At 43.4% G+C, this 46166-nt stretch carries 36 protein-coding genes, 2 tRNA genes, 1 pseudogene and 1 other annotated feature; of the genes and pseudogenes, 15 read left to right on the forward strand and 24 right to left on the reverse strand.

All coding sequences use genetic code 11. From position 1 onward, the window contains the following. Positions 1–253 precede the first annotated feature (253 nt). The 8 genes from AAFP14_RS12095 to AAFP14_RS12130 all read right to left on the reverse strand — a co-directional run bounded on the left by AAFP14_RS12095 (position 254) and on the right by AAFP14_RS12130 (position 11206). Positions 254–1354: a glycosyl transferase gene (locus tag AAFP14_RS12095; protein ID WP_341732509.1), complete on the reverse strand. Its 1101-nt coding sequence runs from the start codon at positions 1352–1354 to the stop codon at positions 254–256. Between the two features lie 30 nt (positions 1355–1384). Continuing rightward, complete coding sequence (locus AAFP14_RS12100; protein WP_341732510.1) at positions 1385–2494, reverse strand: protein-glutamate methylesterase/protein-glutamine glutaminase; 1110 nt, start codon at positions 2492–2494, stop codon at positions 1385–1387. Positions 2495–2500: 6 nt separating this feature from the next. Next, on the reverse strand, positions 2501–3514 hold the full coding sequence (locus AAFP14_RS12105; RefSeq protein WP_341732511.1) for a hypothetical protein: 1014 nt from the start codon (positions 3512–3514) through the stop codon (positions 2501–2503). 123 nt (positions 3515–3637) lie between these two features. Continuing rightward, complete coding sequence (locus AAFP14_RS12110; RefSeq protein ID WP_341732512.1) at positions 3638–5929, reverse strand: methyl-accepting chemotaxis protein; 2292 nt, start codon at positions 5927–5929, stop codon at positions 3638–3640. A gap of 56 nt (positions 5930–5985) precedes the next feature. Beyond that, on the reverse strand, positions 5986–6582 hold the full coding sequence (locus AAFP14_RS12115) for a chemotaxis protein CheC (protein ID WP_341732513.1): 597 nt from the start codon (positions 6580–6582) through the stop codon (positions 5986–5988). An 11-nt stretch (positions 6583–6593) separates the two neighbouring features. Beyond that, positions 6594–6956 carry a response regulator gene (locus AAFP14_RS12120; RefSeq protein ID WP_341732514.1) on the reverse strand — a complete coding sequence of 121 codons (363 nt, stop codon included), beginning with the start codon at positions 6954–6956 and terminating at the stop codon, positions 6594–6596. A gap of 40 nt (positions 6957–6996) precedes the next feature. Further along, positions 6997–8085 carry an adenylate/guanylate cyclase domain-containing protein gene (locus tag AAFP14_RS12125; protein ID WP_341732515.1) on the reverse strand — a complete coding sequence of 363 codons (1089 nt, stop codon included), beginning with the start codon at positions 8083–8085 and terminating at the stop codon, positions 6997–6999. A 238-nt stretch (positions 8086–8323) separates the two neighbouring features. Next, positions 8324–11206: a response regulator gene (locus tag AAFP14_RS12130; RefSeq protein WP_341732516.1), complete on the reverse strand. Its 2883-nt coding sequence runs from the start codon at positions 11204–11206 to the stop codon at positions 8324–8326. Between the two features lie 292 nt (positions 11207–11498). Between AAFP14_RS12130 and AAFP14_RS12135 the strand changes: the two genes are divergently transcribed. From AAFP14_RS12135 to AAFP14_RS12145, 3 genes are all read left to right on the forward strand, one after another. After that, a complete protein-coding gene (locus AAFP14_RS12135) occupies positions 11499–13838 on the forward strand; it encodes a chemotaxis protein CheW (RefSeq protein WP_341732517.1) in 2340 nt (779 codons plus the stop codon). An 85-nt stretch (positions 13839–13923) separates the two neighbouring features. Beyond that, complete coding sequence (locus AAFP14_RS12140; protein ID WP_341732518.1) at positions 13924–14361, forward strand: chemotaxis protein CheW; 438 nt, start codon at positions 13924–13926, stop codon at positions 14359–14361. A 40-nt stretch (positions 14362–14401) separates the two neighbouring features. Beyond that, entirely contained in the window at positions 14402–15238 is an 837-nt protein-coding gene (locus AAFP14_RS12145) for a CheR family methyltransferase (protein WP_341732519.1), read from the forward strand. 87 nt (positions 15239–15325) lie between these two features. Here AAFP14_RS12145 and AAFP14_RS12150 read toward each other — a convergent pair whose 3' ends face one another. Beyond that, positions 15326–16339, reverse strand: a complete 1014-nt coding sequence (locus tag AAFP14_RS12150) for a hypothetical protein (RefSeq protein WP_341732520.1) — start codon at positions 16337–16339, stop codon at positions 15326–15328. Positions 16340–16461: 122 nt separating this feature from the next. Between AAFP14_RS12150 and AAFP14_RS12155 the strand changes: the two genes are divergently transcribed. Continuing rightward, on the forward strand, positions 16462–17028 hold the full coding sequence (locus AAFP14_RS12155; protein ID WP_341732521.1) for a hypothetical protein: 567 nt from the start codon (positions 16462–16464) through the stop codon (positions 17026–17028). A 4-nt stretch (positions 17029–17032) separates the two neighbouring features. Here the strand turns inward: AAFP14_RS12155 and AAFP14_RS12160 are convergent, their stop codons facing one another. Next, positions 17033–22357, reverse strand: coding sequence for a trifunctional serine/threonine-protein kinase/ATP-binding protein/sensor histidine kinase (locus AAFP14_RS12160; protein ID WP_341732522.1), 5325 nt, complete (start codon positions 22355–22357; stop codon positions 17033–17035). A 361-nt stretch (positions 22358–22718) separates the two neighbouring features. Between AAFP14_RS12160 and AAFP14_RS12165 the strand changes: the two genes are divergently transcribed. Continuing rightward, positions 22719–25184, forward strand: a complete 2466-nt coding sequence (locus AAFP14_RS12165) for an ATP-dependent Clp protease ATP-binding subunit (RefSeq protein ID WP_341732629.1) — start codon at positions 22719–22721, stop codon at positions 25182–25184. 400 nt (positions 25185–25584) lie between these two features. Here AAFP14_RS12165 and moeB read toward each other — a convergent pair whose 3' ends face one another. From moeB to AAFP14_RS12205, 8 genes are all read right to left on the reverse strand, one after another. Beyond that, on the reverse strand, positions 25585–26751 hold the full coding sequence (gene moeB / locus AAFP14_RS12170) for a molybdopterin-synthase adenylyltransferase MoeB (protein ID WP_341732523.1): 1167 nt from the start codon (positions 26749–26751) through the stop codon (positions 25585–25587). A gap of 86 nt (positions 26752–26837) precedes the next feature. Further along, on the reverse strand, positions 26838–27299 hold the full coding sequence (locus tag AAFP14_RS12175) for a M67 family metallopeptidase (RefSeq protein ID WP_341732524.1): 462 nt from the start codon (positions 27297–27299) through the stop codon (positions 26838–26840). Positions 27300–27742: 443 nt separating this feature from the next. Continuing rightward, positions 27743–27970 (reverse strand): indolepyruvate ferredoxin oxidoreductase subunit alpha, encoded by a 228-nt coding sequence (locus tag AAFP14_RS12180; RefSeq protein WP_341732525.1) that lies wholly within the window; start codon positions 27968–27970, stop codon positions 27743–27745. Positions 27971–28029: 59 nt separating this feature from the next. Next, the gene (locus AAFP14_RS12185) at positions 28030–29265 is read right to left on the reverse strand and encodes an ATP phosphoribosyltransferase regulatory subunit (protein WP_341732630.1); all 1236 of its coding nucleotides are present in this window, start codon (positions 29263–29265) and stop codon (positions 28030–28032) included. Positions 29266–29412: 147 nt separating this feature from the next. Further along, a complete protein-coding gene (locus AAFP14_RS12190) occupies positions 29413–30342 on the reverse strand; it encodes a J domain-containing protein (protein WP_341732526.1) in 930 nt (309 codons plus the stop codon). 109 nt (positions 30343–30451) lie between these two features. Next, positions 30452–31264 (reverse strand): inositol monophosphatase family protein, encoded by an 813-nt coding sequence (locus tag AAFP14_RS12195; protein WP_341732527.1) that lies wholly within the window; start codon positions 31262–31264, stop codon positions 30452–30454. Positions 31265–31295: 31 nt separating this feature from the next. After that, positions 31296–31916 carry a thermonuclease family protein gene (locus AAFP14_RS12200; protein ID WP_341732528.1) on the reverse strand — a complete coding sequence of 207 codons (621 nt, stop codon included), beginning with the start codon at positions 31914–31916 and terminating at the stop codon, positions 31296–31298. Positions 31917–31942: 26 nt separating this feature from the next. Then, positions 31943–32311: a 2Fe-2S iron-sulfur cluster-binding protein gene (locus AAFP14_RS12205; protein WP_341732529.1), complete on the reverse strand. Its 369-nt coding sequence runs from the start codon at positions 32309–32311 to the stop codon at positions 31943–31945. A gap of 214 nt (positions 32312–32525) precedes the next feature. Here AAFP14_RS12205 and AAFP14_RS12210 point away from each other — a divergent pair. Beyond that, positions 32526–32612 (forward strand) — tRNA-Ser (locus AAFP14_RS12210). Between the two features lie 261 nt (positions 32613–32873). On the opposite strand, the gene AAFP14_RS12215 is transcribed toward AAFP14_RS12210, so the two are convergent. Further along, positions 32874–34640: an EamA family transporter gene (locus tag AAFP14_RS12215; RefSeq protein WP_341732530.1), complete on the reverse strand. Its 1767-nt coding sequence runs from the start codon at positions 34638–34640 to the stop codon at positions 32874–32876. A 140-nt stretch (positions 34641–34780) separates the two neighbouring features. Between AAFP14_RS12215 and AAFP14_RS12220 the strand changes: the two genes are divergently transcribed. Then, the gene (locus tag AAFP14_RS12220; protein WP_341732531.1) at positions 34781–35065 is read left to right on the forward strand and encodes a hypothetical protein; all 285 of its coding nucleotides are present in this window, start codon (positions 34781–34783) and stop codon (positions 35063–35065) included. A 68-nt stretch (positions 35066–35133) separates the two neighbouring features. Here the strand turns inward: AAFP14_RS12220 and AAFP14_RS12225 are convergent, their stop codons facing one another. Beyond that, on the reverse strand, positions 35134–36576 hold the full coding sequence (locus tag AAFP14_RS12225; RefSeq protein ID WP_341732532.1) for an inorganic phosphate transporter: 1443 nt from the start codon (positions 36574–36576) through the stop codon (positions 35134–35136). A 67-nt stretch (positions 36577–36643) separates the two neighbouring features. Between AAFP14_RS12225 and rplS the strand changes: the two genes are divergently transcribed. The 8 genes from rplS (at position 36644) to rplL (ending at position 41320) form a co-directional block, all read left to right on the forward strand. Continuing rightward, positions 36644–37027: a 50S ribosomal protein L19 gene (gene rplS / locus AAFP14_RS12230; protein ID WP_340526073.1), complete on the forward strand. Its 384-nt coding sequence runs from the start codon at positions 36644–36646 to the stop codon at positions 37025–37027. Between the two features lie 131 nt (positions 37028–37158). Beyond that, positions 37159–37231, forward strand: a tRNA-Trp gene (locus tag AAFP14_RS12235). A gap of 413 nt (positions 37232–37644) precedes the next feature. After that, entirely contained in the window at positions 37645–37878 is a 234-nt protein-coding gene (gene secE, locus AAFP14_RS12240) for a preprotein translocase subunit SecE (RefSeq protein ID WP_341732533.1), read from the forward strand. Then, positions 37875–38513 (forward strand): transcription termination/antitermination protein NusG, encoded by a 639-nt coding sequence (gene nusG, locus AAFP14_RS12245; RefSeq protein WP_340526069.1) that lies wholly within the window; start codon positions 37875–37877, stop codon positions 38511–38513. Before secE ends, nusG begins: the two co-directional genes overlap by 4 nt. Positions 38514–38516: 3 nt before the next feature. Further along, the gene (gene rplK, locus AAFP14_RS12250; protein ID WP_194061482.1) at positions 38517–38942 is read left to right on the forward strand and encodes a 50S ribosomal protein L11; all 426 of its coding nucleotides are present in this window, start codon (positions 38517–38519) and stop codon (positions 38940–38942) included. Positions 38943–39256: 314 nt separating this feature from the next. Further along, a complete protein-coding gene (gene rplA, locus AAFP14_RS12255) occupies positions 39257–39970 on the forward strand; it encodes a 50S ribosomal protein L1 (protein WP_341732534.1) in 714 nt (237 codons plus the stop codon). Between the two features lie 33 nt (positions 39971–40003). Beyond that, positions 40004–40178, forward strand: a sequence feature (ribosomal protein L10 leader region). A gap of 32 nt (positions 40179–40210) precedes the next feature. Continuing rightward, entirely contained in the window at positions 40211–40786 is a 576-nt protein-coding gene (gene rplJ, locus AAFP14_RS12260) for a 50S ribosomal protein L10 (RefSeq protein ID WP_341732535.1), read from the forward strand. Positions 40787–40927: 141 nt separating this feature from the next. After that, on the forward strand, positions 40928–41320 hold the full coding sequence (gene rplL, locus AAFP14_RS12265; protein ID WP_340525229.1) for a 50S ribosomal protein L7/L12: 393 nt from the start codon (positions 40928–40930) through the stop codon (positions 41318–41320). Positions 41321–41504: 184 nt separating this feature from the next. On the opposite strand, the gene guaD is transcribed toward rplL, so the two are convergent. From guaD to AAFP14_RS12285, 4 genes and pseudogenes are all read right to left on the reverse strand, one after another. Further along, positions 41505–42833 carry a guanine deaminase gene (guaD, locus tag AAFP14_RS12270; RefSeq protein WP_341732536.1) on the reverse strand — a complete coding sequence of 443 codons (1329 nt, stop codon included), beginning with the start codon at positions 42831–42833 and terminating at the stop codon, positions 41505–41507. Positions 42834–42911: 78 nt separating this feature from the next. Next, positions 42912–43706 carry a molybdate ABC transporter substrate-binding protein gene (modA, locus tag AAFP14_RS12275; protein WP_341732537.1) on the reverse strand — a complete coding sequence of 265 codons (795 nt, stop codon included), beginning with the start codon at positions 43704–43706 and terminating at the stop codon, positions 42912–42914. A gap of 13 nt (positions 43707–43719) precedes the next feature. Further along, on the reverse strand, positions 43720–45309 hold the full coding sequence (gene crtD / locus AAFP14_RS12280) for a C-3',4' desaturase CrtD (protein ID WP_341732538.1): 1590 nt from the start codon (positions 45307–45309) through the stop codon (positions 43720–43722). Positions 45310–45459: 150 nt separating this feature from the next. Beyond that, positions 45460–46166: pseudogene (locus tag AAFP14_RS12285) on the reverse strand (CopG family transcriptional regulator); the annotation flags it as partial.

Consider the following 46166-nt stretch of genomic DNA (forward strand, 5'->3'; position numbering starts at 1 on the left):
TCGACGCAAAAAGTCTTCAAAATTAGTTGTTTAATCTCCTCTCTTTTGATTTTTTGAGCAATAACTTGCCTTCTGTTGAAAGGCAGCTACTTTTAGATGCGATCGTTTTTTAGTCTAAACTCCAGTAATGAGTCATAGGATTTTAGATTGGGGATTTAGGATTTGAGATATTGCCATAATCTGCTGCGGGCGAAGGCAGAGGAAAGTTTGACAAGCAGCGAATTGTCTTGGCTTTATTTGATTGACTTGTTTGCTATTTAAAATAATCTACAACAGCTTGGGCGATCGCCTCCGTACCATTTTTCGCTAATTTCTCTGACAAACGCGGGGGCTGCATCGGTTTTCGTAAAAACTCCCAATCACCCTCAAAAAACTCCGCAGCAGTGATAATTTGATGGGAACCATAATTTTGCATCCCTTCGAGTAAAACCTGCGCTTCTGCAAAACCTTCTCTCATGATAGAAACAACAGGTATGGACAAACGCAAAGCTTCCGAAAAAGTGCTATACCCCGGTTTGGAAATCACCCGTCCGCAGACAGGCATTACATCAACTGGACGCGGTAAAATGGGGAAAGAGTTGGCAAACTCCTGACTCTTGACTCTAATCAAATTTGGCAAATCAGGAGCAGCAGCATCAAAAGTGATAAATTGGCGATCGCTAAACTTGTGTAAATTATGATAAGGGATATCTTCCAAACCGAGTCCACCAAAAGTCAATAATACAGTATTTTCTAGGGGTGTGTCGATTCTGAATAAGTCGCGAATTTTATCATTACTATACCGAGGATTGCCACCTGTTAAACCAACATCTTCTATATGGGGGAAAAACGACATTTTTTCGTGCAAAGGGAGACGAAAAAGGCGATCGCACATTCCGAAGCACTCACCAATCCAATCCACTATGTCGTCAAACTCCCCGCCCCAATCACGATAAATAAAATCCCAACCAAAATTGCTCATCATCCAGCAAGGAACACCAGCAGCCTTAGCAATCTTTGTCATCACAGGTGGAATATCTGCCAGAATCAAACCCACCCGATTTTGTTTAATAAAATTTACTTCGCTAGCAATTAGTGAATTTTGCTTTTTCCGAATTTCCTGCAACTTTTCCAGTGTGGCGTCTAAATCCATATTCAAACTGTCAGACTGTACGACACCAACATCAAAAGCGCGGGGACGGAGTATGAAATCACCTGTGATGTATGATTCTAGCAACCAACGAGGTGCTGTTGTGGCGATAATTAATAAAAGTTCTGGATGTAATTCTTGAATTTTTGCTGCTACTGATGAGACTCGGACGGCATGGCCGAATCCATGATTAGTGATGGCGATGTATAATGTTGGTCGAGACATTCTGATTGGTAATTGGTAATTTGTTATTTGTTATTTGTTATTTGTTACTCGATCGATAATTTCGCCGGCCATTGCTTCCAAAGATACCACTCGATCGGCTAAACCAGAATTAGCCACACTTCCCGGCATACCCCAAACTACGCTACTAGCCCGATCTTGAACTAAAATTTGACCCCCAACCTCCCGAATTCCCTCACACCCGTGAAGTCCATCTTGTCCCATCCCCGTCAGCACTACAGCTAAAACCCCCGCACCATAAATTTTAGCAGTCGATCGAAACAACACATCAACCGCAGGGCGACAAGAATTTTCTGGAGGATCTTGATTAGTCCGAATTTGCACTTCAAAACCCTGTCTTTCTAACAACATATGATAATCTCCCGGTGCTATCCAAGCAACTCCCGGTGCGAGAATACCCCCTGTCAAACCTTCCTCCACCCGAATCTGACACTTTTGAGCAAGTCGTTCGGCCAAACGCTTTGTAAATATAGGTGGCATATGCTGCACAATCACTATGGGTACGGGGAAATTAGCCGGTAACGCCGACAAAACAGTTTCCAAAGCATTCGGCCCTCCCGTTGATGCCCCTACAGCCACAATTTCCACCTGAGATTTAATATTTTTTATCGCTGGAGGGGGGGAGAGAAAAGGCGATTGATGTTTGGGGGCTTCAGGAGAAATAGTTTGAGCTTTTTCTGCTACTTCCCTAGGGGCTAAATTCGGCATTAAACTGGTCTGGCAAATGATTTTAATTTTAGTAATTAACTGCTCCCGAACGTAGGCTGAAATCACTTCATTACTATTAAAATTTTCAGGCTTACTCAAGTAATCTGTAGCGCCAAGAGAGAGAGACTCCAAAGTAGCAGAACTACCCATTTTTGTGAGGGAGCTAAACATGATAACGGGAATTTTTTTGTCTTTTTCCCTGATAGCTACCAAGGTGTGTAAGCCTTCCATTTCGGGTTTTTCCAGATCCAGCACAATCAAATCAGGATTCACCTGAGAAATCTTAGCCAACGCAATTTTACCATTGGGCGCAGTTCCTACAACTTCTAATGCTGCATCGGCATCGAGGAGATTACTTAATAATCGGCGTACAACTACGGATTTATCAACTACTAAAATTTTAATGGGGGGCATTTTAAATTAGACTCTAAACATCAGATCTAGAAGTAAACGAGCTTGAAAAAACAGAATAAAATCTCCTTCTACATGAAAATCTATGATTTTAAAATGGGACATCAACAGTATAATTGTTGACCTGATATTAAAATTAAGAGCGGTAAAAATCTCCTCCGCAGAACCTTCTATATAGTTGGGAACTACATAACCGAGGTCGTATTTTAATGTATTGCTAAATGTGCCAACGATACCGCTAATCGCTAAATTGCCAATTTCTCCCATGATGTCGGCTTTATCTTGCTTGAATTTATCACTTCCGACATCGCCACCGCCGTTGATTCCCAAGACAAAAGCATCTGCCGCTTCGCAGGAAAATAATAACTGAGCTGAACCAGATAAATTGCCTGTAAAATTAATTTGAGCTACAGATAATAAGTTGTTGCCCAAGGTATCTCTCATTTTTTTTTGTAAAAATAGAGGCGACAGTGCATGAAAAAAAGGTGGTTGAAATTCGATTTTGCAGCCGATGGTTTCGCTCATTTGAGAAATGGCTGTGCGGATGGCTTTGTTCACCACATCCTGTAATTTATTTTGTTTCCCTGTTTGGATAAATCCTAAGTCAAAACTCTGACTTTGATTTAGGGAATCAAGGGAGTTGAAATAGTTGGGATAGACAGCCATTGCTAGGGCATGGCGCAGTTCTAATTCATTGTTAGTTTTTTTGAGGGTAGCAAAAATTCCGGCCAGGGACAAATACTGAATCATATTTTTGGCTAAATCATCGCTGAGGATGATGGTGGGTATTTGCAAAAAGTGTAAAAATTGGATAATCTGCAAATAATTATGTTCGATAAATGCAAAATCTAAAATGACTGCTTTGGGATGGTGGCACTCAGCAATATCTAAGCAATTGTACAAATCGGTAGCTGTAGCGAATACATATTCGTCGGCTTTTATAGTGTCGTATAGTCTCTTATTTTCTACCTCTACACTGCCACCAATCAGAATTAAAGCGATGGGATGTGAGTAAATATTCATGGCGGTATTTTTGTAATAATTTAAGTAGATTTTTCAAAGATGATTGTATGTTAAGAGGTTCCCAGCTACTGTCAGGGAACCTCTTAACGTATAATCATAACTAACTACTGACTACTAATAAAATCAATACTTGAATTGACTGACAAGTTGTTGTAGTTCGGTGGCGGTTTTCGACAATTCGAGCGCCGAATTTTGAGTATTGCTAGCACTGGCGGTCGTACTTCCCGCGGCCTCGGCTACGCTGGTAATATTACGGGCAATTTCCGAAGAACCGATCGCAACTTGATTGACATTTCGCGAAATTTCGGTAGTTATGGCTGTTTGTTCCTCCACTGCACTGGCGATGGTAGTTTGAAAATCGCTGATTTGGTTGATAATAGAAGTAATTTGGGCGATCGCCTGCACCGAACTCCTAGTATCACCTTGAATAGCTTCTACTTTCTTGCTGATATCTTCAGTCGCAGCCGCAGTTTGTTTCGCCAACTCCTTCACCTCATTCGCCACCACCGCAAAACCTTTGCCCGCTTCTCCAGCCCGCGCCGCTTCAATCGTAGCATTGAGAGCTAATAAATTAGTCTGTTGGGCGATCGAAGTAATCACCTTAACAACATTGCCAATTTCTGCGCTACTGAGACCGAGTTTAGTAATCGTTTCATTAGTCGTTTCCGCCATCTTCACCGCCGAATAAGCAACTGTGGCTGCTTCCGAAGCATTTTTAGCAATCTCCCTAATGCTAAAATTCATCTGCTCAATACCGATAGCAACGGACTGAGTATTGGTGCTAACTAAATCCGCCGCCGCCGATACCGTAACAGCTTGAGCCGAAGTTTCTTCAGCCGCAGCCCCCATATTTTGGCTTTCGCTAATCAATTCCTCCGAAGCACTGCTAACGGCGATCGCCACTTGAGAAATCTGCTGCACTTGCTGGGTCAAATTAGCAGCCATCAAATTAACATTATCCGTCAAATCCTTCCAAGTACCGCCGATATCGGGTACCCTCGCCTGTCCTCCCAACTGTCCCGAAACTACTTCTTGAGCCAGCTTAGTTACTTCATCTGCAAAAGTATTAAGCCGATCCACCATGGTATTCAAAGTATCTTTCAGTTTCAGAATTTCCCCTCTAGCTTCTACAGTAATTTTATGAGATAAATCTCCCCCAGCAACCGCCGTAGAAACTTCAGCAATATTGCGAACTTGTGCCGTCAAGTGAGCAGCCATAATATTCACATTATCAGCCAAAGTCAACCAAGTACCAGACAAACCTGCAACTTGTGCTTGACCTCCCAATTTGCCTTCAACACCAACTTCTTGAGCAACTCGCGTCACTTCTAAAGCAAATCCATCAAGTCGATCGGTCATTTTATTAATTGTATTCTTCAGCTCCAAGATTTCTCCTTGAGCTTCTACAGTAATTTTTTTAGACAAATCACCATGAGCCACGGCCGTAGTCACTTCCGCAATATTTCGCACTTGACTGGTAAGATTACTCGCCATTAAATTAACATTTTTGGTTAAATCTTTCCACACACCAGCCACGCCGTGAATTTGTGCTTGACCGCCGAGTTTCCCCTCGGTTCCCACCTCCCTTGCTACCCGCGTTACCTCTCTTGCAAAGTCGTTGAGACTATCAACCATTTGATTAAGAGTATCTTTCAGTTGCAAAATTTCACCTTCGGCATCAACTGTAATTTTTTCATTCAAATCACCCACACTAATCGCAATGGCAACTTTATTAATGTTCCGCACTTGATTAGTGAGATTTGCCGCCATCAAGTTAACGCTTTCGGTAAGTTCTTTCCAAATACCAGAAACGCCTTCTACTTTTGCTTGGGTTCCCAATTTTCCTTCGCTACCAACTTCGTGGGCGACGCGGGTAACTTCTAAGCCAAAAGCACTTAATTGGTCTACCATGTTATTGAGAGTAGTGCCAATGCGACGGAATAATCCTTTAATTGGTTTACCTTCTACTTCTAATTTAAATTTCTCCGATAAATCGCCTTTAGCCACAGCGTGCAGTACCTTTGCCATGCCTATTGTCGGTACAATCAAGCTATTTAGTGTCAAGTTTACGGCATCCAAGCTGTTAACCCAAGCACCTTTAAATTCTTTAATTACTGTTTTTTTGGGTACTTTTCCTGCTTCGGTAACTGCTTGACTTATTCGCTCTACTTCGTCAGCAAATTTTTCATTGACTGTCACCATTTCATTGAAGACTGTGGCAATTTCACCCAATCCGCGATCGGCTGGTAAGCGCACGCTAAAGTCCCCATCTCTAACTGCTGCCAGAGCGAGAATTAGTTGTTGGCGGTATTGACTATCGCCGATTAGTGGAACTTCTTTTTCTCCCAAATCGCCGCTGTCCACAGCATCAATGTTAGAAGATTCTAAGGGGATTGATTGATTTTGGTTTTCCATGTTGTCGGCTTAGTTTCGGGAGATTTTAATTAAGAAATATCGGATATTTACTAGGACTATACACTGGCGATCGCCTTTAATAACAATTTGAATGAACCCATATCAAAAAACAGCATAATGTCTCCTTGAATTTGTAATTCTTCTATACTAAAATGAGCAGGAGCTAACAGGATAGTGCCGTAGTGGAGAGACTCTTCTTTTAATAATAACTCCTGAATCTCTTCCTCTGCGTAATAGGGAACTGCATAGTCTAAGGGTTGGTCTAAAACATTACTAATTGAACCCATGACCCCGTTGATCACCATATTACCCACCTCGCTGAGCGTACTAATCTTGAGAGAATCCAGGTCTGGACTTCCTTTATCTTCGCCAGTGAGAACAGAAACTAGATTTACCGCACTCTCAGTTGGAAAGAGTAGCTGAGCACTGCCAGAAAATGAACCGCTAAAGGCTAGCTGCACCACAGAAAGTAACTCTAGACCGAAACGTTGCTTTAATTCTCTTTGCAATTCAAGAGAGGATAAAAGTTCAACATCAGGAATTTCTAACTGAATCGGAAATTGAATCATTTCATTCAACATTCCAGCAGCATGACCCACGCCAATATTAATCAGTTCCTTCAAAGCATCTAATTCATCGGCTGTTAACTCCACTCTCCTATCTCCTATTTGCTACTCAGAGCTTTTTGGATTGCATCCTGAATTTCTGGAGCTTTTGGAGGCTTTTTCAGCATCATAAAAGCTCCCAATTGTTCGCATTTTTTCCGTGCACTGTCTTGAATATCTGCTGACAGTACGATTACGGGAATTTTGATTCCTTTTTCGTCCAGGGATTTCAGCAAGGTAAAACCGTCCATTTCTGGCATTAACAAATCTGTCATGATACAGTCGGGCGAATGAGCAGCAGCCATCTCTAAGCATTCTTGTCCGTTGCCAGCTTCTATGACTTCATGTCCGCCTGCTTCCACAGCTTTCCGAATCATCCGCCGAGCAAATGCTGCATCATCTGTAATCAAAATTAAAGCCATTTTGGCGATTTCCTCCCAGTTTTTATTTTTAATTAATCATTCATGCAGTACATTTGTTGAAATGTTTTGAGCAATCTAAAAGATAAGTTTTCATCTTCCCTTTACCCTTAACATCCATTATTTCTCTAGCTGTAAACAAATGTGGTTTTGACAACTGTTTGTAGGTGTCTTCTGTCACTTGAATGCAGCCGGGAAAACTGTACTGTTCCATGCGACTTGCGGTGTTCACGGTATCACCCCAGAGGTCGTAGCTGAATTTTTTAGTACCGATGACTCCAGCCACCACAGGCCCGGAATGAATGCCAATTCGCAGACTATGGAATTCTTGTGTTTCGGTGTTTAGCCTCGCCATCGCTTGCTGCATGGCTAGGGCTATTTGTACGATCGCATCGGCATGATCCTCGCGAGGTATTGGCAATCCCGATGCTACCATATAACCGTCCCCAATTGTCTTAATTTTTTCCAACCCGTACTCTTCAGTTAATTTATCAAATTCTGAAAAAATAGAGTTAAGTTTGAGAATTAATTCAATAGGAGAAATTTCGGCTGCTAGCTTAGTAAAGCCTACCATGTCAGCAAATAACACACTGACATTGGGAAAGTGATCCGCAATCACTAAGTCGGGGCTAGATTCTGCTTGTAATCGCTGAGCGATGGATTCTGGTAAAATATTCAGTAATAATTTTTCGGTCTTTTCTTGACTTTCAATCAACTGCCTGTAAAGTTGTGACTGTTGAATCAAGCGCCGCACTCGCTGGATCAAAACTGGCCAGTGAATAGGTTTAGTTACATAATCTGTTGCTCCTACTTCAAAAGCTTGATTGACTGATTTTTTGTCATCTAGTGCTGTAGTCATCAACACGGGGATTTTTTCGGTTTTGGGATTTGCTTTGAGTTGAGCGCAGCAAGTAAATCCGTCCATTACAGGCATCATGGCATCTAGCAACACAATATCTGGGCAATTTGCTTGACAAATTTCCAAACATTCTAGACCGTTTGATGCTTCCAGTACCAGATATCCTTCTTTTTGTAGAATTTTGCGTGTAAATAGCTGCTGGGTTTCTTCGTCATCAACGATCAGAATTTTCGGTGTGGTCTGCGGGTTTGTTCTAAATTCAGCACTAATCATTTTAGATGCAAATTAGGTGATAGTTCAGGATTGTTTATTGCCAAATTTTATTGACCTGTGCCTAGTGATTAATTGGTAATTACTTTTTACCTTATTTCTGAATTATTTTTATGATTGTACCAGATACTTGCAGATATTTCATATTTGTGCGATCGGATTTAAAATTTGAGATTAACTCCCGTCCTGAGTTGGCAAATCAAGGAGTCTAGGGGCGGGAGAGCAAATTACTTGATTGTTGTCAAACATCATCGGCTAGACTCGATGGTAAAGCAGCTTTTACCCGCTGATATTCAGCTTGAATTTTTGACATCAGTGCTTGACTATCGGCGATAGTTTCATTTCTGGCCATCTGTTCGAGTTGGGCGCACAATTGAAATAAAGGCATGGCTCCCACGGTGCTACAAGCACCTCTGAGAGCGTGGGCTGAAGCTTTAATTGCTGGACAATCAGCTCGACTCACTGCATCTGCCATCGCTTGTAATTTTGGCTCTGCTCCTTCGAGAAATTTATTAACTATTTCCAGCCAGAATTCCTCGGCTTCTTCCCCCAATAAATCCTTCAATTCTTCAAAGTTTTGAGAGTCGATTGGTGGTAATTCTATTTCCGTTGTCTTTGTTACGGAAATTTTGGCAGTAGATGGTGGTACTAAGGCGGGTGCTATTTTCTCTAATTCGGTGTTATCAAATTGCGGTACAATAGGTAAGTGAGGATGGGAATGTCCTGATAAATTATGAATATTATTTGCTGCTAAACTTGGTGTCGATGATGGAGTATTTGCTTCTATTTGTGAAATCAAAACCCCGGCACGGGCTATGATTGTTTTTAACTCTTCAAAAGCAGATATTTCCGTAACAGGAGACATTGGAGTTTCCCCGATAGTTGTCTCTGCAACATCACTTTTGGCTGCCTGATTTTCTAGCTCCACAAATTCAGTCTGCTCTACATCTGGATTTATAAAATAGGGATCTAGTGCAGATCTATCCACAACGCGATCGTACAGATTGAGTGCTTGAATTATCGCCTGGACTCGCACTGGTTTACTGATATAATCGTTCATTCCAGCTTCCAAACAAATTTGGCGATCGCCCTCCATGGCATTAGCCGTCATTGCAACGATCCAAGGAAAAGTCGATTGGGGATTTTCTGGATGGTCTAATTCCAATATTTCTGATTCTTCGCGACGATCGTCTAATATTGAATTCCCGGTAAATTGCTGGCGAATCCGGCGAGTAGTTTCCAGTCCGTCCATCTCTGGCATTTGCATATCCATAAATATAATATCGTATTCACAACGCGCCAAAGCATCCAGCGCTGCTTGTCCGCTGCTAGCAATATCAGGGCTATAGCCTAACTTTTGCAACATCTGCGCTGCCACTATTTGATTAACTTCGACATCATCAACCAGCAGTATTTTTAAAGGCCGTTTTTCAGCGATTTCTAAATTGAATTGAGTGGGAACAATACAGGGTTGATTATTGGTGCATTCACCGCCAAGAATGCGGAGTAAAACTTCGTGAAGTTGCCCTTGCCTAATGGGCTTATAAACAAAAGCTGCAAATTCAACTCTACCTTGAATTTCTTTGCGGGATGGTCTGCCACCAGAACTGAGAATTATTAAAGGCAAATTTTTGCCTTTGGGGAAGGTGCGAATTTTTTCAGCTAAAGTGATTCCATCCATTTCTGGCATATGAAAGTCTAAAATTCCCAAGTCAAATTGATTTTCATGTTGCAGAACTTTCAGTGCTTGAGTGCCAGATTTAGCAGCGCGGACAATCATTCCCCAAGACTTAGCTTGCAGGGTGAGAATCTTGCGGTTAGTGGCATTATCGTCTACTACAAGCAGTCGCAAACCTGCTAGTTGAGGCTGGGGTACATCGAGGTTTAAACTCTCCTTGGGAGGAGGTGCTGACTGAGATGTTATAGTAAAATAAAACTGAGAACCTTTCCCAATTTCACTTTCTACCCACATCGTGCCCCCCATCATTTCGCTAAGGCGTTTGCTGATAGCTAAACCCAAGCCTGTGCCACCGTATTTCCGAGTTGTGGAACTGTCAATTTGACTGAAAGGTCTAAATAGTAAATTTAGGCGATCGGGCGGAATTCCGATACCTGTATCCTTGACAGTAAATTTAATTTCGTAGTTGCTAGTTGCGGTTGTTTGTGGTTCTATACTGTTGAATTTACTCTCAATAATTCGTTTGGCTGTTACTTTAACTACCACTTCTCCTGCTTCGGTAAATTTGGTAGCATTACCTAGTAAATTGAGCAATATTTGGCGCAGTCTCGTGACATCTCCGTAGACAAATGTGGGGGTATTGCCATCCAATTCACAGGCTAAATCAAGCTGTTTTGTAGCTGCTTTCATCGCTACCAAATCTAAAGATTCTTCAATGCAGTTTCTCAAGTTAAAGCGTTCTTCCTCTAAATCTAATCTGCCTGCTTCTATCTTAGAAAAGTCCAGGATATCGTTGATTATTGACAGCAAAGCATCGCCACTGGTGCGAATTGTATTGACAAAGTTACGCTGATTTGGAGATAATTGAGTATCTAACAATAACTCCGTCATGCCGATGACTCCATTCATGGGAGTGCGAATTTCGTGGCTCATCATTGCCAAAAATTCGCTTTTGGCTCGGTTGGCGGCTTCGGCTTGAATGCTGGCACGCTTTAATTCTTCTTCAATTACTAATCTGTGCTTAATTTCTTGCTGATAGGTTTGGATGCGGTGCGTGAGTTCGGAAACATCTTGAATGGCGATTAATGCGTAAAAACCTTCTCCTTTAATGGCTCGAATTGGAGTGACATTAGTATTTTGGACTCGCGGTTTGCCGTTAGGTAGATTGGAGGCAATTAAGGACTGGTGCAGTTGGGAAGAAAATACAGCGGGCAACCCATTTTTGAATACTTGTTGTAATCGACTCTGATATTTAGGTTCGTCGAGTTGAGGAAAGTGGGTTTTTAAGTTGGTACCGATGATTTCTTTTTTAGGTATTTTTGTCCACTGTTCTAAAATACGGTTCCAAAACAGCACTGAAAAATCTGGTCCGATGACACACAAACCAATGGGTAGTCGATCGAGTATGCTGAATTCTTGCTCTGCTTGTTTGATTGCTTCTAGCATTTTTTACGTGGTTAAAATTTGACCTATAAGTCCTGTATCTGGCTGGTAACTGTATCTGGCAATCCTCGATCCCGATATTTATCTCAGCAGGGTTGACAAACACGGGGTCAGACAGGATGTGAATATTTTTTGTGAATTTGTATTAATATAGTATACTAATGAGGTCAAGTTTGCAATCTTTTAGCTCCGACTGTCAGAGTAAGAGCGATGGGACTGCACCCCGCTAAATTTTTTAAGTCTTCTATAATTTATTATACTCAAGAATCAAATCCATGAAAAAGGAACAGGAGAAATGGAAATCGATGAAGATGTAAAGGAATTCCTGATTGAAGGTTATGAATATTTGAACCAAATTGAAGGGGATTTAGTCGCTCTGGAAAAAAATGATTCCGATCCAGAGGTGATGAATCGAATTTATCGCAATCTTCACACTATTAAAGGTAATAGTGGGTTTCTGGGAGTGGAGAATTTGGAAGCGGTGGCTCACGCTGGGGAAAATTTGCTCAGCCTGTTGCGCGATCGCACAATTGTCATGACTCCCGATATCACTAGCGCTTTACTGGAGACAATCGACGCCGTGCGAGAGCACTTGGAAGCGCTGGAAACGACAGGAAAAGAAAGTTTAGTCGATCGCACTCCTTTAATGATGAGACTGGCAAAACTGCAATCATCGGGTGAGGAGTTGGATGCAAGTGCGATCGCCTCTGAAGACAGCATAGCTACCCCAGAATCTGTCCCAACATCACAGGGAAAACAGGATGCAACAGGAGATAGTTCCTTGGTGGACTCTAGCTTGTTTGCGACGGGCAAAATGGCGATTCTGACTAATCCGAATATCCCCAACGAACAAACACCAGTTGATACTGAGGGCGATCGATTCAAGATTGCTGACACCGCCATCCGAGTCGATGTCGGCTTGCTAGACAAAGTAATGAATTTAGTAGGCGAATTGGTTTTGTGTCGGAACCAAATCCTAGAATTCGTGAATACACAAACAGCCAACTACCAAAATGATGATACTTTAAAATCCGTATCCAGCCGCTTAAATTTAGTTACTTCCGAATTGCAACAAGAAGTAATGAAAACTAGAATGCAGCCCATTCGCACAATTTGGAACAAGTTTCCCCGCGTGGTGCGCGACACAGCATTTAGCTTGGGAAAACAAGTGCATTTAGAAATGGAAGGAGAAGAAACTGAATTAGATAAAACTTTAATTGAGGCGATCGCCAATCCGCTCACTCACTTAGTCAGAAATTCTCTGGATCACGGCATTGAAACATCAGAAGTACGCACCGCCAAAGGCAAACCCGCGATCGGGAGGCTGTTTCTGCGAGCCTATCACGAAAGTGGTCAGGTAAACATTGAAATTTCTGATGACGGCGGGGGCATCGATCCAGAGCGCCTTAAACATAAAGCAGTCCAAAACGGCATCATCTCTGCCCTGGAAGCCAGCCAAATGAGCGATCGCGAGGCACTAAATTTAATTTTTCTCCCCAGTTTTTCCACAGCCGAAAAAGTAACAAACCTTTCCGGTAGGGGAGTTGGTATGGATGTGGTACTCAAAAATATTGAAAAAATTAGTGGCACCATAGATGTTTATAGTCGAGTAGGCAAAGGTACAACTTTTAAGCTAAAAGTCCCTTTGACTCTAGCTATTATTCCGACATTAATTATTACTACTGGCGGCGATCGATACGCAATTCCACAAGTCAATTTACTAGAATTGCTACGATTAGAAGGAGAACAAATTAAACGCATCGAAATGTTTCATGGAACTCCCGTATATCGATTGCGAGGGCGACTGCTACCTTTGATTTATTTAAACCGAGAATTAAATATAAAATCCCCCAGTTTAACCGATTATAAAATATCCCAAATTCCCCTCGATGATGCTCTGAATATAGTTGTAGTTCAAGCTAATGACAAACCCTTTGGATTAGTAGTAGATGCCATCAACGACACTCAAGAAATCGTCGTCAAGCCTCTCGGAAAACAACTCAAATATTTATCTTGTTTTGCGGGAGCAACCATTATGGGTGACGGGAAAGTTGCTTTAATTTTGGACATTCATGGCATAGCTCAAAAAACCCACTGGAGTCAAGCCCAAGAAAAAGCTATTTTAGCAGACCAAAACAACGAGCCAAAATCTTCTGAACCACCCCAACAATTGCTAGTATTTCAGGGTCCAGATTGTCGCCGAATGGCTATTCACCTATCCGAAGTATCTCGATTGGAAGAGTTTCCTCGCCATCTTTTAGAGCGTGTCGGTAAACAGGATATGGTACAGTACCGCAACCAAATTATGCCAGTGATTTATTTGTCGGCTGTGTTTGGTAACGACGATGATTTACCTAATTCATCAACAAATGGTTTAGTCGATCGCTCAGACTCCGCAAATGATAAACTGTCCTTGATTGTGGTGTCAGTTGATTCAGGACAGCAAGTGGCTCTGGCGTGCGATCGCATTATCGATATTGTAGAACAGGCGATCGACATCAAAGGTGCAGCTACTCAAGCAGGAATTGCATATTGTGCTGTCATTCAGGATCGAGTAACTGAAATTATTGATGTCGATTCAGTAATTAGTAACAATTTATTCGGAGTGCAGCAGATGCTAGCCAGCGCCCGCTAAAGCAATTCCACTCACATCTTGCACCATTCTCAGTCAGAGACGAGAATAACTCTTCCACAAAAAATGAAAAAAGGAATAATTCAAAATGTCTGAATCAACTCTCTTGTGTACTTTTTTTGTTGACAACTTATTTCTGGGTATAGAAGTTGAAAAAGTGCAAGAAATCACCCCTTACCAAGAGATGACACCAGTGCCACTAGCACCAGCCGTAGTCGGCGGATTGATTAATTTGAGGGGTGAAATTGTCACGGCCATTGATTTGCGTCGCCGCTTCGATTTAAGCGATCGCCCAGGGGGCAAATTACCGCTAAATGCGATCGTGAGAACCGCTGATGAAACAGCTAGTTTATTAATAGATGATATTGGAGAAGTTTTAGAAGTAAACCAAAAAGATTTTGAAACCCCTCCTGATACTTTTACTAGCAAATTGCGGCCATTAATTCGAGGTGTATACAAGCTGCCGAGTCAGTTGCTGCTATTTTTAGATGTTGAGAAAGTTGTGAAAATAGGAGATAGTCAATAGTTATTAATTATTTGTTATGTATTCCCCATTACCAATTAATATGTCCATAAGTATTGCAGATTTTGATTACATTCGTAAACTCGTATACGATCGCACAGGTGTATTTCTCTCCGAAGACAAAACCTACCTAGTGGAATCGCGTTTAGGAATGTTAGCCAAAGAAACAGGGTCGAATTCTATCAGTGGCTTAGTCACAGAATTAAAACAAATCAAAGAACACCGATTTAACCCTCTTTACCAGTCCATTGTCGAAGCAATGATGACTAACGAAACTTTTTTTTTCCGAGACATCAACCCTTTTGAAGTGTTGCAGAAATTCGTAATTCCAGAATTATTAAAACAGCGACTAAACCGGGAAACTTTAAATATTTGGTGCGCGGCTTGTTCCAGTGGTCAAGAACCCTACAGTATTGCGATGCTGCTACGCGAATATTTTCCTCAGCTTGCTCACAACCAAGTCCAGATAATAGCCAGCGACATCTCTACAGCAATGTTGAAGCGAGCGCGATCGGGACGCTACCAACAGCACGAAGTCGATCGAGGTTTACCAACCCCATTTTTAGAAAAATACTTTCAGCATTGTGGCCAAGAATGGCAGATTAAAGAACAGATTCACCAGGCGATCGAATTTCGCGAACTCAATTTAACAGAACCTTTTAGAACTCTCCCTCAAATGGACATTATTTTTATGCGAAATGTCTTAATTTATTTCGATCTTAAAACCAAACAATCCATCTTAGCAAGAGTACGACAAATATTGCGCCCTAACGGTTACTTATTTCTAGGCGGAGGGGAAACAACAGTGAATCTTGACAACGCTTTTGAGCCAGTGCAATTTGAAAACGGTGTGTGTTACCGATTGAAGCGATCGAGTTGACAATCAAGCAATTAGGTTAAATGCCAACTCCCAAGGGCTGTAGCAGCGAACATTACAAGCCCTAGGCTAACTTTTTAAATCTCAAATTTAAAAATTAACATTGGATGGCCAAATAGGCAACTCATTAACCTTTTTCAGGGTTATATCTACATATTTTTTCTCACCAGCCACCTGATTTTCTCCAAAATATCCATCATCACCATCATGCTTATGAGGACCGCTCAAAGCTTCGGCATACCGATTTTCTAAACGAGCTTGATTGAATGGTGAACCCACAAAGCAGTACCAGCGACTGGGAAAAACTATACCACCAATATCCTCAATTGAGTCGCGAGAACCGCGAAAATGAAAAATGCGATCGGCATCTGCAAAACCATTTTCTCCTGAAAACACACCGCCAACCGAAACAACAGTAATTTCTGCCTTCAGCCATTGTTTAAGATAGTGAGTAGCCCCCAGAGCAACTTGTGCCCCGCCGCTAGTTCCAATTAAAATAACTTTCAAAGGTTTTTCAGGAGCCTGTGAAATCGGATATTTAGCATTCATCCGCTCAATAATTACATTGGCAATTCCTTGATTATAAGCCTGACCGTAGCGATAATCTAAAGAAATTGCAAACCGCCAAAGATTGCGAATTTTGATGAATATATCCGCCGCAATCGGCCCACTTTTTGCGTGTTCTGCAAACCGCCAAAAAGGTGCTAACAGCCTTTCTCCTCCTAAACTTTTGTTAGAAGCTGAGTAAGGAAAAATATCACCCACAGCTACACACTGCGGATGACTTTTCACTAAACTCTTGAGAAAAAATGCTTCCCCACGGGTTAATTCGTCCCCCGAAAAATCGCCTACTCCGGGCAAAAAAACAATATAACAATTGAGAGGCGAAGACTGACTTTGGTCGATATTAATATTGTTAGAAGGTAAGAGAGCCGGCGGAGTTTTTTTTAAACCCAAACTCTCGGCATTTTGACCAAGCCACCAGATAATAGTACCCACTGGCGAAACAATACCCCAGACGATCAGTATTGTACCTGCGACGAGCAACAAATTTAAACTTCCCCCACGCAGCCAGACAAGTATCCGTAAAATCAACTTCAACATTTAATAAAATTTGGTAAAATACCAATAAGTTTTCTAATTGAGGAACAATACTTGATGTATTTTTCTGTATTAGAGCCGATTCTTTAGAAAATGTCAACTATCTTCAGGAGCAGTAATCAAAAGTGAGGGGAAAAGATTCAATTGCTGGTTTAGGGGTAACGTTATGGAACGCCCTTTCTTTAAACGGCAATTTTTACGAAAATACTTCATATACTCCCAAAACTAAGCGGATAGCATTAACAATTGTAATTTTAGCAGCGTTGTCTAAGGTTCTGGGCAATGCCGTCATTTTGTTAATCAATCGAACTGAGACCCCGGTTCTATTTTTAGCTCTTTTGATAGATAGTTTGGCAGTGGTGGGAGGTTATTATTTCTGGACTTTTACTATCTCTAAAATCGGGGATTGGCTAAAACCAGGTCACGTAAATTATGGGGAATTGCTAATTCCAATCGGATTTGCCTACGCACCCCAAGTGCTGAATTTTTTAACGCTAATTCCCTTGTTGGGAGAAGGAATAGAGCGCATATTAGCTGTTTGGAGTTTGCTAGCGGTAATTGTGGGAGTTCGCCAAGGGTTAGATATTAAAACTCGCTGGGCGGTGTTAATTTGTTTGGTGGGTTGGCCGTTAATTCAAATTGCGATCGGATTTATGAAAATAATTGAACAATTGCTTTCAGTATGGTTCTAATTCATCAATAGGGAAGCACAACTTTAAACTCTGCTCCCTCTCCCGGTGCCGAGTCACAAATCAAATTTCCTCCGTGCTGATCTAGCACAATTTTATAACTGATTGACAGTCCCAAACCAGTGCCCTTACCGACTGGTTTTGTCGTAAAAAACGGATCGAAAATTCTGGCTTTCACCTCCGAATTCATACCCATACCATTATCAGTAATCTTAATCGCCACTTTATTTTTTTCTAGGACTTCAGTCGCAATCCAAATTGTCGGAGGCTGTGTCTGGTCAACTTTGCTGCCAATTCCTCGATACAAAGCATCAATAGCATTCATCAGTAAATTCATAAATACCTGATTAATTTCTCCGGCATAGCAATTCACCAAAGGCAAGTGTGCGTACTGCTTAATAACTGTTATTCCACTTAATCTTTTCTGCAAAATCATCAAGGTGCTGTCGATGCCTTCATGGATATTCACCCATTTTATTTCTGATTCATCAAGTCTGGCAAAATTTCGCAACGACAGCACAATATCGCGAACTCTCCCAGCACCTACTTTCATCGAATCAATCATTTTATAAAAATCTTGGATTAAAAAATCTAACTCTATTTCCTCACTTTTATCGACTATAGGCTGCACCGGGTCTGGGTAATATTTTTGGTATAAAAGCAATAAATCAACTAAATTTTGAAGATATCGATCGCTATAATACAAATTTCCATGAATAAAATTAATCGGATTATTAATTTCGTGAGCAATTCCCCCAACTAATTGCCCTAAACTCGACATTTTTTCACTTTGAATTAACTGTAATTGAGTGCGACTTAGTTCTTCTAAGGTGGCTTGTAACTCCTGAGTTTTTTCGACCACTCGCTTTTCCAGAACTGTATAAAAACTGGAATTTTCTAGAGATATCGCTGCTTGTGCCGACAGCATTTTCAAAACTTCTAACCTTTCCTTGGTAAAAGCACCTTTGATGAGAGTATTTTCTAAGTAAAAGATTCCTTTTAGATTGCCTTGATGAATCACGGGCAATACCAGAATAGATAGGGGTTGATGGAGGGTAAGATAAGGATCAAAATTGAATCGATCGGTTACTGTAGCATCTTCTAAAACTAAGGGTTCTCTAGTTCTTTCTACATAGTTAATCAAGGAAACTGGCAACATTCCACCTTCGGTTATTGGCAGAGATTCCAGCACGGTAACATCATGGTTATCACCGAATAATGCTACTTCTATTGCTAATTTATGACCCGTATTGGCAATAAAAATTATTTTCTGCGCTCCGGCATTTTCCCTGATAATATATAGGAGTTTTTCTAACAAACTACTGATAAAAATTTCCCCAGAAAGAGCTTGAGAGGCTTTGACAACTGTTAATATATCTAGGGATAAATTCTGATTAATCGTGGTTGTTACAGTGGTGGGACTGACATTGGGGGAGAGGATTTGTCGCGAGCGATCGACTAAATAATCATAGCGAGATTCTAAGTCTTTAACTTTGGCTATAGCTCCCCAGTTTATGTAAGCATAATAAGCTTTATCCAGATAAGATATGGCAATTATTTCCTTACCCCAAGATTGATAAAACTCTCCAGCTAATTCGTAAGCTAATGCTTCTTCTTGCAGATAACCGTTAGCAGCAGCTCCTTTAATAGCTAGGTCATAATAGTCCATTGCTTCTAGCTTATTGCCTAAGATTCGCGCTTTTTCCGCCGCCACCAAATCAAATTTATGTTGATAGTTCATGGGTGCATGGTAAGCCCAAAACTTCATTTTTATCTGATTGGATTCAACAATAGCTAAAGATTCTGTTTGATTTGGTGTCTGGGGGTAATCAGCGAGGAGAGAAAGCGAATAATAAAAATTATGTACCCCGATAGTAATCAGCCCGATCGCTCCATCTGCATATTCTACTGCTAGTTTAGCCCTAGCCACAGCCAGAGCATAATCTTTAAATAAGAACAGCATCATCACTTGAGCTACATAAGCAGCAAACAGCGACATTCGATTATTCTGTTTCCGCCACAGAGAGAGCATCGCCGTGTCATTCAATCCACGGCTAACTAAGGCTACTTGCTCTGCTGTTTCACTTCTTAAACTCAAAGTAATTACTTGCCAAATTTTAGCATAACCAATGGCAAATTCATGCTTATTTTTTACCAAGAATTGCATATATATAGCTTGTTGCTGTTCGACATATTCTAAAGGTTCTCCCACTAGAAACAAATTGATAATGTAGTGCTTAGAACTATAAATCGCCCATTCCAGATCGCCTATTTCTACACCGCTTTTCATTGCCTCTAAAAATGCAGATAGCGTATTTTTAGCAGGCTCTTGCCAAATTTTTATGTGACCATTAAACATGACGTAAACTTTGGCTTTATGTTGAATTGCATGGAATTTATCCAACAGTCTTAAAGCAATGATTCCAGCATGATATCCAGAGACAATATCACCCTTAACTCCACATAAAATCATGCCATAAAGAGTATAGGGAAAAGCAGCCAACCCAGAATGACCATTTGTCAAACAAAGATCGATCATTGTCAAGACGAGGGGCGACACAATTTCGGGTTTGGCAATATAAGCAGGAGGATAGATAGCTATTAGTATTTGCAACGCTGCTAGTTGATAGGGATCTGTCATTTCTGGCAGGTTTTCTACATCATCAATGCTCGGCAAGTTAGGAATCTCTAGGTTTTCGTCTAATAAGTTAAATCCGAGAATATTCAAAACTTTAATACCAGTTTCGACAGCTTTCAGCATCTGGCTTTGAGCTTGAAATATCTGTATTTGAAGCTGATATACTTTCAGGCGATCGAGCCGATCTTTCGCACAATTTAAAACTACTTCACCCAAAGCTGTTGCTTGCTCAAAATTAGTATTGAAACATTCTGCTTCTGCCAATTCTACATATAAATGAAGTGTCAAATCATAGTTACTAACCCAACTATCAGATGCTAATAGTGACATTGCTGCCTTAAAATATTTGACAGCAGCTTCGTAAGCATTAGCAGCTTTTGCCTTACGCCCAGCAATCAGATTTAATTCTGCCATCTCGGTTTTTTTGACAGCAACTTCCATGTTGTCAATTCCCACATTCAACTGATTAACAATCTCAAAAATATTTTCCTCTAATTTATCGTGGGGCGTGCTTTCCAAGAGCATTTTACCTATGCTCATATGGGTGGCTTTTTTGTCCCTATCGGGAATCAGAGAATAAGCTGCTTGCTGGACTCGATCGTGTAAAAATTTATAACCTACTAGGGAAGGGTTGAAGCTTAAATCAATTGCTTCTTTCCCATCGAAAAGTAAAGGAATCAGGTAGCTTTCATTTAAAGGAAGTATCAACCCCGCTTGCAAAGCCTCCCATAATTCCAACCCAGTGACTGAGATAGACTTTTTGTTAATTGTAGCCAGAACATCTAGAGTGAAATTTTCCCCTATACAAGCAGCTAATTGCAAAATATTTTGTGTAACTTTTGGTAGTTGTTGCAAGCGAGTTGCTAAGAGTTCTATTACATTTTTATCGGTAATTCCAATAGCTTGAATAGCTTCTAAGTTCCACTGCCATGCAGCCTGAGAAAAATCAAATCTTAAGAGATTTTCTTGATAAATAGCTTTGATTAACTGAGTTAAAAAAAATGGATTACCCCCGGTTTTATTCCATAGCAATCTAGCTAAATCTTGACAAAGATTTGATTTGTTTAATGTGTCAGAGATGAATCTGTTAACCTGGTCTAAATCTAGGGGATTTAATACTAAATTGTTGACATTTATTCCCTGTTCCTGAATATGTTTTACTGTTTGCATCAAAGGATGTGTCGAGTTAACTTCATTATCTCGATAGGCTCCAATTAATAACAAATATTTCGTTTCAGGATTTGTAGCCAGTAATTCAATTAATTTCAAGGTTGCTGAATCAGCCCACTGCAAGTCATCGAGAAATATGACTAATGGATGTTCTTTCCGTGCAAATACATTAATTAAATCTTTGAATAACCTATGAAAGCGATTTTGTGCTTCTTTTGGGGCAAGTTCAGGAACTGGTGGCTGTTTACCAATCAGCAATTCTAGTTCAGGAATTACGTCAATAATTACTTGTGCTGAATCACCGAGTGCAGCTAAAAGTTTATGTTTCCAGGTTTGTACATTTTTGCTACTTTCTGTAAGTAACTGCTGGGTCAAAGATTGAAAAGCTTGAATTAAGGATGCGTAAGGTGTATTCTGCTGGAATTGGTCAAATTTACCGGAAATAAAATAGCCCCGCTGTCGGGTAATAGGTTTATGAATTTCTTTAACTGTTGCTGATTTGCCGATACCTGAATAACCAGATACTAGCATCAGTTCGACTTGGGAATGGGAAGAATTTTCATCTACGGGATTAGCTATCCGTTCAAAGGCGGCTAATAATTCGCTTACTTGTTTTTCCCGTCCGTACAATTTTTGGGGAATCAATAACTGACTTAATATATCTAATTTACCTGGGCAGAAATCAGTAATTTCTCCCTGCTTTATTAATTGATTTAAACAATTTTCTAAATCTGCTAATAATCCGGTAGCGCTTTGATACCTGTCTTCGGCATTCTTTGCGATCAATTTCATGACTATTTGGGAAATAGTCGGCGGAATGTCTGGATTTATTTGATCGGGTAAAATGGCTTGAGAGGCTATGTGACTGTAAACTATTTCTAAGGGGTCGTTGGTGGGAAAGGGTAATTCACCCGTTAGCATTTCATAGATGGTAACTCCTAGGGAATAGAAGTCGGTGCGGTAGTCTAGAAATCGGTTCATTCTCCCAGTTTGTTCGGGAGACATATAAGCAAAAGTACCGATGGTGGAGTTAAAATTATTGATTTGGGGATTTTCTTTGGGCAATTGCGAAGCAATACCGAAATCGGTTAATTTAATCACTCCTGTTTGAGAGTTGATAATAATGTTGCTGGGTTTGATATCTTTATGAATAATATTTTGAAGATGCAGGTATTCTAAGCTGTGGGCGATCGCGATCGCAATCTTCAGACAAGTAATGAGTTGGAGTTTTTGTCTGGACATTAGTCGATCGACTGATTCGCCACCAAAATCTTCTAAAAGCAAGCCCAAGCGGTTGTTATAACTTTTCAGGCTCAGGACTTTCACTAGACTAGGATGGTCTAAGTTTTCCCGAATCCGGTACTCATGCTTGATGCGAGTAATGGCATCGAGGGTAGGATATTCTCCTTTTAGGATCTTGAGTATGGTTGTTTGCTGCTGGTGAGGAATATTCCCTCGGTAAATAATGGTTTCTATACCTTCGTACAAAGTAGAATGGATTTGGTATTGTGAGCGAAAGGGCATGGGCTTTTCCAAATAACTCAGTGGATTAGAGATTTATACTTGACATAGCCATCATGGCATGGCTAAGTGAAAACCCGGATAATTTGATAGGTCTAGCTGGTGACACCGAAAGGATTCCGATATAGAATATTGGTAAGTATGTAATTTTTCTGAGATTCCTTTTAATTAATATCCCAACTAAGTAGCGGACGGCAACCACTCCCCTACTATTCGGCTCTCCTCACTGTCGGCACATCCTCAGCAGCGATACATTATATTGAAGTAAATACACAAAAATTTACATATATAATTTGTGTATTACTCAAAATCGCTCCTCACCAGCAGCGATACAGCCCTAGCCAAGTTAGTAGGATGGGAAAATATGTTTGAACGCTTTACAGAACAAGCCATTAAAGCAATAATGCTAGCCCAAGAGGAAGCGCGCCGCCTGGGCCACAATTTTGTGGGTACTGAGCAAATCCTCCTGGGACTCGTGGGCGAAGGCACTGGCATCGCTGCAAAAGTATTACTAGAAATGGGCCTCAACTTGAAAGAGGCGCGCAATGAAATCGAAAATATCATCGGCAGAGGTTCCGGCTTCCTACCCCCTGAAATTCCGTTTACACCTCGCGTGAAGCGGATTTTTGAGACAGCGCTGAATGAAGCGCGGCAGCTAGGGCACAATTACATCGGCACCGAACATATTTTACTGGGACTGATCCAAGACGATGAAGGTGTGGCGGCAAAAGTGCTGCAAAACTTGGGGATCGATCGCGCCAGAGTCCGCACCCAGGTAATTCGTGCCGTAGGAGAAGTGGCTGCGGTATCGGGAGGCCGTCAAAATACCGATCGCAAAATCCCGACTCTAGAAGAATTCGGCACAAACCTCACCAAGTTAGCAGCCGAAGGTAAACTAGATCCAGTCGTGGGTCGCGAAAACGAAATCGAGCGCGTCATTCAAGTGCTAGGCCGCCGCACGAAGAATAACCCCGTGCTAGTCGGCGAACCGGGAGTAGGCAAAACAGCCCTCGCCGAAGGACTCGCCCAGCGGATTGTCAACAGAAACGTCCCGGAAATTTTGGAAGACAAACAAGTAATCAGCCTCGATATGGGTTCGCTGATTGCAGGGACAAAATTCCGTGGCGAATTTGAAGAACGCCTGACCAAAATCATGGCGGAAATTCGAGCAGCAGGCAACATCATTTTGGTAATTGACGAAATTCATACCTTAGTGGGTGCAGGGGCAATTCAAGGCAGTATGGATGCCTCCAATATGCTCAAACCTGCCCTAGCCAGAGGGGAATTGCAGTGTGTAGGTGCCACTACCCTAGACGAATATCGCAAATACATTGAGCGCGATGCAGCCTTAGAAAGGCGGTTCCAACCGATTAAAGTTGGCGAACCGAGTGTGGCGGAAACGATCGAAATATTGTATGGTTTGCGATCGGCTTACGAACAGCATCACAAACTGACAATTTCTGATGCAGCTTTAGAAGCAGCAGCTACATTGTCAGACAGGTACATTAACGATCGATTTTTGCCAGACAAGGCGATCGACTTAATTGACGAAGCAGGTTCCCGCGTCCATGTGCTGAATTCCCAAACTCCGCCAGAAGTCAAAGAGCTCAAAAAGCAACTGCCGGCTGTCAGCAAAGAGAAGGATATCGCTGTTCGGGAACAAGACTTCGAGAAAGCCAGCAAATTGCGCGATCGTGAATTAGAAATTGAAGCCGAAATCGCCGAAGCCACGATCAACAAAAGCCAGGTAAGAATCTCTCCCGTCGTTACCGAAGAAGACATCGCCCACATCGTCGCCAATTGGACAGGAGTACCAGTCAGCAAACTGACAGAATCCGAATCAGAATTGCTGCTGCACATGGAAGAAACTTTGCACCAGCGCTTAATCGGTCAAGAAGAAGCTGTCACCGCAGTTTCTAAGGCCATCCGTCGCGCACGGGTAGGGTTAAAAAATCCCAATCGCCCGATCGCCAGTTTCATCTTTTCCGGCCCCACAGGCGTCGGTAAAACGGAACTAACAAAAGCTTTAGCAGCTTATTTCTTCGGTTCCGAAGAAGCGATGATTCGGTTAGATATGTCCGAGTATATGGAACGCCACACGGTTTCCAAACTGATCGGTTCACCTCCGGGTTACGTCGGCTACGACGAAGGCGGCCAACTCACAGAAGCAGTCCGTCGCCGTCCTTACACGGTAGTCTTATTCGACGAAATCGAAAAAGCCCACCCCGATGTCTTCAACATGATGCTGCAAATCTTAGAAGACGGCCGCCTGACTGATGCCAAAGGTCGGACAGTAGACTTCAAGAATACCCTGCTGATTATGACCTCAAACATCGGTTCTAAAGTGATAGAAAAAGGTGGCGGCGGCCTCGGTTTTGACTTTGCTGAAGATGCAGCCGATGGTCAATACAACCGAGTTCGGAATTTGGTAAATGAGGAACTGAAACAGTTTTTCCGTCCAGAATTTCTCAACCGCTTGGATGAAATTATCGTCTTCCGCCAGTTGAACAAACAAGAAGTCAAGCAGATTGCTGACATCATGTTGCAGCAACTTTTCAGCCGATTAACCGAACAGGAAATTACCTTGTCTGTCACAGAAGCGTTCAAGGAACTGTTAGTTAAAGAAGGCTACAACCCCAGTTATGGTGCCCGACCCTTACGGCGCGCAATTATGCGATTGCTGGAAGATGTACTGGCTGAGGAAATGTTGTCTGGTAGGCTAAAAGAAGGCCAAAGTGCGATCGTAGATGTCGATGAAAACGGTGTAGTGAAGGTATTACCCGGTGACTCATCGGAACCCAAATTACCTGAACTCGCTTTCAGCGTTTAATCGAGAGTCCTGTAATATAGGACACAGCACTGCTGTGTCCCTACCCAATAGAGATATTGGGTAGGGACACAGCATTATTTTTGATCTAGTTTCCGCTTGTATCGAAATGATATCAAATCCGTTGACATCGGAATTATTATTTCTCTCTACTCTTTCTCTGTGTCCTCTGTATTCTCTGTGGTTAAATCATTCCGATACAACGGTCAACGATATGATATAAAATCCTCTCTTCATCGTCCTGTATTAAACTCTCTCTTCTCTTCCTTCGCGTCCTTAGCGCCTTCGCGGTTAAATCATTCCGATACAACGGTCAACGATATGATTTAACCGCTAAGGACGCAGAGGAAGCAGAGTACGGGGAGAGATTTAATTCTGATGCCAACAACGAATTGGATTAGACTTAATATTGAGGCACTGAGGGGTCTACTTCTTGACTCCAAGCCGTAATTCCGCCCTTAACATTAATCCCCTCAATACCAGCTTCCTTCAAAATACCCAAAGCCTTCGCCGAACGCCCGCCCATTTTGCAATGTGCAATCAATCGGTGGCCATTCAACAATTCCTTGACTTTCTCAACACCATTGCCGTTTTCAATATCCGGTAAAGGTACTAATACTGACCCAGGAATTTGAGCAATTTGATACTCGTTAGGATTCCGAACATCCAGCAGCAGAAAATCCTTCGCACCGCTATCGATTAACTGCTTAAGTTCCGTGACAGTCATCTCAGAAACTTGTATTTTTGCTTCGTCTGCTTTGGCTTGAGGAATACCGCAGAATTGTTCGTAATCGATTAATTTTTCAATTACTGGGCGCACTGGATTTGGTCGCAGTTTTAACTGCCGGAATGTCATGTCTAAGGCATTGTACAGCAACAGTCTGCCGCTCAAAGTAGTGCCTTGACCCAAGATAATTTTGATTGCTTCAGTGGCTTGAATGCAGCCAATAACTCCTGGTAATACGCCTAAAACGCCACCTTCAGCACAGGAAGGTACCATCCCCGGCGGTGGGGGTTCTGGGTACAAATCTCGGTAATTGGGGCCACCTTCGTAGTTGAAAACTGTTGCTTGGCCTTCAAATCGGAAGATGGAACCATAGACGTTGGGCTTGTTTAAAAGCACCGAAACGTCGTTCATCAAGTAGCGAGTTTGGAAGTTGTCTGTGCCATCGATAATGATGTCATAGGGTGTCGCAATGGCGATCGCATTTTCGGAACTAACGCGAGTTTCGTACAAATCAACTTGACACAAAGGATTGATTTCTAAAATCCGATTTTTAGCCGATTCAATCTTGGGTTTTCCTATCCAAGATGTGCCGTGAATTACCTGCCGCTGCAAGTTGGAAGTGTCAACAACATCAAAGTCTACAATACCAATGCGACCAATCCCTGCCGCTGCTAAATACAGCAGCAGTGGGGAACCGAGTCCTCCTGTCCCGATACAGAGTACGCTGGCAGCTTTGAGACGCTTCTGCCCGTCCAATCCAACTTCTGGCAGGATTAGGTGGCGAGAGTAGCGTTCGTATTCTTCTTTGTTGAGCTGGATCTCGTCCAGATTAGGATTTAGCATGATATTCTGTGTAGCGCCGATTTTGAATTATATCCTATCTAAATCTTTCGCAGTTTGGCATCTTTGTGATTTTTAGTAATTATTTCTTAATCTACTGTGAGGATTTCCTCGGCTTGAAATTTGTTTTCTGTGTCTAAAGTCCAACTGCGGACATCTTCACCACTGCCTTGTGGAACGGACACAATGACGTAGGAGTATTGCGGCCAGGCGAGGGTGCGATCGCACTCTGAGGGTACTGCCTGACCATCTGGGTGAGAATGGTAGATGCCGATAATGTCTAAATTGCGATCGCGCCCCTCTTTCATTCCCTCCAGCATATCTTGTGGTGATATAGCATATCTGCGTTTTTTTGTCAATATTTTTGCTTCTGAGCAATTATCTTCAGTTTCCGAACTCCAAGCATTTTTGGTAGGCCAAACTGCTACCAAGGTTTTAACATTGCCAGCGATCGTACCTAACAACAAACCGCAGCACTCTTCAGGGTAGGTGTTTTCGGCGTGGCTGCGGATAGATAATAGGTGAGTCTGGGAAAGTGCGATCGATTGCATTGGTGATTAGTTATTGGTTAAATAAGTTTAGCTACTTAGCTGTTTGCAAAAAAGTTCTATAAGCAATGATAGCTTCAGTCTGATTGACAGAGCCGACATATTGACCCAATACAGATAAGTCCAACTCTGGCAAAAATTCACTCCTTGAAATTAACTCATAACCTTCTTCTCGCAAAACGTATCAGAAAGTTGCTTATATTGTTCCCAAGTCACCTCATATAAAATGACGCGCTGTTGAGCGGCAGGAACCAGAGTTTCTGGATCTAAAAGTAGCATAATTAATTACCTGCAATTAAGATATATAAACTTGAGATTTTTCGATATTTCTCAACCTTCCTCTCTGTGTCCTCTGCGCCCTCTGTGGTTAGTAAAAAAAGTCCCTATAAAACTTTAACGAACCGCGAAGACGCTTATGACACAAAGGAAGAAAAGAGTCAATTAAATCAAGTGGGAGTTTGCTGTAACTCTGGCCGCTCATCGGCGACTATCGCACCTTCAACAGGACACACCTGCAAACAAATACCGCAGTCAATGCAGGTATCAAAATCAATCCAAAACCAATCTGTACCCTTGACATTTTTGCCATCGCCAGGTTGGATGCAAGCAACCGGACAAGCGCCGACGCAATCAGCAACCCCTTCGCAAATATTCGTAACGATAGTATGTGACACAGTGTTCTCCGCGATCGTACCGGGTTTTTTAGGTTGATAGTCCGTCCAGGACTGAGCTATTAATTTACCATTTCAATTGTCGGGAATCCTTCGGCATTCACCCAGGCAATTTGAGCAATGCGTCGATCGCGCGCATATTCCCGCACCCCCTCCACAGTCTCCCGACTCTCCAAATCCATTTCTACTCGAACTACATCGCTAGACTCTCGAAGTTTTCGAGCATAAACAAAAGCCGCAGCCTCGGCATCTGAGGTTTGAGGCACAACCAAAAAGTCACTGGCTGGGGTCTCCTGCGCCAATTGACCCTCAGTTAATAAAATTTGGTGCAAATCTTCAATATTCAAACAAAACCCAATTCCAGGGTGATTTTGCCTTTTAGGATCGAACAATCCCAAGAGGCGATCGTACCTTCCCCCTTGTCCCAACACTCGCTGTCCCGTCTGGGGACTGCTGACAACTTCAAACACAATTCCCGTGTAGTAGTCAAAGGTTTGAATTAAACTCAAGTCCAGGTGGATATGCGATTTCAGATTCGGGATTTTAGATTGACATTGGTATAGCAATTCGATCGCCGATTTCAGATTATTTAAGGCTGCTTGTTGTGGCTCATCTAAATCGAGCTTTGCCACCACAGGAAACACATCTTCTGGGCGGCCCCGCAAGTCAAATAATAGTAGAGCTCTTTCTCGCAATTCCGTAGACAGTGGTAAATTTTCCAAGCCTACTCGATCGAGATTGGCGATCGCCCCCCGAACTTGGGAGCGCACATTTGGCGGAAACGGTTCCAACAAACTAGCAGTTAAACCCGCTTCTCCCAGCACCAAATGCCAGTCATCAATTTCTAAACCCTGCAAGCACTCAGATAGCAGTAGTAGCACTTCCGCATCAGCCATCGTCCCCCCGGAGCCTAGCAACTCTACCCCTGCTTGATAGAACTCCTGCTGCCCCCCAGAGCCTGTATCGGGGCCTTTGCGGAACACATTAGCGTTGTAATACAGACGCTGAGGCTGCCAGGGAGTCCCGGCCATCCGCATCACAGCAGCGCGGGCGATGGAAGCAGTCAATTCTGGACGCAAGCCTAGTTCTCCATCGACGGCATCTTGCAATTGAATCAAGGTCGATCGGTCGATCGCCCCTCCAGCCATCAATGTCTCCAGCCTTTCTAGAGTCGAAGTAATAATCCGGTGATAGCCCCAGCGATGAAAAACTTGCTGCAAACGGCGTTCGATCGAAATTTTTTGAGCTACGTCAAGGGGCAATAAATCTCTTGCGCCCGATGGGGGTTGGTGAACCATATCAATTTGGGATTTTAGATTGGGGATTTTCGATGCAGCTACAAACTTAGCTTGAGGGGACGATGTTAAAGTCGAACCAGACCAGTTTAGCATTCGACTTTAACCAATTCAACTATCACCAAGTCTAATTTTTTTGCCTCCGTCTCATCATTTCTTCTTCCCCCCACCAAATAGATTGGAAAAACTAGCAAAAAAGCCACCTTGCTTATCCTGACCCTTTTTAGCTTTCGTCGCGGAAGCTGGCTGTTCCAGCTTTTTCTTGACTTCCAAAGCCATCGGTTCTTCTGGATTAGATACCAAAGCTTTTTGCACCTCCAGCTTAGCCATTGTTCCTTGACCTTGCATCAAATAACACATTGCCAACATAGCGTGACACTTGCTATTTTTCGGTTCGCGCTTTTGAGCTTCCCTCAACTCCAAAATTGCTTTGGCGTAATTTTTGCTATCCATGAACCCCTGAGCACGGCGACAATTTTGTTCCACCAGGGAATCTTTTTTGGGTGGCTGTGGAGGAACAACCGGAGTCGGAGGTACTACTTTTAATTCTTTTTTCTTTGGCTCGTCCGGTTTCGGAGTTACCACCCCGGTTGGAATCATGACGTTTTCTTTTCGCAGCAGGTAAACCAGATTGAGTTCGCTCATTTGATTGATGACCTCTAGGGCTTGCTCAACGGATTCGTATTGGTTGTCCGCCAGTTTGCTCATTGCGGTTTTGTAAGTTTCTTCCCAATTTCCCGCCCTGGCTAACTGTTTGGCTTCTGCGCTTTCGATTTGCTGTTTCTCTTTTTCTTTCGTGGCCCGCTTGCTGATAGCCGTTAGTAGCAAATTATATTCTTTGCGATCGCTTTCCTTGGAGAATTTGTTGTAAGCAGGATTGACCACTTTTGACAAAAACTGATTAGCCCAATCTTTATCAGCTTGATTTTCAAAAGGGCAAGTATCCGAGTGCAAGCGGCGGACTATTTTCATGTAGCGCTTGCGGATGTCGTTAAACTCAGCATCTAAGGGAACTCCCAAAATTGCGTGCTGATCTGTAAAGTCAAACTTAAACAGCCCTTTTGTCATTTCAAAAGACATAAATATTACTCTCCTTTCCCAGGCTTGTGACGATGCTTTATTCTTTAATGTAGCTTCTGTTAAGGGGTTATGACCCCCGTACTAATGCTTAGCCCTCGGCTCCGGGCGGCTACCCCCAAGACGATAAAGGGGGTGTTTTGAGCAATGCGTCGCTGAGTTCAGCATGAATCTTACCGTTTGTCGCCAAAACTCGACCAGAGTTAATCTCAAAGGGACTCTCGTCATAGGCTGTAACTTTACCTCCAGCTTCCGAGACAATGACTACGCCGGCGGCTACATCCCAAGGAGACAGTCCCCGTTCCCAGTATCCATCTAAGCGGCCGCAGGCGACGTGAGCTAGGTCGAGAGCTGCTGAGCCACTGCGTCGCACTCCTTGGGTGAGGTGGGTGAGATGACAGAATTCGGCATAGTTATTATCGGCTGTTTCTCGTCGATCGTAAGCAAAGCCAGTAACTAACAAACTTTTGGTCAATATAGAGGTTTGGGAAACGGAGATCGCCCGTCGATTGCGGGTAGCACCCAATCCTTTGGCAGCCCGAAACAATTCGTTATGAAATGGATCGAAAATTACCCCAATTTGTGGTAATCCTTCAATTAAAAGTCCGATCGACACACAGGCAAAGGGATATTGGTGGGCATAATTAGTTGTACCGTCCAAAGGGTCGATCGCCCACAAATATTTGCTACTGGCATCCCCTAATTTACCCGATTCTTCAGCAAGTATCCCGTGGTCTGGTACATGGCGACCCAGAATTTCTAAAATCACCGCTTCGGAGGCTTTGTCGGCTTCTGTGACTAAATCTCCCGATCGACCTTTTTCTTGAATTTCTTCTAATTTTCCGCAGAAAGATTGCAGAACCGAACCAGCAGCGAGGGCAGCTTCGGTGGCTATTTCTAATAAGTCTTGAATTTTATTAGTCATTGGTTATTTGTTATTTGTTATTTGTTATTTGTTATTGGTTATTTTGCTGGCGAAATTCTCCTGGAGTTTGACGCAGTGGCTGTTGAGGATTCCAAATCCCTTTACCCATTATTCTTGCCCATTCTTGAGCATTGACAAGTCGCTGCTGGTATTTCTTGTTAGGCGATCGCACCGTTGCCAAAGCGTAACCTTCTTTAACTAGCCGTTCATTCACCAACACTCCATCCTCCCACAAATAGGCTAAGAAGCGATCGAACCTATCTTTGTCCTCAACATCTAATTCTAACAACACCTGTTTCCCACCAATAAGCTGTTCCAGTTGGTTTTTGGCTGCTTCTCCCCAAGGCTGTTGCTTTAAATCCGGTGCCTCAATCCCAATCAGCCTAACTTGTTCTAACAGCGCAATTTTGTCTGCGGTACGGACAATTTCGATAGTTTGTCCGCTGACAGTCCGTTGTACTTTCACGAAAGTTCCTGTGGGAATTTCTGGTTTTTGGCAGCTAACTAACAACCAACAAAGGGCGATCGATAATAATCGATGCACAAACTTGCGCCATTGGGCACTTATGCCCAGCCGAGCCTCCGCATTAGTCCTTGCGTACTTGTACCCAGCGTAGCCAAAACCTAGGAGATGAAGAATGAAACTTGGCATTTTGCATATTCCCCTCGGCATTGCGCTCACTCTTCATCTAATGGCAAAGCCACACGCACTTTACCTTTCCCGAAGTAGCGCCCAAATTGAAGTTCATATACTTCATCTTCATCTTGCGTCTCTACTTCCATGTTGGAACGAGGATAACTGACACACAGCAAAGCATAACCCTCTTTTTGCAGTTCCACCGAAAGTCCCATGGCTTCTGGTTGGTGCAGTTCCCCAGACTTAACGCGGACAGCACAGGCGGTACAGGCACCGTTTCGGCAAGAATATGGTAAATCTACTCCTTGGTTTTCCACATTTTGGAGGATGTAACGGTCTTCGGGTACTTGCACGGTGTGGCACGACCCTGTTTGTCTGTTGTGAATTGTAATTGTGTAAGAGCGAGTCATAGAATTTTAGATTTTAGATTTGGGATTTTAGATCTGAGTTGGGAGACCAAATTCTTGATATGAATCGGTTTGCGACATCTGGAAGCAGAATTTGCCCTACTTGTTTTACGCCCTATCCACATTAAACAATAAATTTATGCCATTAGGCCTTGCCAAATCAGATTTCTTCTGCTAAGGTAGTAAAACTGTGGCTAAAAAAACAAAGTTCAGCTTTGGAGAGGTGGCCGAGTGGTTGAAGGCGCAGCACTGGAAATGCTGTTTGGGGGTGACTTCAACGAGGGTTCGAATCCCTCCCTCTCCGTTGGATCTTGTCATACAAGCTTTACAGCAAAACGGCTTAGTTAGATATCTAACTAAGCCGTTTGTTTTTGGCATGGAGGATGCTAGCGTTCGATCTCAATGGGAGCATCCTTTTTTTTGCAAATATATGCTCCAACATTGGGATGCACCCATCTCAATCTTTATTCCCCTGAAAAATACCGAAATTGATATTACCTGAGAATGACACCCGCACGCCCTAGCCCCTAAAAAAAAGAGAAGATAGAAGAAATCAAATATTGCCTCAAGAAGCCTTCTTTTTAGGAGCCACTATCCGTTCGACACTCATAGCAGCCACGCTCAATGTCACCACAGCCATACCGAGAATTGCTACAGGCTTTAACTTCTCATTAATGATCAGAAATCCTAAAAGCGCCGTCATCGCAGGTCCTAAAGTACCAATTACTGATGCTAAAGCAGCCCCGGCAAATCGGATGGCAAAATTATTTAAAAGATAGCTAAACAGCGTCAGCACACCTAAAATTACACCCCCAACAATCAAACCAGGCCAGACATTTTGATCGATACTAGGAGCCAAATTTTCTGACAGTGGCACCCACAAGCTCAGGGCAGAAAATACAAAAATCGCGGCAAAATTGACTAAACTAAAAGGAATTGGGTGCAGTTTGCCAGCGGCCATTTGCGTCAGCAATACGTAGCCGGCAAAAGTAATCCCTGAACAAACTGCGGCTGTCACTCCCACTGCCACATTGCCACCGCCGGGAGCCGGAGTGGTAAAACTGGGCCACCCAGCTAAAATCAAGCCTGCGGTAATACCGCAAATCGCTAACAATCCGACTGTGCTGGGGCGTGAACCAAATAAGATCCAAGAGCCGAGTACCGTGACGATCGGATAAATAAAGAAAATCGTAATCGCAATTCCCGCCGGAATATTGCCGATCGCCAAATAAATCAAAACCTGAGACAAAAACAGAAAAAATGCGCTTCCTAAAACCTTACTCCACAAAGCTCGATCGCCAGACTGGAACAACCGCCTAATATCTTTCCAGACAGAAGGATAAAGAAATGTCGCCAACACAGGCATCAAAGCCATCACCACGATCAACCGCATCAATAAAATCAACAGAGAATTTCCAAAACCAGGAGTCACAACCCCAGGCACTTCAAACCAGCCGAAAATCATCCTAGGATTGCTGCTTTTAATCAGAATTCTCAAACTAACATTAAATATCGACAATACCACCGCTGAAGACAAAGCCAACACCAAACCGATCTGCATTTGAGAAGGTGCTTTAGCCACGGCTGCTGTCGGCTGCACCGGATGGGGCCGTGGAACTGCTTCGTGGCTATCAGCAGGTACAGCAGGCATAATTTGTGGACGGACAGAATTAGTTAATTCCTCTGGATAAGAATCTTCTGCATCAAAAGGATTGTCAAGATATGCTTCTTCTTCTTCAAGTTCTTCCCTGATGCGGTTTACCAGATTCTGCAATAACTCTTCGCCTTGTCGCTCCAAGGTTTGCATATTGTTTAGCCGCACCGACAATTCACTTTCATAGCTGCTCAAATCTTGTTGCAGCATCTGAAAACTGCGATCGATCCGCTCGTCTAGCGCCGCCAATAACTCAGAAGCGCGTTCATCATAGTTGTTTGGTGGCATGGGTATGGGGAACTCGCCACTGGGAATAGGACTACTGAGAGAATGTCCCGAATTAACACTGAGTTCATTAAACCGCTGCACTAACAAATCTTGGAGATTGTGAGCCAAAACTTGAGCCAACTGTTTGAGCCACAACTGCTGCTGATGAATATATCGCCCAGACAAAGATTCCATTTGCTGAGACTGCAATTTACGATATTGCTGTCTCAGGCTTTCAATATCCTGGATCAAGTGATTTTTTTCACTTTGGAGCCGTGTAATATCCTGATTTAACTGGCCCTTAACATTTTCATGCAAAGCGTCCAGCTCCTGAATCACGGAGTTAAGGACTTGTTCAGCCGATTTAGCATCCTCTGGATCGCCTGCGGAGTATTTGTTCTCTTGCACCATTATTAACGTATAACCTCTAATTTAAACTGTACGTTCGTTCAGTATTCTGAACTATCTTGGTAAATTAGTTGACAATTTTCAGTCACTTTATCTAAAAGACGGCTGACACTATAGTAGTTGCTAAGTTGGAGAGTAAAAAAATGCGTGAAACTGAGCTATCCCGGAGGGAATTGCCCGAAGAACACTTTGTGCAATTAGAAATTATACTACAACGCCATGCTGAAGCACTCGAAGCCGAAGTCAGAGCTTTGCAAACCGCAGATGAAACCGCACAGTGGTGTCCTGAGTGGAAGCGTTACTATAACTGGCGTTTCGCTAAAATTTTTGCCTCTGTAAAGATTTTTCGCAACTGGGGTGCAGATGCTGCCGCTTGGCAACTGCTGCCACTGCGACAGTATCCCAATCGAGGCAATCAGAAGGATTAGTTCGCTGTCAGTTGACGTATCCCAATGCCCTCTAGTCCATGACTATTTTATTGAGTTGGCTAGTTTTTCTATTTCAGTACAATCCATTGAACGATACTGAAAATTCCAGCAGCCAAACCTGCGGCAATGGGAATTGTGACTAACCAAGCCGAACCAATAGACCGCAAAGTTTGCCAACGTACAGATTTCCAACTATTGACAAGTCCCACTCCGACAACTGCACCTACTAAAGCATGGGAGGTGGAAACAGGCAACCCCAAGCGGGATGCTAACAATACAGTAGCAGCCGTGGCTAATTCTGCACAAAATCCGCCACTTGGTTGCAATTGGATGATGCCCTCGCCCACTGTGGCAATCACATTTTCGCCCCAAAGGGCCAAACCGATGACTATTCCGACACCTCCGAGGACTAAAATCCACAGGGGAACAGTGAAATCATTCAGAGGAAAGGAACCTGTGCGACGGATATAGACGATCGCAGCTAAGGGCGCAATGGCATTACCTACATCATTGGAACCGTGGGCAAAGGCCACAAAACAGGCACTGAGCGCTTGAAATCTGGCCATTTGTTGCTCGATGAGAGAGAGAGAAAGGGGAGTTCCCTCTTGTTTCCCCCCAAGGGGAGTTCCCTCTTGATTCCCCCCAAGGGGAGTTCCCTCTTGTTTCCCCCCAAGGGGAGTTCCCTCTTGTTTCCCCCCAAGGGGGGGGTAGGGGGGGGTTCCTTCTTGATTCCCCTCAACGGGGGTTCCTGCGGATGCTAATTTTTGCCAGCTAGTTTGGGTAAGGGCCATAGTTGCGATCGCCCCAAGGCCAATCGTCACATCCTGTACTGGAATATTCCAGCCAAATCTGTGGTGGATTTGGGCCAAAATTCCTGTCTGCACAAATACCACATCAACAACTGACGGCAATACAATAATCCCAAATATGCTCAACATTGCTGTACTCAGCCAAGGTATCCATTCGCGCATTCGAGCCAGAGGGTCGGGTCGCTCGAGAATCGAATACTTGACTAAACTGTAAAATATGGCGGCTAAAGTACCACTGGCGAATGGTGTCGCCAGCCAAGTTAGGGAAATAGTGCCGATAGTTAGCCAGTCAACAGCACCAAGGCCCGCAGCTACCCAGCTAAAACCGGCGATCGCACCTACCACCGCATGAGATGAAGAAACTGGTAAACCCATACGGGTAGCGATTTGCAGCCATAAACCACAAGCTGCTAGCACTGACACCATCCCGATTAAAAATACTTGGGGTTCCTTGGCAAAGACTTCTGCATTTACTACTCCCGTTGCCAGAGTTTCGGAAACTCCTTTGCCGAAAAGCACCGCCCCTGTAAATTCCAGTATCCCAGCCACAATTATTGCCTGCCTCAGCGTTAGGGCCTTTGAGCCTACCGATGTTCCCATGGAGTTAGCGACATCGTTAGCACCCAAATTGGCCGCGACGTACAAAGCTAGTGCTGCGATCGCCAACAACGGTATAATTTCGCTCACAGAAATATTTAACATAAAGTTTTTTTGACATAAAACAGGCAGTTCGATATATGATAAGGGATTGTGAGTTTTGGAAAATCTTATGAAAGGCGCAGAAATAATCCGCTCCCTGGAGATGGAAGAAATAGATAGAGTCAAGGTAGAACTCAGCAAAGTGCTCCCCGAAATTTACGTCGGCGACACAGTGCGAGTCGGGGTGAAAATTAAAGAGGGCAATAAAGAGCGGGTTCAGCCCTACGAAGGCACTGTGATTGCCATGCGTAACGGCGGAATTAATGAAACTATTACTGTGCGCCGTGTATTTCAGGGTGTGGGTGTAGAACGGGTGTTTTTGATTCACTCGCCCCGGATTGCGACCATCCAAGTGATGCGACGCGGGAAAGTCCGCAGAGCCAAGCTGTACTACCTGCGCGATCGGGTGGGCAAAGCTACCCGCGTCAAACAGCGGTTCGATCGCTCTCTTTAGGAATGCACTCAGGCTATTCCCCATTCAGAAATTGGAAATTCTCAAAATTTCAAAAAAAGTTTCCAATTTACGAGCGCACTGTGTTAGAATAAAATTCTAGAGGTTAAGCAAATATTCGCCACCTCACCTGTGCGCTCTTAGTTCAGTTGGTAGAACGCAGGTCTCCAAAACCTGATGTCGGGGGTTCAAGTCCTCCAGGGCGCGCTGAATCACCAAAACTTAAATTCTGCCCGAAAGCGCCCGGATTATTAGCTGGTAACAGCGGAAATCTCAAGCTTTTGGGTAGAATTAATTTTTGTGGGCGGTTCGCAAAAATCAGGACTTGCAGCAATGCAAATAGGGTAGGGCAGACCCGAATTAACGCTTGGGGAGAATCCCACCTCTAGTCTAGATGACGGCACGACTCTAGGTTAAGTGGTTTCCTAGAACCAAGAATCCCCGCGCCTGATGGTCGGGGAGTGTCAAGCTCAGATAGATTTGGCTTGTCAAGTGGTTGCTTTAGATTTGAGATGGAAATTGGGCTAAGTGGTTAGTGTCAAAAAATCTGAGACCCGATCGCCACTGACACAATCTAAAATCTAAAATCTAAAATCTGAAATCGCAAGGGGGATTCAATTGTGGCAAAAAAAGACGAAGCTCAAGAAACTCAAGAAATAACCGCACCTGGGTTTGACCCTGCGGGTTTTTTTAAGGAAACAAGAGAAGAACTCGATAAGGTGGTTTGGCCGAGTCGCCAGCAGCTAATCAGCGAGTCTTTGGCAGTGCTTTTGATGGTAATCCTCTCAGCAAGCCTGATCTACTTGGTGGATAACTTCTTTAACTGGGGCGCAGCAAAGGTGTTTGGACCATGACTTTTGCATCAGAAGAATCTGAATATTCCACAGAAACCACCGCAGAAAAAGGCTCGCCAGAAGTGCCGGCGGTCGTGGCTCGCTGGTATGCTGTTCAGGTTGCTTCCGGCTGCGAAAAGCGGGTGAAGGCAAACTTACAGCAGCGGATTCAAACTTTGGATGTTGCAGATCGCATTGTTCAAGTAGAAATTCCGCAAACTCCGGCGATTAAAGTTGGTAAAGACGGTTCCAGACGTCAGTCAGACGAAAAAATCTTTCCCGGCTATGTACTCATCCGTATGTTTATGGACGAGGATACATGGCAGGTGATCAAAAATACCCCGAACGTAATTAACTTTGTCGGGGCAGAGCAGAAACGCCGCTACGGGCGCGGCAGGGGTCACGTCAAACCGCTACCTCTGAGTCACTCAGAAGTAGAACGGATCTTCAGAAATGCTCAGGAATCAGAACCAGTTGTCAAAGTATCGATGGCAACAGGAGACCACGTTGTGGTACTTTCCGGGCCATTTAAGGATTTTGAAGGTGATGTGATTGAAGTTAGCCCGGAACGGAACAAGCTCAAAGTTTTACTCTCGATTTTTGGGCGCGATACGCCTGTAGAATTAGAGTTCAATCAGGTTCAGAAACAGAACTAACTAATGGCAAAGAAAGTTGTTGCAGTAATTAAGTTGGCGATTACGGCGGGAAAAGCCAACCCAGCTCCTCCCATCGGCCCGGCCTTGGGTCAGCATGGCGTCAATATCATGATGTTTTGCAAGGAGTACAATGCTAGAACCGCAGACCAAGCGGGTCTAGTGGTTCCAGTAGAAATTTCGGTTTTTGAAGACCGCAGTTTTACTTTTATTCTCAAAACCCCGCCGGCGTCGGTTTTGATTCAAAAAGCGGCTGGGATTGCAAAAGGTTCGGGAGAACCTAATCGCAAGCAAGTAGGCAAGATTACCCAAGCTCAACTGCGAGAAATTGCGGAAACAAAAATGCCTGACCTTAATGCTAATGATGTTGAGGCGGCCATGAAAATTGTGGCTGGAACGGCTAAGAATATGGGCGTGGCGATCGCGGATTGAAGATCGATGTGAAGAAGGAAGAAGATCGATGTGAAGAAGGAAGAAGATCGATGTGAAGAAGGAAGAGAGAAAATCTTTTTCTCAGTCGGAATTCTTAATTTCTAGTCCAAGTTCCAAATCTCTAATCCAAAATTCCTGATTTTGAATTTCAAATCTTCAATCTAAAATCCCAAATCACAAGTCCTAAGTCGATTCAGGGGGAGAAGCAAAGCTTCGCTAGGAATCGAACAAATTTTAGATATCGGATTGGCTGACAAGTTCAATCTCAAATCTAAAATCTCAAATCTACAATCGACATACCCCAAAAAATCAAAATGGTCAAGAAAGTATCGCGAAGACTGCAAGAACTGCAAAAGAAAGTTGAAGAAAGAGCTTATCTACCACTAGAAGCTCTGCAACTTTTGAAAGAAACAGCTACAGCCAAGTTTGCTGAGTCGGCTGAAGCTCACATCCGTCTAGGAATTGACCCAAAATATACTGACCAGCAGTTGCGGACAACTGTGTCGTTACCCAAGGGAACTGGTCAAGTAGTCAGAGTTGCGGTGATTGCTAAGGGCGAAAAAGTTAAAGAAGCCCTGAATGCTGGTGCAGATATTGCTGGTTCTGAAGAGTTGATTGATGAAATTCAGAAGGGCATGATGGATTTTGATTGCCTGATTGCGACTCCAGACGTGATGCCCTTGGTGGCAAAATTGGGTCGATTGCTTGGTCCTCGCGGTTTGATGCCTTCTCCCAAAGGCGGCACGGTGACGGCTGACGTGGCTCAGGCGATCAACGAGTTCAAAGGTGGTAAGATGGAATTCCGTGCCGATAAAACCGGCATCGTTCATGTTATGTTTGGCAAGGCTGCTTTTTCAGCAGAAGATTTGCTGGTTAACCTTCATGCTTTGCAAGAAACTGTTGACCGCAATCGTCCTTCTGGTGCTAAAGGTCGCTACTGGCGGAGTTTGTACGTGTCCGCAACCATGGGCCCGTCGATCGAAGTCGATATCAGCGCCTTGCGTGATACTAAACTTGATGCTGGCTAGAAAGAATACGGATTTCTGTCTTCTGGTTAGGCCTAATCTAAAATCAATAAGCTGAAGACCGCAGGTGCAGATCGCGCTTAATTTCCTGCCGAGGCTGAAGAACTAAAAACTCAGGATAGAAAGATTTAAAAGTGACTATTTTTAATTCTTTATTCTTAATTTTTAATTCTCTGCCCCGGCTCCCAGGTCGGGGTTTTTGATTGTCAGTTTTCGATCATCCTTAAAGGAGGTGAAATAAGTATGGGCAAAAGTTTAGCAGTAAAAAATGAGATTATTGCAGACCTCAAGCAAACCTTGAGCGAATCTCAACTGGTAATCGCGATCGACTACAAAGGTTTAACTGTGGCTGAAATCACAGATTTGCGTCGGCGTTTGCGTCCGAAAGGCAGCAGTTGCCAAGTGGCAAAAAACACGCTGATGCGAATTGCGGTTGAAGGCGACAAAACCTGGCAGCCGATGCAGGAATTGCTGACTGGTACGTCAGCGTTTCTGTTCGTGCAAGAAGATATCGGTGGCGCGATTAAAGCTTACCAAGAATTCCAAAAAGTCTCGAAAAAGACTGAACTTCGCGGCGGCGTGATGGAAGGACGGGTACTGAAAGAAGCTGATGTTAAGGCATTAGCCGATTTGCCATCGAAAGAACAACTTATGGCTCAAATTGCTGGTGCTATCAACGGTGTGGCTACCAAGCTGGCTGTGGGTATCAATCAAGTTCCTACTTCGATCGCTCGCGGTCTCAAAGCTTATGCTGAAAAAGACGGCGATTCAGCAGGATCTGAAAATAACGGCAGTTCCACAGAAAGCGAAGCTGCTTAATTAGTTGTTAGTTGTGAATTGTGAATTGCCAATTGTGAGTTGTTAAAAACAAATTACCAATTACCAATTACCAATTACCAATTACCAATTACCAATTACCAATTACCAATTACCAATCAAATCGAATTAGGAGTTCAACAAATGTCTACTGCAACTGATGAAATCTTGGAAAAACTTAAGTCTTTGACTTTGCTCGAAGCATCTGAGTTGGTGAAGCAAATCGAAGAAGCTTTCGGCGTGAGCGCTGCTGCTCCTGTCGGCGGCATGATGATGATGCCTGGTATGGGCGGTGGAGCTGCTGCTGAAGAAGTAGAAGAGCAAACCGAGTTTACTGTCATGTTGGAAGAAGTTCCTGCTGACAAGAAAATTGCCATCCTGAAGGAAGTCCGCGCGATTACCGGTTTGGGCTTGAAAGAAGCTAAAGACTTGGTAGAAGCCGCACCGAAGGCAGTTAAGGAAGCTATTGCTAAGGAAGCTGCTGAAGAAATGAAGAAACAGCTTGAAGCTGTGGGCGCAAAGGTATCTGTCAAATAGTAATAGAGTATAGCTGACTGGTTTAAACCTGTCGCTATCAGACCTCAGTCTTTAACATAAAGACTGAGGTTTTTTTGTGAATGACAGGACTAATATTTATAGTAATATTGTTGACCGTTGTATAGGAATGATTTAACCGCAGAGAACACAGAGGACACAGAGGGAGAGAAGAGAGGATTTGATATTATTGAGCATGGACAAGTTCACCCATAACATAGGTTGCTACAATTGTTCGGTCGTCGCCTAAGACGATCGTACTGAATAGCTGTTCGCCTAATTCTTCTATGGTGATTGGTGTCATCTGCTCATTGTTTTGCTCGTTTCTAAATGCCATAACTGGAGTTGCTCGTGGATCGAGAATCACAAAGTCTGCTTCTTTACCTACATCAAAGTTGCCGATTTTATCTTCCAGCTTTAGTGCTCTTGCTCCACCGAGTGTGGCTAGGAACATGGCTTGAAACGGTGAAAGCTTTTGCTGCTGAAGTTGAGCGACTTTGTAAGCTTCACTGGCAGTTTGCAACAATGAAAAACTGGTTCCAGCTCCGACATCGGTGGCTAAACCAAGCTTAATTGGTGCGTGCTTGGCGGTTGCTTGCTCGATATTAAACAATCCGCTGCCCAAGAACAAATTAGAAGTTGGACAGAATGCAATCGCGGCTTTTGTCTGAGCCAGTCGATCGAATTCTGCATCGGTTAATTGAACGCAATGGGCAAAGATGGAGCGCTCTCCCACCAAGCCAAATCGATCGTAAACATCCAGATAGCCCTGACTGTCTGGAAAAAGTTGTTGCACCCATTCCACTTCCTTCATGTTCTCAGAGAGGTGCGTATGCAAATAGGTGTCTGGAAATTCGCTTAAAAGCTGGCGGGCGTAGGTTAGTTGTTGGGGGGTTGAAGTTGGTGCAAATCGGGGCGTGACAGCATAGAGCAAGCGATTTTTGCCGTGCCATTTTTCGATGAGCGCTCTGCTCTGGTAGTAAGACGACTCGGCTGTATCACAGAGAAAATCGGGAGCATGGCGATCCATCATCACCTTACCTACGATCGTGCGGAGGTTTCTGCGATCGCATTCCTCAAACAATGAATCTACTGATTCTGGAAATACAGCTCCAAGTACAACGGCAGTTGTCGTACCATTGCGTAATAATTGGTCGATAAAAATTGGCGCAACGCGATCGCAATAGGCTTTATCTTTGAATTTATGCTCGGTGGGAAAAATATATTTCTCTAGCCATTCTAAGAGTTGTTCTCCATAGGCCCCGATAATTCCAGTTTGAGGAAAATGAATATGTAGATCGATGAATCCAGGCAAGAGGAGACGATCGGGATAAGACTCAATGGCAATCCCAACATACTTCTCTTTTAGTAACTCATAATCACCAAGCTCTTTGACCTTGCCCTGTTCTAAAACGAGTAATCCGTCTGGAATATAGCGAACACTCTCCGATTCAGACACATAGAAAGGATCGTCCACAAAATCTAAAATTGCACTGCGAAACCCTTTCAAAGTCATTGATGAAACCTCACTCTCATAAAGATTAATCGAGCTATGATATTAGGTTGGATGAAGTTGATTTACTTAGTACCCGCCTCATTTAGCTATTCCAAATCCGTATTTCTTGAAGATATTTTGAGATTGTGTATTCGTTAAAAATTTAACGTAAGCACGGGCCGACTGTTGATTACGACTCGCCTTGATTACCGCGATGGGATAAACAATGGGTGAGTGTAAGTTGCTGGGTGCTGTTGCTACTTGCTTAACTTGATTGGAAATTTTGGCATCTGTTAAGTAAACAACCCCTGCATCTGCGTTACCGGTTTCTACCGCGCCCAAGACGCTGCGAACTGAGTTACCGTAAACAAATTTCGATCGCACTTGCTCGCTGATTCCCAATTTACTGAATAATTCTGCGGCATACCGTCCAGCGGGAACACTGCGGGATTCGCCGACGGCCACTCTTTTAACATTATAGTTGGTTAACTGGCGAAAGCTGGTTAGTCCCTGAGTGGAGTTATTAGGCACGATTAAAACTAGATTATTGGTCAATAGATTGCGACGGGTATCGTTCACGATCAGATTTTTATTTTGTAGTGTGTCCATCTGCAAAGTTGCAGCAGAAATAAAGACATCGACTGGTGCGCCCTGTTGAATTTGCTGATGCAATGGACCAGATGCTGCCAAGTTATAGTTGACTGCGATACCAGCATGAGCTTTTTCAAATATGGGATCGATTTCCTCTAACGCATTCTGCAAACTCGCAGCAGCCGCAATCAAGATAGTTGTCGATTGAGCCTCGGCTGGCTGGGGCGAAACTATATTGAAAACACCAGATACTATGAGGATGCTCAGGAGACTGCTGAAAAAAGCAATTACAGGTTTTGTCATTGTCAATAATGGATTAAAATTCTGCGTTCATTTGGCGCACGACTGTTAAAGCAGAATAGGAGACGCCGGCGGTTCCTTCTCCGGGATGGGTGGAGTCGCCGACTAACCAGAGGTTTTGAATTGGTGTGCGATTGGCCAAGCCGAAGGGTCCGAAGGTGGGTATTCGCTGGCCGATGCCTCCTACAATGCCTCTATCTCTGGCTGTATAACGCGCAAAGGTGCGGGGTGTAGCTGATTCTTGATGGACGATCGCCTCTGGTGTTAAATTGAAATATTCGCTCAAACGGGCGATCGCGCCGATCGTATATTTTTGCTTCAAAGCTTCATAATCTGCACAATTCCACCACATTCTAGTATCGGTAAAGGAGGAAGCAATCACCGTGGCCATTCCCGTTGGCGCTCTACCATCTCCCGGATGGCTGACAGAAACAAACAAGGAATTATTCTCTCCTATTTCGCCTTCGTAGTCATAAAGAAACTGAAGGTGAGGCGGACAGTGTGGCGGAATTGCGCTTGCTTTCACTCCTAAATAGATGACAAAAGCGCCGGATGCTGGTGGCAATTTATCGACTCGATATTTGTAGCCATTCATTTGATGTGGCAAGCTATCACCAGAAGGTTCGGTAAATTTTGTATCCGATAATTCGGCGATTTCTGGTGAGATGTTTGAATTGGTTTCTAACAACTTTACCAGATTTTGGGCGGTGACGTTGGCGACAATATCATCGGCGGTTTCTGTCCATATTTCGCCAGTTTTTTGATTGCGAATAGTTGTACCGATAGCTTTGCCGTTGGCTGTGATAATATTTTCAACTGTGTGACGGAGTAAGACTTTGCCACCGTCTCGTTCGATCGCTTCTACGAGTCGATCGCTCAATACCTGCATACTCCCTTGTAGATGATACAATCCTTGTGGTGCTTGGGAGACTCCTAAAGCTGTGGCTGCGTAGAGTAGGGCTGTTTCTTCGGTATCTACTTGAGAATACAATTTTAATTGCAAATCGAGAAAAGTTTTCAGACGCAAATTGTCGCCCAATCCGCAAAGGCGCAGAGCATCTCCCACTGTCATGAAAGTGAAAGGTAAGGTAATCAAAGTATCGGGGCGAACAGCTTTAGTTAATTGCCAGAAATCCCAGAAGTTTCTGGGTGGTAAAACAGGATCACGTCCTTGAAATTTCCAGCTAGCTTGGAATAATGTAGATAATAATTGCCAAAATGGTTCGCTTCCGGGAAACTGTTTTTGTCTTTCTTGTTGCCATTTTTGGGGATCTCGCCAGACGCTAATGGGCGTGCTTTCTCCTGGTAAAAATACGGCACAGGCTGGATCGCAGGGTGTGGCGGCTGGGAGTTCGATGTTTAATTCGGAGAATATGCGGTGGTGAATTCCTCCGGGTTCCAATCCTGCGACTTGGGTGGCCCCGACATCGAAGGTAAAGCCTTTGCGTTTGAAGGTGGAAGCGCATCCGCCAGGGACAATCGCCTGGTCTAAGACTAGCACTTTGTATCCTCGGCGAGCTAGTAGGGCTGCTGCTGTGAGCCCGCCGATTCCGGCTCCGATGACGGTGACGCGGGATTTGCTCACAGGGGTGCGATCGCTGACCATAATTGATTTATTGTAATATTTCTTAATATTATGCTCATATTTTGCAAAAAAACGTAAAACGCGATCGATGTCTCAACCCCGATTTGTTAAACAAAGAGCTCCGGGTTGTGACAACGCGATCGCGCAGTAATTTTTTCTGCTAAATCAAAATTATGGACGACGCCACTTGTTGAGATAAGCTTCTCCAATGCCAGCTACAGATTGCTGTTGGGCTAGCTGTTCTCGTAAACCTTTGATGGTTCTTATCTGTTCTTGAGACTGCTGCTGCAAAGCATCATAATTTCGCTGTTTGGCCAAACTTTGACTCAATTGATTTTCCAAAGCTTGCAACTTGGTTAGTTGAAGTTGGAAGTGCTGGATGGAGGTTTCTCGTTCCGATAACTGAGCAAGTAAACTTTCGTAACTTGACTTTGGTACTGTTTCGGCTAATTGCTGTTCCCAACTTTGCTTGGCTTCGGCTAGTTGAGAATGCAAGGAGTTGAGGGAGTTTTCTCGTTCTGACAATTGCTGATGCAACTGTTGTTCGAGATTTTGCTTTTCTGCTAGTTGAGAATGCAATTGGGCGATCGAGTTTTCCCGTTCTGTCAACTGTTGTTGCCAAGATTCCTGTTGCTGCAATTGCTGTTCCAAATTTTGCTTGGCTTCTGCTAATTGAGAATGCAAGGAGTTGAGGGAGTTTTCTCGTTCTGACAATTGCTGATGCAATTGCTGTTGGAGATTTTGGGTTTCGGCTAGTTGAGAATGCAATTGGGCGATCGAGTTTTCCCGTTCTGTCAACTGTTGTTGCCAAGATTCCTGTTGCTGCAATTGCTGTTCCAAATTTTGCTTGGCTTCTGCTAATTGAGAATGCAAGGAGT

It is taken from the genome of Microcoleus sp. EPA2 (assembly GCA_020882975.1).
Classification (GTDB): Bacteria; Cyanobacteriota; Cyanobacteriia; order Cyanobacteriales; family Microcoleaceae; genus Microcoleus.

What these genes read in the sequence shown, in the direction of transcription:
- AAFP14_RS12200 (WP_341732528.1), bottom strand. Translation starts at nt 31,916, where the DNA reads ATGCCAAGTTTCATTCTTCATCTCCTAGGTTTTGGCTACGCTGGGTAC.
- rplK (WP_194061482.1), top strand. Translation starts at nt 38,517, where the DNA reads ATGGCAAAGAAAGTTGTTGCAGTAATTAAGTTGGCGATTACGGCGGGA.
- AAFP14_RS12105 (WP_341732511.1), bottom strand. Translation starts at nt 3,514, where the DNA reads ATGAATATTTACTCACATCCCATCGCTTTAATTCTGATTGGTGGCAGT.
- AAFP14_RS12185 (WP_341732630.1), bottom strand. Translation starts at nt 29,265, where the DNA reads ATGGTTCACCAACCCCCATCGGGCGCAAGAGATTTATTGCCCCTTGAC.
- AAFP14_RS12195 (WP_341732527.1), bottom strand. Translation starts at nt 31,264, where the DNA reads ATGACTAATAAAATTCAAGACTTATTAGAAATAGCCACCGAAGCTGCC.
- modA (WP_341732537.1), bottom strand. Translation starts at nt 43,706, where the DNA reads ATGACAAAACCTGTAATTGCTTTTTTCAGCAGTCTCCTGAGCATCCTC.
- AAFP14_RS12120 (WP_341732514.1), bottom strand. Translation starts at nt 6,956, where the DNA reads ATGGCTTTAATTTTGATTACAGATGATGCAGCATTTGCTCGGCGGATG.
- AAFP14_RS12100 (WP_341732510.1), bottom strand. Translation starts at nt 2,494, where the DNA reads ATGCCCCCCATTAAAATTTTAGTAGTTGATAAATCCGTAGTTGTACGC.
- rplS (WP_340526073.1), top strand. Translation starts at nt 36,644, where the DNA reads ATGAAAGGCGCAGAAATAATCCGCTCCCTGGAGATGGAAGAAATAGAT.
- crtD (WP_341732538.1), bottom strand. Translation starts at nt 45,309, where the DNA reads ATGGTCAGCGATCGCACCCCTGTGAGCAAATCCCGCGTCACCGTCATC.
- AAFP14_RS12205 (WP_341732529.1), bottom strand. Translation starts at nt 32,311, where the DNA reads ATGACTCGCTCTTACACAATTACAATTCACAACAGACAAACAGGGTCG.
- AAFP14_RS12215 (WP_341732530.1), bottom strand. Translation starts at nt 34,640, where the DNA reads ATGGTGCAAGAGAACAAATACTCCGCAGGCGATCCAGAGGATGCTAAA.
- AAFP14_RS12160 (WP_341732522.1), bottom strand. Translation starts at nt 22,357, where the DNA reads ATGCCCTTTCGCTCACAATACCAAATCCATTCTACTTTGTACGAAGGT.
- AAFP14_RS12140 (WP_341732518.1), top strand. Translation starts at nt 13,924, where the DNA reads ATGTCTGAATCAACTCTCTTGTGTACTTTTTTTGTTGACAACTTATTT.
- moeB (WP_341732523.1), bottom strand. Translation starts at nt 26,751, where the DNA reads ATGCTAAATCCTAATCTGGACGAGATCCAGCTCAACAAAGAAGAATAC.
- AAFP14_RS12095 (WP_341732509.1), bottom strand. Translation starts at nt 1,354, where the DNA reads ATGTCTCGACCAACATTATACATCGCCATCACTAATCATGGATTCGGC.
- AAFP14_RS12175 (WP_341732524.1), bottom strand. Translation starts at nt 27,299, where the DNA reads ATGCAATCGATCGCACTTTCCCAGACTCACCTATTATCTATCCGCAGC.
- AAFP14_RS12225 (WP_341732532.1), bottom strand. Translation starts at nt 36,576, where the DNA reads ATGTTAAATATTTCTGTGAGCGAAATTATACCGTTGTTGGCGATCGCA.
- AAFP14_RS12125 (WP_341732515.1), bottom strand. Translation starts at nt 8,085, where the DNA reads ATGATTAGTGCTGAATTTAGAACAAACCCGCAGACCACACCGAAAATT.
- AAFP14_RS12145 (WP_341732519.1), top strand. Translation starts at nt 14,402, where the DNA reads ATGTCCATAAGTATTGCAGATTTTGATTACATTCGTAAACTCGTATAC.
- AAFP14_RS12135 (WP_341732517.1), top strand. Translation starts at nt 11,499, where the DNA reads ATGGAAATCGATGAAGATGTAAAGGAATTCCTGATTGAAGGTTATGAA.
- guaD (WP_341732536.1), bottom strand. Translation starts at nt 42,833, where the DNA reads ATGACTTTGAAAGGGTTTCGCAGTGCAATTTTAGATTTTGTGGACGAT.
- rplJ (WP_341732535.1), top strand. Translation starts at nt 40,211, where the DNA reads ATGGGCAAAAGTTTAGCAGTAAAAAATGAGATTATTGCAGACCTCAAG.
- AAFP14_RS12165 (WP_341732629.1), top strand. Translation starts at nt 22,719, where the DNA reads ATGTTTGAACGCTTTACAGAACAAGCCATTAAAGCAATAATGCTAGCC.
- AAFP14_RS12150 (WP_341732520.1), bottom strand. Translation starts at nt 16,339, where the DNA reads ATGTTGAAGTTGATTTTACGGATACTTGTCTGGCTGCGTGGGGGAAGT.
- AAFP14_RS12190 (WP_341732526.1), bottom strand. Translation starts at nt 30,342, where the DNA reads ATGTCTTTTGAAATGACAAAAGGGCTGTTTAAGTTTGACTTTACAGAT.
- AAFP14_RS12220 (WP_341732531.1), top strand. Translation starts at nt 34,781, where the DNA reads ATGCGTGAAACTGAGCTATCCCGGAGGGAATTGCCCGAAGAACACTTT.
- rplA (WP_341732534.1), top strand. Translation starts at nt 39,257, where the DNA reads ATGGTCAAGAAAGTATCGCGAAGACTGCAAGAACTGCAAAAGAAAGTT.
- nusG (WP_340526069.1), top strand. Translation starts at nt 37,875, where the DNA reads ATGACTTTTGCATCAGAAGAATCTGAATATTCCACAGAAACCACCGCA.
- AAFP14_RS12110 (WP_341732512.1), bottom strand. Translation starts at nt 5,929, where the DNA reads ATGGAAAACCAAAATCAATCAATCCCCTTAGAATCTTCTAACATTGAT.
- rplL (WP_340525229.1), top strand. Translation starts at nt 40,928, where the DNA reads ATGTCTACTGCAACTGATGAAATCTTGGAAAAACTTAAGTCTTTGACT.
- AAFP14_RS12130 (WP_341732516.1), bottom strand. Translation starts at nt 11,206, where the DNA reads ATGCTAGAAGCAATCAAACAAGCAGAGCAAGAATTCAGCATACTCGAT.